Origin of the sequence: Janthinobacterium sp. SUN137, assembly GCF_030587265.1 — a bacterium.
Taxonomy (GTDB): Bacteria; Pseudomonadota; Gammaproteobacteria; order Burkholderiales; family Burkholderiaceae_D; genus Janthinobacterium; species Janthinobacterium kumbetense.
In genome coordinates this window covers 969,546-1,027,216 of sequence record NZ_JAPWHZ010000001.1, presented here as the reverse complement: position 1 = coordinate 1,027,216, position 57,671 = coordinate 969,546, and the positions used below count along the sequence as shown (strand labels likewise).

38 protein-coding genes and 1 tRNA gene (2 of these 39 cut by a window edge) are annotated in these 57,671 nt (G+C 64.5%); 20 read left to right on the top strand and 19 right to left on the bottom strand.

Annotated elements, in window-relative coordinates; genetic code table 11:
- Together purD and O3298_RS04650 are read right to left on the bottom strand one after the other, a co-directional pair.
- Positions 1–1,248: the 5' portion of a phosphoribosylamine--glycine ligase gene (purD, locus tag O3298_RS04655; protein WP_289917055.1), read on the bottom strand. Its footprint begins 21 nt before the window's first position; the window shows 1,248 of its 1,269 coding nt (coding positions 1–1,248); the start codon lies at positions 1,246–1,248; its stop codon lies beyond the left edge, outside the window.
- A 164-nt stretch (positions 1,249–1,412) separates the two neighbouring features.
- A complete protein-coding gene (locus O3298_RS04650; protein WP_305058621.1) occupies positions 1,413–2,138 on the bottom strand; it encodes a YebC/PmpR family DNA-binding transcriptional regulator in 726 nt (241 codons plus the stop codon).
- 155 nt (positions 2,139–2,293) lie between these two features.
- On the opposite strand from O3298_RS04650, the gene O3298_RS04645 reads away from it, so the two are divergent.
- The 4 genes from O3298_RS04645 (at position 2,294) to O3298_RS04630 (ending at position 7,210) form a co-directional block, all read left to right on the top strand.
- On the top strand, positions 2,294–4,765 hold the full coding sequence (locus O3298_RS04645) for an alkaline phosphatase (RefSeq protein WP_305058620.1): 2,472 nt from the start codon (positions 2,294–2,296) through the stop codon (positions 4,763–4,765).
- A gap of 83 nt (positions 4,766–4,848) precedes the next feature.
- On the top strand, positions 4,849–5,769 hold the full coding sequence (locus O3298_RS04640) for a DMT family transporter (protein WP_289917050.1): 921 nt from the start codon (positions 4,849–4,851) through the stop codon (positions 5,767–5,769).
- A gap of 29 nt (positions 5,770–5,798) precedes the next feature.
- Positions 5,799–6,188, top strand: a complete 390-nt coding sequence (locus O3298_RS04635; RefSeq protein ID WP_034786684.1) for a methylglyoxal synthase — start codon at positions 5,799–5,801, stop codon at positions 6,186–6,188.
- Between the two features lie 92 nt (positions 6,189–6,280).
- On the top strand, positions 6,281–7,210 hold the full coding sequence (locus tag O3298_RS04630; protein WP_305058969.1) for a quinone oxidoreductase: 930 nt from the start codon (positions 6,281–6,283) through the stop codon (positions 7,208–7,210).
- A gap of 171 nt (positions 7,211–7,381) precedes the next feature.
- Here the strand turns inward: O3298_RS04630 and O3298_RS04625 are convergent, their stop codons facing one another.
- Positions 7,382–8,011 (bottom strand): DUF4136 domain-containing protein, encoded by a 630-nt coding sequence (locus O3298_RS04625; protein ID WP_305058619.1) that lies wholly within the window; start codon positions 8,009–8,011, stop codon positions 7,382–7,384.
- A gap of 198 nt (positions 8,012–8,209) precedes the next feature.
- On the opposite strand from O3298_RS04625, the gene pepN reads away from it, so the two are divergent.
- The 5 genes from pepN (at position 8,210) to O3298_RS04600 (ending at position 12,770) form a co-directional block, all read left to right on the top strand.
- Positions 8,210–10,864: an aminopeptidase N gene (pepN, locus tag O3298_RS04620; protein WP_305058618.1), complete on the top strand. Its 2,655-nt coding sequence runs from the start codon at positions 8,210–8,212 to the stop codon at positions 10,862–10,864.
- A gap of 45 nt (positions 10,865–10,909) precedes the next feature.
- Positions 10,910–11,911: a class 1 fructose-bisphosphatase gene (locus O3298_RS04615; RefSeq protein ID WP_077408194.1), complete on the top strand. Its 1,002-nt coding sequence runs from the start codon at positions 10,910–10,912 to the stop codon at positions 11,909–11,911.
- Positions 11,912–12,026: 115 nt separating this feature from the next.
- Positions 12,027–12,102 (top strand) — tRNA-Thr (locus tag O3298_RS04610).
- A complete protein-coding gene (locus O3298_RS04605; protein WP_305058617.1) occupies positions 12,066–12,191 on the top strand; it encodes a hypothetical protein in 126 nt (41 codons plus the stop codon). The genes O3298_RS04610 and O3298_RS04605 overlap by 37 nt, the downstream gene beginning before the upstream one ends.
- A 138-nt stretch (positions 12,192–12,329) precedes the next feature.
- The gene (locus O3298_RS04600) at positions 12,330–12,770 is read left to right on the top strand and encodes a hypothetical protein (protein ID WP_289903737.1); all 441 of its coding nucleotides are present in this window, start codon (positions 12,330–12,332) and stop codon (positions 12,768–12,770) included.
- A 21-nt stretch (positions 12,771–12,791) separates the two neighbouring features.
- Here O3298_RS04600 and O3298_RS04595 read toward each other — a convergent pair whose 3' ends face one another.
- Positions 12,792–12,935 carry a hypothetical protein gene (locus O3298_RS04595; protein WP_289916983.1) on the bottom strand — a complete coding sequence of 48 codons (144 nt, stop codon included), beginning with the start codon at positions 12,933–12,935 and terminating at the stop codon, positions 12,792–12,794.
- A 187-nt stretch (positions 12,936–13,122) separates the two neighbouring features.
- On the opposite strand from O3298_RS04595, the gene O3298_RS04590 reads away from it, so the two are divergent.
- Complete coding sequence (locus O3298_RS04590) at positions 13,123–13,821, top strand: YoaK family protein (RefSeq protein ID WP_305058616.1); 699 nt, start codon at positions 13,123–13,125, stop codon at positions 13,819–13,821.
- Positions 13,822–13,854: 33 nt separating this feature from the next.
- Complete coding sequence (locus O3298_RS04585) at positions 13,855–14,079, top strand: DoxX family protein (RefSeq protein ID WP_354669656.1); 225 nt, start codon at positions 13,855–13,857, stop codon at positions 14,077–14,079.
- Here the strand turns inward: O3298_RS04585 and O3298_RS04580 are convergent.
- Complete coding sequence (locus O3298_RS04580) at positions 14,076–15,476, bottom strand: PLP-dependent aminotransferase family protein (RefSeq protein WP_289911337.1); 1,401 nt, start codon at positions 15,474–15,476, stop codon at positions 14,076–14,078. The two genes, O3298_RS04585 and O3298_RS04580, sit on opposite strands and share 4 nt — an antisense overlap.
- A 376-nt stretch (positions 15,477–15,852) precedes the next feature.
- On the opposite strand from O3298_RS04580, the gene O3298_RS04575 reads away from it, so the two are divergent.
- The 8 genes from O3298_RS04575 (at position 15,853) to O3298_RS04540 (ending at position 38,338) form a co-directional block, all read left to right on the top strand.
- Positions 15,853–16,206: a YqjD family protein gene (locus tag O3298_RS04575; RefSeq protein WP_077408176.1), complete on the top strand. Its 354-nt coding sequence runs from the start codon at positions 15,853–15,855 to the stop codon at positions 16,204–16,206.
- Between the two features lie 399 nt (positions 16,207–16,605).
- Positions 16,606–19,017, top strand: coding sequence for a catalase (locus O3298_RS04570; RefSeq protein WP_305058615.1), 2,412 nt, complete (start codon positions 16,606–16,608; stop codon positions 19,015–19,017).
- Positions 19,018–19,208: 191 nt separating this feature from the next.
- The gene (locus O3298_RS04565) at positions 19,209–20,903 is read left to right on the top strand and encodes an MFS transporter (protein ID WP_289903745.1); all 1,695 of its coding nucleotides are present in this window, start codon (positions 19,209–19,211) and stop codon (positions 20,901–20,903) included.
- Positions 20,890–22,074 (top strand): HlyD family secretion protein, encoded by a 1,185-nt coding sequence (locus tag O3298_RS04560; protein ID WP_305058614.1) that lies wholly within the window; start codon positions 20,890–20,892, stop codon positions 22,072–22,074. Before O3298_RS04565 ends, O3298_RS04560 begins: the two co-directional genes overlap by 14 nt.
- Positions 22,071–23,465 carry an efflux transporter outer membrane subunit gene (locus tag O3298_RS04555; protein WP_305058613.1) on the top strand — a complete coding sequence of 465 codons (1,395 nt, stop codon included), beginning with the start codon at positions 22,071–22,073 and terminating at the stop codon, positions 23,463–23,465. The genes O3298_RS04560 and O3298_RS04555 overlap by 4 nt, the downstream gene beginning before the upstream one ends.
- A 743-nt stretch (positions 23,466–24,208) precedes the next feature.
- Complete coding sequence (locus O3298_RS04550; RefSeq protein ID WP_305058612.1) at positions 24,209–32,971, top strand: SdrD B-like domain-containing protein; 8,763 nt, start codon at positions 24,209–24,211, stop codon at positions 32,969–32,971.
- A gap of 14 nt (positions 32,972–32,985) precedes the next feature.
- Positions 32,986–37,431 carry an OmpA family protein gene (locus tag O3298_RS04545; RefSeq protein ID WP_305058611.1) on the top strand — a complete coding sequence of 1,482 codons (4,446 nt, stop codon included), beginning with the start codon at positions 32,986–32,988 and terminating at the stop codon, positions 37,429–37,431.
- Positions 37,432–37,597: 166 nt separating this feature from the next.
- A complete protein-coding gene (locus O3298_RS04540) occupies positions 37,598–38,338 on the top strand; it encodes a tetratricopeptide repeat protein (protein WP_305058610.1) in 741 nt (246 codons plus the stop codon).
- Between the two features lie 22 nt (positions 38,339–38,360).
- Here O3298_RS04540 and O3298_RS04535 read toward each other — a convergent pair whose 3' ends face one another.
- The 13 genes from O3298_RS04535 to O3298_RS04475 all read right to left on the bottom strand — a co-directional run bounded on the left by O3298_RS04535 (position 38,361) and on the right by O3298_RS04475 (position 55,826).
- Entirely contained in the window at positions 38,361–39,338 is a 978-nt protein-coding gene (locus tag O3298_RS04535; RefSeq protein WP_305058609.1) for a hypothetical protein, read from the bottom strand.
- A gap of 131 nt (positions 39,339–39,469) precedes the next feature.
- Complete coding sequence (locus O3298_RS04530) at positions 39,470–42,586, bottom strand: efflux RND transporter permease subunit (RefSeq protein WP_305058608.1); 3,117 nt, start codon at positions 42,584–42,586, stop codon at positions 39,470–39,472.
- 9 nt (positions 42,587–42,595) lie between these two features.
- Positions 42,596–43,771, bottom strand: a complete 1,176-nt coding sequence (locus O3298_RS04525; protein WP_305058607.1) for an efflux RND transporter periplasmic adaptor subunit — start codon at positions 43,769–43,771, stop codon at positions 42,596–42,598.
- Positions 43,772–43,784: 13 nt separating this feature from the next.
- Positions 43,785–45,200: an efflux transporter outer membrane subunit gene (locus O3298_RS04520; protein WP_305058606.1), complete on the bottom strand. Its 1,416-nt coding sequence runs from the start codon at positions 45,198–45,200 to the stop codon at positions 43,785–43,787.
- Entirely contained in the window at positions 45,197–45,925 is a 729-nt protein-coding gene (locus O3298_RS04515) for a CerR family C-terminal domain-containing protein (protein WP_305058605.1), read from the bottom strand. The genes O3298_RS04520 and O3298_RS04515 overlap by 4 nt, the downstream gene beginning before the upstream one ends.
- Before the next feature lie 264 nt (positions 45,926–46,189).
- Positions 46,190–47,551, bottom strand: a complete 1,362-nt coding sequence (locus O3298_RS04510; protein ID WP_099666722.1) for a hybrid sensor histidine kinase/response regulator — start codon at positions 47,549–47,551, stop codon at positions 46,190–46,192.
- Positions 47,552–47,693: 142 nt separating this feature from the next.
- Entirely contained in the window at positions 47,694–48,428 is a 735-nt protein-coding gene (locus O3298_RS04505; protein ID WP_305058604.1) for a 2OG-Fe dioxygenase family protein, read from the bottom strand.
- A 103-nt stretch (positions 48,429–48,531) separates the two neighbouring features.
- Positions 48,532–50,568: a TonB-dependent receptor gene (locus tag O3298_RS04500; RefSeq protein WP_305058603.1), complete on the bottom strand. Its 2,037-nt coding sequence runs from the start codon at positions 50,566–50,568 to the stop codon at positions 48,532–48,534.
- A 33-nt stretch (positions 50,569–50,601) separates the two neighbouring features.
- Positions 50,602–51,090, bottom strand: a complete 489-nt coding sequence (locus O3298_RS04495; RefSeq protein WP_289911321.1) for a DUF6702 family protein — start codon at positions 51,088–51,090, stop codon at positions 50,602–50,604.
- On the bottom strand, positions 51,087–53,462 hold the full coding sequence (locus tag O3298_RS04490; protein ID WP_305058602.1) for a M1 family metallopeptidase: 2,376 nt from the start codon (positions 53,460–53,462) through the stop codon (positions 51,087–51,089). The genes O3298_RS04495 and O3298_RS04490 overlap by 4 nt, the downstream gene beginning before the upstream one ends.
- Positions 53,463–53,627: 165 nt before the next feature.
- Positions 53,628–54,089, bottom strand: coding sequence for a MarR family winged helix-turn-helix transcriptional regulator (locus O3298_RS04485; RefSeq protein ID WP_289903768.1), 462 nt, complete (start codon positions 54,087–54,089; stop codon positions 53,628–53,630).
- A gap of 79 nt (positions 54,090–54,168) precedes the next feature.
- Complete coding sequence (locus O3298_RS04480) at positions 54,169–54,987, bottom strand: sugar phosphate isomerase/epimerase (protein WP_305058601.1); 819 nt, start codon at positions 54,985–54,987, stop codon at positions 54,169–54,171.
- Entirely contained in the window at positions 54,987–55,826 is an 840-nt protein-coding gene (locus tag O3298_RS04475) for a phytanoyl-CoA dioxygenase family protein (protein WP_289903771.1), read from the bottom strand. The genes O3298_RS04480 and O3298_RS04475 overlap by 1 nt, the downstream gene beginning before the upstream one ends.
- Before the next feature lie 109 nt (positions 55,827–55,935).
- Here O3298_RS04475 and O3298_RS04470 point away from each other — a divergent pair, with 109 nt between their 5' ends.
- Positions 55,936–56,895 carry a LysR family transcriptional regulator gene (locus O3298_RS04470; protein WP_289916964.1) on the top strand — a complete coding sequence of 320 codons (960 nt, stop codon included), beginning with the start codon at positions 55,936–55,938 and terminating at the stop codon, positions 56,893–56,895.
- On the opposite strand, the gene O3298_RS04465 is transcribed toward O3298_RS04470, so the two are convergent.
- On the bottom strand, positions 56,888–57,671 hold the 3' portion of the coding sequence (locus O3298_RS04465) for a hypothetical protein (RefSeq protein WP_289916963.1). Its footprint extends 287 nt past the window's final position; only the last 784 of its 1,071 coding nucleotides appear in the window; its start codon lies beyond the right edge, outside the window; it ends in the stop codon at positions 56,888–56,890. The genes O3298_RS04470 and O3298_RS04465 overlap by 8 nt on opposite strands.

Genomic DNA, 57,671 nt, shown 5'->3' with positions numbered 1-57,671 from the left:
GCCGATGTCGCGGCGGTACTGCGCGCCGTCGAAATGGATTTTTTCCACGGTTTCATACGCTTGTTTCTGCGCCATCTTGATGCTGTCGCCCAGGCCCACCACGCACAGCACGCGGCCGCCGTTGGTCACCAGGCGTTCGCCCTCGATGCGGGTGCCGGCATGGAAGGTGACGGAATCATGCGTTTCGGCCGGGATGTCGCCGATGGACGTGCCCTTGACGGGATCGTCCGGGTAGCCGGCGGCGGCCATCACCACGCCGACGGCCGTGCGGCGGTCCCATTCCAGTTCCACGGCGTCGAGCGTACCGTTGACGGCGTGCTCCATGACGGTCACCAGGTCGGTCTTCAGGCGCGCCATGATGGGCTGCGTTTCCGGGTCGCCCATGCGGCAGTTGAATTCCAGGGTCTTCGGCGTGCCTTTGTCGTCGATCATCAGGCCCGCATACAGGAAGCCCGTGAACGTGATGCCGTCCTTGGCCATGCCCTGGATGGTCGGCACGATGATTTCGCGCATGACGCGCGCATGCATGGCCGGCGTGACGATGGGTGCCGGCGAATACGCGCCCATGCCACCCGTGTTCGGGCCCTGGTCATGGTCTTTCAGGCGTTTGTGGTCCTGGCTGGTGGCCAGCGGCAGGATGTTCTTGCCGTCGCACATGACGATGAAGCTCGCTTCTTCGCCGGCGAGGAATTCCTCGATGACGATGCGCGCGCCGGCGTCGCCGAACTGGTTATCGGACAGCATCATGTCGACCGCCTGATGCGCTTCTTCCAGGGTCATGGCAACGACGACGCCCTTGCCGGCGGCCAGGCCGTCGGCCTTGATGACGATCGGCGCGCCGATGGCGTCGACATAGGCGTGCGCGGGAGCGACGTCGGAGAAGGTCTGGTAAGCGGCTGTCGGGATGCCGTGGCGCTGCATGAAGGCCTTGGCGAAGTCCTTCGACGATTCCAGCTGTGCCGCTTCTTTCGTCGGGCCGAAGATTTTCAGGCCGCGCGAGCGGAACAGGTTGACGATGCCCGCTGCCAGCGGCACTTCCGGGCCGACGACCGTCAGGCCGATGTGTTCCTGTTGAACGAAGTCGGCCAGCAATTGCGGGTCGCTGATGTCGAGATTGACCAGGCGCGCATCGCGCGCGGTGCCGCCGTTGCCCGGCGCAACATACACCATCTGTATGCGTTCGGACTGGGCCAGTTTCCAGGCCAGGGCGTGTTCGCGGCCGCCAGAGCCGACTACCAGAATTTTCATAGGAACCGTTCGTTCAGTGTGGGTTGCAGGGCGGCAGTGCCGCCCTTGTTTAACATATTGCCTGGCACGCGGTAAAAATGTTCAGGGCAAGGCGCATGGCCGAAGACAGTACGGCTAGTACGGCGAGGCCATGCAACGCCGCCATGGACTTTTTTACCCCGTGCCTAGTTTTCGATCAGGGCGTTCGTAAATACTTCCTGCACGTCGTCCAGTAGCTCCAGCGCATCGATCAGCTTTTGCATCTTGATGGCGTCGTCGCCCGTGTAGACGGTTCCCGTCGCCGGTTTCATGATGACTTCGGCCACTTCGGCCTTGAAGCCGGCCGCTTCCAGCGCTTCCTTGACGGCGGCGAAATCATGCACGGGAGTGACCACTTCGAAGCCGCCCTCTTCATCGGCGATGACGTCGTCGGCGCCCGCTTCCAGGGCCGCTTCCATCAGCTTGTCTTCATCGGTGCCTGGCGCGAACAGCAGCTGGCCGCAGTGCTGGAACATGAAGGCGACCGAGCCTTCGTTGCCCATGTTGCCGCCATTCTTGTTGAAGGCGTTGCGTACCTCGGCCACCGTGCGCACCTTGTTGTCGGTCATGCATTCGACGATGACGGCCGCGCCGCCCACGCCGTAGCCTTCGTAGCGCACTTCTTCATAGTTGGCGCCATCGACGCCGCCGCTGCCGCGGTTGATCGCGCGCTGGACGTTGTCTTTTGGCATGTTCGCATCGGCGGCCTTGTCGACGGCCAGGCGCAGGCGCGGATTGGTGATGGCGTCGGCGCCGCCCATGCGGGCCGCGACCGTGATTTCCTTGATCAGGCGCGTCCAGATTTTGCCGCGCTTGGCATCGGTGGCAGCCTTTTTATGCTTGATATTGGCCCATTTGCTATGTCCTGCCATGTCGAATCTTCCTTAGACGGGTGTTCAATTGTGGCCGACATTTTAGCATATCGGCCCCCTGCGAAGCGGCGCGGCCCCGTCATCAGGATGACACAATCTGTTGCTAAAGTGACGCGCTTTCACCATATCGAGGGCGCGACATCATGGCAAGTCAAATGGACAGGCGGCAATTTCTGAAATTGGGCGGCTTTATTACCGTCTCCGTGGCCACTGTCGGCCTCGCCGCCTGCGGCAGCACCGATTACAGCGATCCTGGCGTGCCGCTGGCCTCGGGCAGCGACTGGAAATTCCCGCAAAGCGTGGCTTCGGGCGACCCGCGCGCCGACAGCGCCATGCTGTGGACGCGCGTCGTGCCAGCCAGTTTCGACGCCGTCGCGCCCGCCGTGGCCGGCAAGGAAGAGGTTGCCGTGCGCCTGATCGTCAGCGCCAGCGACAATACGGCCGCCCTGGGCGGCAATACGGCCCTGGCCGGCACGCCCATCGTCGATGCGAAATTGCCGCTGAAAGCCGATTTCGACAATACCGTGCGCCACAAGGTGACGGGCTTGCAGCCGGGTCAGGTGTATTTTTACCAATTCATCGCCGGCGACGTGCGCTCGAACGTGGGCCGCTTCAAGACGGCGCCCGCCGCGACCAGTGACGTTGCCCAGCTGCAATTTGCTTACCTGACGTGCCAGGACTGGAGCATCAACCACTGGGGGGCGCTGTCGCACATCGCCGCCAACGAATCGCTCGATTTTATCGTCCACCTGGGCGATTACATCTATGAAACGGTGGGCGAGGCCTTCCAGAGCGGCGCCGTGGAAAGCCGCCACGACCAGCTAAAATTGCCTGACGGCACGTATAAAAGCGGCACGTCCGGCGCCAAATACGCGACTACCGTGGCCGATTACCGCTACCTGTACAAGAAATACCGCACCGATGCGCGTCTGCAAGCCGTGCACGAGCGTTTTGCCTTCATCGCCATCTGGGATGACCACGAATTCACGGACGACGCCTGGCAGGATGCGTCCACCTATGAAGGCATCGTGGCGGCCGACGGCAGCGATTTGCACCAGCCGGCCCGTCGCCGCAGCGCCAACCAGGCCTGGTTCGAATACATGCCGGCCGACGTCACGTTCGACGCGGCCGCGACAACGTTCCAGAATATCCAGATTTACCGCGATTTCCAGTTCGGCAAACTGATGCAGCTGGTGATGACGGACGAGCGCCTGTACCGTGCCGACCATGCGATCGCCGAGTCGACCATCAATCCCGCCACGGGCAAGCCGCTGGGCAGCATCGGCAGCCGCTACCTGGTGCCGCAAGCGCTGTTCGACAGCGTGGAAGGGCAGAAAATGGCGGCCGCCACCAAGGCCGGCGCCGATCCGCTGGCGGCAGTGGGCATGCTGGGCAGCACGCAGCGCGACTGGTGGAAGGGCAAGATGAAGGCGGCCACGTCCACTTGGAAGCTGTGGGGCAATGAAGTGTCCTTGCTGCGCATGGGCTTGAATGGCACGGATGCGATCGCCACCCTGCTGGCCCTGAGCGCCACGGCTAACGTGGGTAAAGCCATCGCCAGCACCCTGCCATTGGTGGGCGGCAGCGTGCCGCTGGCCTGCGCCATCGTGGCCGCTTCGACGGCAGGCGCATCGTCAAGCGTGGCGCAGGCCGCCGCCATGGCGATTGCCGGCGCCGCAGCGAACGCCGGCGCGCAGGGCGCCGCTGCCGTGGGCGCCGGTTTGAGCGCGGCCCAGGCCGGCATCACGGTGGCTGCCTACAACAGCGGCTCGCCGGCCGCCGCCGCGCAAGTGATCGCCTTCGGCTGGATCAAGCCCGACGTACAGGCCAAGGGCGCCGCATCGAGCTTTGTCGCCGCTTCCGGCCAGCAAGCCGCGCTGACGCCATTCTTCACACGCTTCCTGCTCAATTGCGACCAGTGGGATGGCTACAACAGCGAGCGCAAGAACCTGATGGCGCACCTGAAAACCAATGCCATCGGCAACGTGGTGGCCATCACGGGCGATATCCACTCGTTTTTTGCGGGCACGGTCAGCGACGATTTCGACGCGGCCGGCGGCGGCACGCCCGTCATGGTGGACCTGGTGTCGGCTGGCGTCAGCTCCGATTCCTTCTTCAGCTACCTGAAGTCGGCCGCCGGCAGCATGGGCGATATCGGTACCCTCGTCAGCTATCCGCTGGCCATTCCCGTCACGGGCCTGGGCACGGTCAATCTCGACATCAACCTGCTCGATTACACCATGGGCAAGGTGGCGCCCACCGTCGACAGCCTGCTGGAGCAATTGCGCGTGCAATTGCGCGGCGCCCTGGCTGCCAAGGGTGTGCCGGAAGCCCAGCTGGACGCGACTGTCGCTGCCGTGCAGGCTGGCTTGAAAGCGAGCACTGACTTCAGTGCAACCCTGCTGGGCCTGGCGCAGCAATTGTCCGGCCTGGGCAACAACCCGTGGATCAAGCATTTGAATACGGATGCGCAGGGCTACACGGTGGTCACCTTGACGCCGGGCAAGCTGGTGGCGCAGTTCAAGCAGGTGAATAAACTGGTCGGTACGGCGGCGCCGTCGAACGTGATTGCGCGCGTGACGACGGCGACGGTGACAGCGGGTGCGGCGGCGGTGGTGGTCTCTTAATCCGCCGCGGGTTTTATTCGGGGCCAGACGGGGACGCCGAGTCCCGCCGCGTCTGGCCCCGGCTTTTGCCTTACAATCTGGGCATGAGCTCCAGTTCCCCGCAAGCATCCCCTTCATCGATTCCCCGTTCCGTCTACCTCGGTGGCCTGGCCATCGCCGTGGGCGGGGCGGTACTGTTTTCCACCAAGGCCATCGTCGCCAAGCTGCTGTACCGCTACCAGATCGACGCCGTCACCCTGATCGCCTTCAGGATGATCTTTTCGCTGCCCGTGTTCGCCGTCATCGCTTGCTGGAAGATGCGCACGGAGCCGCCGCTGTCAAACAGCGACCGTTGGCGCCTCGTCGGGCTGGGCCTCGTCGGCTACTACCTGTCCAGCTATCTGGATTTCCTGGGCCTGCAATACATTTCCGTGGGGCTGGAGCGCCTGATCCTGTTCCTTACACCTACTTTCGTGCTCCTGATTACCACCGTGTACTTCAAGCAGCGCATCAGCCGCCTGCAATGGCTGGCCCTGTTCACCTCCTACTGCGGCATCGTGCTGGTGTTCGTGCACGACTTGCAGGGCGGCGCCAGCAACGTGGCGCTGGGCTCGACTCTGGTGCTGGGCTCGGCCTGTGCCTACGCCGTGTACCTGCTCGGTTCGGGCGAGCTGGTGAAGCGCATCGGCTCGATGCGCCTCGTCAGCTATGCCATGTGCGTGGCCAGCTTTGCCTGCATCGCCCAATTCTTCATCCTGCGCCCCGTCGAGCTGCTGATCCAACCCATGCCCGTGTACGGCTTGTCTTTGCTCAATGGCATCTTTTGCACGGTGATGCCCGTCTTCATGACGATGATTGCCGTCGAGCGCATCGGCGCACCCGTCGCTTCGCAGGCCGGCATGATCGGCCCCGTGTCGACCCTGTTCCTGGGCGCCATGATCCTCGATGAACCGATCACCAACTGGCAACTGGCTGGCACCAGCCTGGTATTGGCCGGCATTTACTTGCTGTCGAAAAAGAAATAATTCCTCCACCCACTGAAAATGTCCCCACCATGAAAACACGCATCGCCCTGATTGCCCACGACAAGAAAAAAGATGACATGATTACCCTGGCGGGCGAATACCTGGATTTTCTCAAGGGCTGCGAACTGTCGGCCACGGGTACCACGGGCGGCCGCCTGATCAATGAGCTGGGCCTGGCGGTCGAGCGCAAGCATTCCGGCCCGTTCGGCGGCGACTTGCAGATCGGCTCGCTGCTGGTGGAAGGCTTGATCGATTGCGTGATCTTCCTGCGCGACCCGATGACGCCGCAGCCGCACGAGCCGGACATCAACGCCCTGGTGCGCGCCTGCGACGTGCACAACGTGGCGTGCGCAACCAATCTGTCGTCGGCACACTTGGTGCTGTCGCAATTGCAGGCGCGGGCCAGCGCTGCCGCCTGACGTTTTCCCGATTCTTCTTCAAGGAGCATATTGTGAGCGCAACGATTACCACCAAAGCCATCCGCGTACAGCGCGTGGGCGGCCCGGACGTGATGGAATATGTGGATGTGGAACTGCCGCCGCCGGGTCCCGGCGAGGCGCGCGTCAAGCACGAGGCCATCGGCCTCAATTTCATCGATGTGTATTTCCGCACGGGCTTGTATCCGCAGCCGCTGCCCAATGGCCTCGGTGTCGAGGGGGCGGGCATCGTCGAGGCGGTGGGCGAGGGTGTCACGGAAGTGAAGGTGGGCGACCGGGTGGCGTATGCGGCGCGCATCAATGGCGCGTATGCGCAGCAGCGCAACCTGCCGGCGGCCCTGCTGCTGGTGTTGCCCGAGCGCATAGGCTTCGATACGGCCGCCGCCATGATGCTGCAAGGCTTGACGGTGCAATACCTGTTCCACCGCACGGTGGCCCTGAAGGCGGGCGACACCATCCTGTTCCACGCGGCCGCGGGCGGCGTGGGCCTGATCGCCTGCCAGTGGGCGAAAGTGCTGGGCGTGAACCTGATCGGCACGGCCGGTTCCGATGAAAAGGCGGCGCTGGCCAAGGCGCATGGCGCGGCCCACGTCATCAACTACAACACGGAAAACTTCGTCGAGCGCGTGCGCGAGATCACGGGCGACAAGGGCGTCTCCGTCGTCTACGATTCCATCGGCAAGGATACGTTTACGGGTTCGCTCGACTGCCTGGCGCCGCTGGGCATGATGGTCAGCTTCGGCAACGCGTCCGGTCCCGTGCCGGCCTTCACTTTGAGCGAACTGGCGTCGCGCGGCTCGCTCTTCATCACGCGTCCGGCCCTGTTCAGCTATGCCTCGAACCGCGCGAATCTGGAAGAGATGGCGACCTCGCTGTTCGGCGTCGTCAGCAGCGGCGAAGTGCAGATCGAGATCAATCAGCGCTACGGCCTGGCTCATATCGCCCAGGCGCATACGGACCTGGAAGGGCGCAAGACGACCGGTTCGACCATCATCGTGCCATGAGCGGCGGCAATGATGGCACGCCGAAGTTCGGCCGCCTGCTGATCGTGCTGCTATTGGCCGTGGCCCTGATTGGCGCGCTGACCTTTGCCGCTGAAGCGTATTATTCGTAGACATAAAAAAACCGGCTTGCGCATCGCTGCACAAGCCGGTTTTTTTAGTGTTGCCAGATAATTACTCTACCTTGACTTCCACTTTACGGGGCACGCCGCTCTGGCCGGGGAAGTCGGCAAAGGCGCTGGCGACCATGGCGGGCATCACTTGCGACGTGGCGCGCTTGTTGCTGGTCGATTGCACGGTCACGTCGTACAGTTTCTTGCCGTTGCGGTCATTGATCGTCACGCGCAATTCGCGTTCGTATTTATGGCGCACGCTTTCTTCCACGTCCATCGGGCCATACCAGTAGGGGTTATAGCCAAAGCGGCCATAGCCTGGCCAGGCACCGTAGCGGTAGCCGTAGCGGCCAGGCCAGTAGCCGGGGCCATACCAGAATGGGTCGCTGGCTTGCAGCACGCGCTCAGGGTAGTCGACGGTGGAAAACTGCATTGCCACGCGCAAATTGGCTGCCGCAGGGCCGGACGCTTCGCCGAAGCCATGTTTGGCCAGTTCCGCGCGCACCAGGTTCTGGTAGCTGCGGTATTCCAGCGTGTCGTCTTCGGCCGCCGGCGCTTCAAATGCATACGATTTGTCCTGCAATTGCGCAGGCCACTCATGGAAGACGGTCACGTCGCTGCGTATGGTGGTGGCGCATCCGGTGAGCAACACGGTCAATGCGGCCATCATGATGGTGAGATATCGTTTCATTGCATGACCTCCTGATTAGTAGACGCAATTCATCGCTTAGTATTATAAGAATAGTTCTATTTGTTTCTATTCATTATTACAGAATGTTACCTGACATGTCTGCGTGTAAGGGAATCCAACATTCCTGGCCTGAATCGCGACTATCGGGGGCTGGTGTTGGTAAAATAGGCTTTTGCCTCCGCTCCCACCCAAATCCCTATGCGCACAGACAGCCCTCAGACGATTTACCGCAAAGATTACACGCCGCCCAGCTTCCTGGTCGACAGCGTCGAACTTGGTTTCGATCTCGATCCCGCCCGCACAGTGGTGGCGAGCCGGATTCAAATGCGCCATAACCCGGCCAGCACCAGCCGCAGCATCGAATTGCACGGCGAACACATCGAATTGGTGCTGGTGCGCCTGAATGGCAAGGTATTGAAGCCGTCGCAGTACAAGTTGACGGCGAGCATGCTGACCATCCCCAAGGCCCCGGACGAGGTGACGCTCGATATCGAAACCGTGCTGGCGCCGCAGGACAATACCTCGCTGTCCGGCCTGTACGTGTCGAACCATAATTTCTTCACGCAGTGCGAGGCGGAAGGCTTCCGCCGCATCACCTTCTTCCCTGACCGCCCGGACGTGATGGCCAAGTACACGGTCATGCTGCGCGCCGACAAGGACAAGTACCCGGTGCTGTTGTCGAACGGCAACCTAATCGAAGAGGGCGACCTCGGCGATGGCCGCCATTACGCCAAGTGGGAAGACCCGTTCAAGAAGCCGTCCTACCTGTTTGCCCTGGTGGCGGCGCGCCTGGTATGCCAGGAAGAGCGCTATACCCTGAAGTCGGGCCGCGAAGTGCTGCTGCAAGTATGGGTGGAAGACGGCAACCTGGATAAAACCGACTACGCCATGCAGTCGCTGAAAAACTCGATCCGCTGGGACGAGGAGCGTTTCGGCCTGGAACTGGACCTGGACCGCTTCATGATCGTCGCCGTGGGCGATTTCAACATGGGTGCCATGGAAAACAAGGGTTTGAACATCTTCAATACCAAGTATGTGCTGGCCAATGCGCGCGTGGCGACGGACGTCGATTACGCGGGCATCGAAGCGGTGGTGGGCCACGAATACTTCCATAACTGGACCGGCAACCGCGTGACGTGCCGCGACTGGTTCCAGCTGTCGCTGAAGGAAGGCTTGACGGTGTTCCGCGACCAGGAGTTCTCGGCCGACATGATCGGTACGGACACGGGCCGGGCCGTCACGCGCATCGACCAGGTGCGTACTCTGCGCCAGGCGCAGTTCCCCGAAGACGCGGGCCCGATGGCGCATCCCGTGCGTCCCGATTCCTTCGTCGAGATCAATAACTTTTATACGGTCACGATCTACGAAAAGGGTGCCGAAGTGGTGCGCATGTACCAGACCCTCGTGGGCCGCGACGGCTTCCGCAAGGGCATGGACCTGTATTTCGAGCGCCACGATGGCCAGGCCGTGCAGTGCGACGACTTCCGCGCCGCCATGGCGGACGCGAATGGCCGCGACTTCAGCCAGTTCGAGCGCTGGTACAGCCAGGCGGGTACACCTGTCGTGACGGCATCCACGCGCTACGATGCGGCCAGCCAGACGTTCGAGCTGATCCTGGCGCAAAACTGCCCCGCCACGCCGGGCCAGCCGAAAAAACTGCCTTTCCACATTCCCGTCACCGTCGGCTTGCTGGCCGCCGATGGCCGCGACCTGCCGCTGCACGTCGATGGCGTCGTGTCGAACGGCGCTGCCAGCGTTGTGCTGGAACTGACGCAAGCGTCGCAGACTTTCCGCTTCACGAATGTGACGGAGTTGCCCGTGCCGTCGCTGCTGCGCGACTTTTCCGCGCCCGTGGTGCTGGAATACGATTACACCGACGCGGAATTGCTGCACCTGTTCCGCCACGACAGCGACCCGGTCAACCGCTGGGAAGCGGGCCAGCGCCTGGCTATGGAGCGCCTGCTGAAACTGACCGGCGCCGTCGCCGCCGGCGAGCCCCTGGCGCTGGACGACACCTTCATCGAAGCGCAACGCGCCTTGCTTGCCGACGAAACGCTCGATCCTGCCTTCCGCGAACTGGCCCTGATCCTGCCGTCGGAAACCATCATCGCCGAGCGCATGGCGCAAGTCGACCCGCAAGCGATCCACGCGGCGCGCCAGTTCATGCGCCGCACGATTGCGGCCGCCTTGAAACCTGAACTGCTGGCGCAATACCACGCCAACCAGACGCCGGGCGAGTACAGTCCCGACGCCCTGTCGGCGGGCAAGCGCGCGCTGAAAAACCTGGCCCTGTCCTATCTGCTGATCGCGCCGGACGCGCAAGAACTGGCCCTGGCGCAGCAGCAGTTCGACAGCGCCGGCAACATGACGGACCGCGCAGCAGCGCTGGGTGCCCTGATCCATTCGGGTTCGTCAGCGCATGCGCAGGCGGCGCTGGCCAGTTTCTATGCCGACTTCGAGAACGAAGCGCTGGTGGTCGACAAGTGGTTCGCCATGCAGGCGGCCGCGCCAACGACCGATGTGCAAGCCGTGCGCCAGCTGATGACGCATCCGGCCTTCACCTTGAAAAATCCGAACCGCGCGCGCAGCCTGATCTTCAATTTCACGAACGGCAATCCGTCGCAGTTCCATGCGGCTGACGGCAGCGGCTACGCCTTCTGGGCCGAGCAAGTCATCGCGCTCGACGCCCTGAACCCGCAAGTGGCAGCCCGCCTGGCGCGCTCCATGGACCGCTGGCGCCGTTACGTGCCCGCGCTGCAAAGCCACATGCGCGACGCGCTGGAAAAAGTTGCCGGCCAGGCCAGCTTGTCGAATGATGTGATGGAAGTCGTTTCCAAGGCATTGGCCAATTAACACCGTAAAAAATTTATCAAAAAGCTATTAAAGCAGAGGGATTTCATGAAACGCATCAGTCTTACGCAATACCTGGTTGAAGAGCAGCGCTCGAACAACAGCATTCCGGCCGAACTGCGCCTGCTGATCGAAGTCGTCGCGCGCGCCTGTAAAACCATCAGCCACGCCGTCAGCAAGGGCGCGCTGGGTGAGGTGCTGGGCACGGCCGACACGGAAAACGTGCAGGGCGAAGTGCAGAAAAAGCTCGACATCATCTCCAACGAGATTTTGCTGGAAGCGAATGAATGGGGCGGCCACCTGGCGGCCATGGCGTCGGAAGAGATGGAATCGATTCACCCGATCCCGAACCGCTATCCGAAGGGCGAATACATGCTGCTGTTCGACCCATTGGATGGCTCGTCGAACATCGACGTCAACGTCTCCATCGGCACCATTTTCTCGGTGCTGAAGGCACCGGAAGGCATGGGCGAGCCGACGGAGCAGGACTTCATGCAAGCCGGCAGCAAGCAAGTGGCGGCCGGCTACGCCGTGTATGGTCCGCAAACCATGCTGGTGCTGACCTTCGGCAATGGCGTGAACTGCTTCACCCTGGACCGCGAAATGGGTTCGTGGGTCCTCACGCAAAGCAATATGCAGATTCCGCCAACGACGAAGGAATTTGCCATCAATATGTCGAACGCGCGCCACTGGCATCCGCCCGTGAAACGCTATGTCGACGAACTGCTGGCTGGCGACACAGGCCCGCGCGGCACCAATTTCAACATGCGCTGGATCGCCTCGATGGTGGCCGACGTGCACCGCATCCTGAACCGCGGCGGCATCTTCATGTACCCGGCCGACCTGCGCGACACGTCGATGCCCGGCAAGCTGCGCCTGATGTACGAAGCGAACCCGATGGCTTTCATCGTGGAGCAAGCCGGCGGCGCCGCCACCGATGGCCAGCAGCGCATCATGGACATCGCCCCGCACAAGCTGCACCAGCGCGTGCCCGTCTTCCTCGGCTCGAAAGACGAAGTGGCCCGCGTCACCGCCTACCACGCGGAGTAAAAGCCGCACTTTTCCACGATTTTCAGCGGCCTGCAGCCGGGCCGCTAAAAAAATGCAAAAAAGTTCGCGTTGACACTAGCAAATTTTGTGCATTGTTTGTAGAATGTGGGTCTTCGCCGTTGTAGCTCAGTTGGTAGAGCAGCACATTCGTAATGTGAAGGTCGCCAGTTCGATTCCGGCCAACGGCACCAAGTTTCATCAGAAAACCCGCTTGCTTGCAAAAGTCAGCGGGTTTTTTGTTGTCCTCGATTTCAGCGGCATGGCATACAGCCTGCTGTGATCAGGGGACACAGCATCTGGACGGCGTCTGTCGCCATCACCTTGCCGCGTACTCGAACCCCGGCGCGGTGCTTTGCCTGGATACGCAGTCTGCAGATTACAATATGGCATTGTCTTTCATATCAACGGAACCTTGCCCATGCCCGACAAAATCTACCAGTACCTGACCTCGCCCGGTGTGGACGATGGCGATACGCCACCCGTGGTCGATCTCGATCTTTACTTTGCGGGCAATGCCGACGAAGAGTCGATCGCGCCGAACCAGTGGGGCTATGGCCGCCCGCCGATTGCGCGGCTGTATGACATGTTCCGCGAGATCGCCGCCAGGCCGGACGTGGAAAAGGTGCTGGTCGGCTTGCACCAGGACTGGTGCGACTATGGCCAGGCGGACGTGGACGCGAAATGCTTCCCGCCGGCGGAAAACGTGCACATCTTCACGTCCGCACGCCAGGACGAGGTGGAAGGCTGGATCGCCGGCATGGAAGCCGACGGCGTCATTCCTGGCTGGCCTTATGGCAAGCCCGCCAACGCTCCTGATCCTTCGGAGGGCTATGCCGTGCTGTCAGTCTGCTGGGACTGAGCGCCGCTCAGAAAGTGTGCCTTATCCCAGCGCCATGCCCGACAAGGTGGCGCCCTTTGTTTCTGCATCGCGTCCCAGGCTGTTGATGGCAAAGTCGGCGATGCCGTGGCGGTCGTTGGCCAGACGGGAGCCGTACGCCAACAGGCCGGCGTGCGCGGCGCGCAAGTCATGTCGTCCAGTGTAGCGGGCGGCGCTTGAACACGGGCCAAAAAATCAGGTGGAGCGGACGCACTGGCCGAAGGACGGGGGCGGCGGCCGGTCACATGGCTTACCATGCAGGCATCGGCGCCAGGGCGCTTTCCTGGCGCGTTTTTCGTTTTTTAGTGCATTGCACGGTATCAGGAGTCATTTGATGGATCAGCCACCACACAGCCGCTTGTTCGGCACCAGCCTGGGATTTTTAGCGGGGTATGTCGATACCCTGGGTTTCATTGCCCTGTTTGGCCTGTTTACGGCCCATGTCACGGGTAACTTCGTGCTGATCGGCGCCGCCTTGGCGGATGCATCGCGCGCGTCCATCCTGTTGAAGTTTCTCGCTTTCCCCGCCTTTATCGCCGGCGTCGCCGTCACGCGCCTGATGGTGCTGGCCGTGGAGCGTCGCGCCGGCCCGTCACTGACCCTGGCGATGCTGCTGCAGTGGGCCTTGCTGGCCGGCTTCATGGTGTTTGGCTGCCTGGCCGAACCGATCGGCAAGGATGTCAGTTCCATGGCCATGGTGGCCGGCTTGCTGGGCACGGCCGCCATGGGCGTGCACAGCGCCACCAGCCGGCTGCTGCTGGCGCACCTGGCGCCCACTTCCATGATGACAGGTAACGTGACGCAGATCGTCATCGACACCGTCGACGTGCTGCGCGGCGCGGCCGATGGCGCCACCCATGCGCGCTGCGGGAAGTTCTTCTGGCCGCTGCTGGCCTTTGCCCTGGGCGCCATCGCCGCCGCCTTTGCCTACCTGGCCTTCGGTTTCGTGGCGCTGGCCGTGCCCCTGATTTTGCTGGGGGCCCTGATCGTAGTGCAGCAGCGTAGCGGGCGACCTGCCGTGCCTGCGGCTTGAGCGCGGCCTTGCGCGGCGCGCCGCGCCGTCACCCTGTATTGCGCCCTGTTCGCGGAAATCCTCTGCCCGCTGCTGGTCGCCGCCGGTTTGCTGACGCGCCTGGCCTGCCTGCCCCTGCTGGGCGTGTCGATGCTGCTCGTGCACCCGGACTGGAGCATCGCAGACGGCCAGTTCGGCTGGTTGCTGATCATCGTCTTCGGCACGATTGCCATCGGCGGCGCGGGCAAGTATTCGGTGGATGCGCGGTTGCGCCGTTAAATGACGAATTCCCGCCGCACGGCAGGCTTGTGCGCCAGGAGCAGCGACAATTTCTTCAATGCGCTGGCCAGGCGCGCGCGGTCGCGGATGCTGCCCAGCGAGATGCGGATGGCGTTCGGCGGGCGGTTGTCGTAGAAGGCGTCGGACGCCGTGACGGCCACGCCCTGGGCGCGGGCGGTGGCGGCCAGCTCGCGCGAGGTCCAGTAGCCGGGCAGCGAAAACCACACGTGGATGCCATCGCTGCGCGGGTGAGTGGCGCCCGTCAGGATGGTGCGGATGACGTCCTGGCGCGCATCGGCTTCGCTGCGTATGCCGGCCAGCAGCGCGTGCGCGGAGCCGTCGTGTATCCATTGCGTCGTCAGCGCCGTCGTCACGGGCGTGGCCATCAGGCTGAAAGAGCGCAGGGCGTCCAGGAAGCGTTCGCGCAACTGCGTGTCGGCGATCAAGGTATAGGCCATGCGCAGGCCCGGCGCCAGGCATTTCGACAGGGTGGCGATGTAGGATACGTGGGCGGGGGCGTAATGCGCCAGGGGCGGTGGCGCATCGGACGCCAGCAGCCAGTACGGATCATCCTCGATGATGTGCATGCCGCAGCGCTGGGCCACTTGCGTGATGGCCAGGCGGCGCGCGGCCGGCATGGTGTGCGCCGTGGGATTCTGCAGGGTGGGATTCAGATACACGAGGCGCGCGCGGTGCTTGCGGCCAGCTTTTTCCAGCGCTTCGGGCAGCATGCCGTCCGCATCCGTTTCCACGGCCACGGCCTTGCGGTTCAGCTGTCCCGCCGCCGAGCGCAAGCCCGGATACACGGCCGGCTCCGTCAAGATGGCGTCGCCGGGCCGGCTCAGGGTCAAAATCAGCGCCGCCAGCGCCGCCTGCGCGCCGGGGCAGGCGACGACGTGTTCCCCATCGACATTGCCGAACATAGGCGCGAGCCAGGCGGCGCCCGCCGCGCGGTCGGCCTTGCTGCCGCCGCCCAGGTGATAACTCATCAACAGATCGCTGTCCGTGCGCATCAGCACCTGCGCCACGCCCTGTTTCAGCAGGTCGTCGAAATCCACGCCCACGGGCGGCGGCGGGATGTTCATGCTCAGGTCCAGCATCTGCGTCAATTCCACCTTCGGCGCCGCCACGTAGGTGCCGCGCGCGCCGTGCCCTTCCAGCAGGTTGCGGCGCTTGGCTTCGTCGTAGGCGCGCGTCACTGTCGTCAGGTCGACCTGGAACAGGGCGGCCAGGCTGCGCTGCGGCGGCAAGCGGTCGCCCGGGCGCAGGCTGCCGCCGGACAGCGCGCGCTCGAGCATGTCGGCGATCTGCAGGTAGCGCGGACCGCCGTGCTGCACGAACGGCGTGATCCATGCGCTTGCATGGTCATCTTTTTGTATGGATTTAGACGGAGGCATTTTGTCTTGATGTATGTATTTTAGTGCCTACATTATGCGTAAAATCTGCATAAAAATCCATGCATTTGTATGGGGCCGGCTTTCTCGTCAGGGCGGACCATGCATCAGGCAGCGTTACTCCTCGCCCGCCGCACCAGGCCGGCGCGGACTGTTATTTCTGGCAGGCATTTAAGTCTGGCCTTCAAGGTGTGGCAGCGCACGGTGGCGTATGGCAGGCGCGGTTAAGGTAGTGCCAACAGCTTGCTGCTGATCCAGAGTTTGATATGGCTCAGCCCGGCAGCGTTTAGCCGCTTCTTTTTCCCAGAAGCGAGGAGAATCATGATTCGGTCACGGCATCGAGCATGGTTGAAATTATTCACTGTTAAAGGAAACCATCATGAACGCGATTGAAAAAACCAGCTCCGATATCAACGGCACCGCCCAGGATACCCGCCAGGACTTGCACCGCACGATCGACAAGGTGGCAAGTCAGGCCCAGCCCCTGGCCGACAAGATGGCCACGCGCGCCCACGACGGCGTGGACCAGGTGGGCGACCGCATCGACCAGGTCAGCGACAGCGTCAGCAAGGCTTCCGAACGCCTGATGGCGCGTGGCAAGCAATTGGGCGCCGCCTGCCAGCGCGCCGGCGAGACGGGCCGCGATTACGTGCGCGAACGGCCGGCCGTGTCCCTGCTGATTGCGGCAGCGGCCGGGTATGGCCTGTCGAAATTGCTGGGTTCGCGTAAATAAGTTTTACGCCTTCCTGGTCGGTATTTGTCGTGGGCGCTGTTCCCTTCGCCGTGATGGCGGAGGAAGCAGCGCCCACGCGCATAAGGTAAGTAATCCTCGGGAAATTAGTGTGAATTTATGACGAACAGAACCGGATGCCATGCAAGGCGCCAGCTGCGACGCAGTGCTAGCACTGCTAGCAGCGGGCAACGCCGCAGAGCGCCGGTTACGGAAGTCAGAAATCACAATAATTTATTGGGGGTTACTTCGTAGCAAGCGGTAAAGGAGAGTGAAGATGCGCTCCATTTTGTTGTGGTTGATCGGTGTACCTATTCCCATCATTGTTTTGATTGCCCTGTTCGTGCGCTGAATGAGGGAGTTGTAGCGTTCTCCCGGGGCAGACTACTCACAGGAGATGTAATGGCTACCAACAAGAAAACGCCGTCCACGGACGGTGCTGGTTCCGTATTGAGCAGCATGTCCGGCCCATCCGACAGCAATGCGCCGAACAGCCTGGGCGCGGACAATGACCTGACCCGTGCGCTGCTGCAAAAGACGGCCGCCGGCCAGCAACTGTCCGCCGCCATGGCCGTCAATCCCAAGGAGGAGGGCCAGTATGGCGAGGCGGCGAGCACGCCGGCCGAAGGCGTGCATGTGGCAGCCGGCGAAGCGCTGGCCACGGCGAGCACCACGGGCGAAACGATACCTTCCCCGAAGACGGGCGATGGCCAGCCCGCGCTGGGCGAGAATGCGTTGAATAATTCGCTGGATCACTCCCGCAGCGACGACAGCGGCTGCGTGCTGACGACCAATCAGGGCGTGCCCGTGGGCGACAACCAGAATTCGCTGAAGGCGGGCTTGCGCGGCCCCACCCTGATGGAAGATTTCATCCTGCGCGAAAAGCTCACGCACTTCGACCATGAGCGCATCCCCGAGCGCGTCGTGCATGCGCGCGGCTCGGCCGCCCACGGCTATTTCGAATGCTACAAGGAGCAAAGCAGGCACACGCGCGCCGCGCCGTTCGCCAAGGCGGGCAAACGCACGCCCGTCTTCGTGCGTTTTTCCACGGTGGCCGGCGAACGCGGTTCTACCGATACGGCGCGCGACGTGCGCGGCTTCGCCGTGAAGTTTTATACGGACGAGGGCAACTGGGACCTGGTCGGCAATAATATCCCCGTCTTCTTCATCCAGGATGCGATGAAGTTCCCCGACCTGATCCACGCCGTCAAGCCCGAGCCGCACAACGGCATGCCGCAGGCGGCCAGCGCGCACGACACCTTCTGGGACTTCGCCTCGCTGTCGCCGGAAATCACGCACATGCTGATGTGGGCCATGTCGGACCGCGCCATCCCGCGCAGTTTCCGCATGATGCAGGGCTTCGGCGTGCATACCTTCCGCCTCGTGAATGCGAAGGGCCAGTCCGTCTTCTGCAAATTCCACTGGTCGCCCATGGCCGGCACGTATTCACTGGTGTGGGACGAAGCCGTCAAACTGAGCGGCGCCGATTCCGACTTCCACCGGCGCGACCTGTGGGAAGCCATCGAGTGCGGCGCGTATCCCGAATACGAGCTGTCCTTCCAGATATTCACGGAAGCGCAGGCCGAAGCGTTCCCCTTCGACGTGCTCGATCCGACCAAGCTGATTCCCGAAGAAATCGTGCCGCTGGTCCCCGTCGGGAAGATGGTCTTGAACCGCAATCCCGACAATTTTTTCGCCGAGACGGAGCAGGTGGCGTTCTGCACGGCGCACATCGTGCCCGGCATCGATTTCAGCAACGACCCGCTGCTGCAGGGGCGTATCCACTCCTACGTCGACACGCAGATCACGCGCCTGGGCGGCGCCAATTTCCATGAAATCCCCATCAATTCGCCGCTGGCGCCGTTGCACAACAACCAGCGCGACGGCATCCACCGCCAGGCCATCAACCGGGGGCGGGTCGCGTATGAACCCAATTCCCTGGCGGGCGGCTGTCCCTTCCAGGCGGGTGCGAAGGGTTTCAACAGCTTTCCCGCCGCGACCGAAGGCGACAAGGTGCGGGGCAAGCCCGAGAAGTTCGCCGAGCACTTCGGCCAGGCGCGCCTGTTCTGGATCAGCCAGACGCCGGTGGAACAGGACCATATCGTGCATGCGTTCCGCTTTGAACTGAGCAAGGTGCAGACGGTGGCCATCCGCAAGCGCATCGTCGCCATGCTGCGCAATGTCGACGAGACCCTGGCGCAGCGCCTGGCCGATGGCCTGGGCCTGGCGTTGCCGCCCGTCATGCCGCGCGCCTCCATGCTGCCGATCCCCACGTATCCACCGTCGCCGGCCCTGTCGCTCTTTTTCCGCCCCGGCAAGACGGGCATCCATACCCTGCGCGTGGCCATCCTGGTGGGGCCGGGCAGCGATGGTGCACAGGTGCGCAATATCTATGCCTCGCTGCTGGCCGATGGCGCCGTGCCGCGCCTGGTGGGCAGCCACCTGGGGAAAGTCGATACCAGCGGCGGTGCGCCGCTCGACGTGGAAATCTCGCTCGAAGCAGGACCGTCCGTGCTGTTCGACGCCGTCGTGCTGCCGGACGGCCAGGGCGCCGTGCAGCAGCTGGGCGGCGACGCCAACGCGCTCGACTTCCTGCGCCTGCAATACCGCCACTGCAAGCCAATGCTGGCTGTCGGTGCGGGCAAGGACTTGCTGGACAAGGCGGGCGTGCCGGTGACATTGCCCGATGGCAAGCCCGATCCCGCCATCATCGTCGCGCCGTCCGGCGACGTGGTGAAAGCCGTGGCGGCCTTCAAGAAGGCGCTGGCCGCGCACCGGGCGTTTGCGCGCGAGACGGACCCGCCGCGGGTGTGAGTGGCGGCATCGGCACAGGGGCCGGATCCGCCGGCCCCGTTGCCTACTGCGTTGCAGGCGCAACGCCATGCAACAATGTAAACAATAAAAACGTCCTGCGGTGATATGCTGCTGACTAGAACTGTTCATTTGCAACTATTTATATAACGGCAGCAAGGAACGGCTTCAGCAAACCGGATCGCGATTACCGCATGGACAAGTACACACCTCGCACCTGGGGGCCGGGCGAACGCCCGACCTTGCCCGGGTCGCCATCGATGCCCGAACATTCGACGCCCAAGCGTGTCGCGTACTTCATCGTCGGCCTGATCGTCGCGCTGACGGGGGGACTGGGCAACGGCCTGGTGACGGCCAATCTGCTGAACCTGCAAGGTTCGCTGGCCGCCTATGCCTACCAGATGCAGTGGCTGCCGGCCGCCTACGTGATGACCATCGTGTCCATGAATCTGCTGCTGGTGAAGTTCCGCCAGCAGTTCGGCCTGCGCCTGTTCACGGAAGCGTTCCTGGTGCTGTATGCGCTGGTGACGTTCGCCCACTTGTATGCGAATACCTTGCCGTCGGCGATCGCCGTGCGCGCCGCGCATGGCATGGTGGGCGGCGCGCTGGGCGTGCTGGGCCTGTACTACACCTTGCAGGCGTTTCCCGCGCGGCACCGCCTGAAAGGCGTGGTGCTGGGCCTGGGTTTTGCCCAACTGGCGCTGCCGCTGGCGCGCATCTTCACTTCCGAACTGCTGCAGATCGGCGAATGGCACGGCCTGTACCTGTTCGAACTGGGACTGGCCCTGCTGGCGCTGGGCTGCGTGCTGGCCCTGAAACTGCCGCCCGGCGACAGGGTGCAGACGTTCGAGCCGCTCGATTTCCTCACCTTCATCCTGTTCGCACCCGGCGTGGCCCTGCTGTGCGCCGTGCTGGCGCAGGGGCGCACGGCGTGGTGGATGGAATCGGAATGGGTGGGCGTATGCCTGGCGTGCTCCATCGTGCTGATCGCCGCGTCGCTGGCCATCGAGCATAACCGCGCGCGCCCGCTGCTCAATACGCGCTGGCTCACCACGGGCAAGATCGCCAAGCTGTTCTTGTCCGTGCTGCTGTTTCGCATCGTGCTGTCCGAATCGACGGGGGCCGTGGGCTTCCTGCAGGCGCTGGGCTTGAACACGGACCAGATGCAGAACCTGTTCATCGTGGTGCTGCTGGGCAGCGTGGCGGGCCTGGTGGTCAGCGCGCTGACGATCAATCCGGCCACCCTGAACCGCTCGCTGATGTTCGCGCTGCTGCTGATCGCCGCCGGCGCCCTGATCGACGCCCACGCCACCAGCCAGACGCGCCCCGTCAACATGTATGTCAGCCAGTTCCTGCTGGCCTTTGGCGGCACGTATTTCCTCGGTCCCACCATGGTGGCCGGCATGGGCGCCGTGATCGCCGAACCGCGCAACCTGGTGAGCTTTTCCGTGATGTTTACCATGACGCAGAACCTGGGCGGCTTGCTCGGCTCGGCCATCGTCGGCACCATCCAGACGGCGCGCGAAAAATACCATTCCAGCTACCTGGTCGAGCATCTCACCCTGCTCGACCCGCAGGTGGCCGCGCGCGTGCAGTCCGGCGCCGCGAGCTACGGCGGCGTGCTGACGGACCCTGCCTTGCGCAGCGCACAGGGCGTGGCGCGCCTGGGCGCCATCGCCACGCGCGAAGCCAATGTGCTGGCCTATAACGACGTCTTTTTGATGATCGCCGGCGTCGCCATCGCCACCCTGATCTGGATGCTGGTCAGCCAATCCTGGACCCGCATCACCACCGGCGCGCGTCGCCTGGTCGGCCCCGTGCGCGATGCGCAGACGGCCATGGCCATCGTCCCCATTACCAATTCGGAACCGAGCAATGACAGAAAATAACAATCCACCGCCACCTCCCGCACCTGCATCGGCGGCGCCAGCAGCCGCACCCGCCGCCCCTTCCACGGCGCAGCCGGACCGGCGCCACCAGTGGCTGTCCGCGCTGGCCTTTGCCGCCGTGGCCCTGGTGGGCGTGCTGATCGTGCTGTACGCGTGGCGGCTGCCGCCGTTCACCAGCCCCGTCGTGACGACGGAAAACGCCACCGTGCGGGGGCAGGTGACGATCATCGGCACGCAGCTGTCCGGCTACGTGGTGGAAGTGACGGTGCAGGATTTCATGGACGTGAAGGAAGGCCAGCTGCTGGTGCGCATCGACGACCGCATCTACCAGCAGCGCTACGAGCAGGCGCAGGCCCAGCTGGCGGCGCAGCAGGCGGCGCTGTCGAACTGGGCGCAGCAAAAGGCCAGCGCGCAGGCGGGCATTTCCGTCAGCGAGGCGGCGCTGGCGAATGCGGAAGCGCAGGCGCGCAAGGCCAGCGCCGACCTCAATCGCGTGGAACAATTGGTGGCCGACGGTTCCCTGTCGCAGCGCGAACACGATCAGTCGCGCGCCGCGCAGGCGCAGATGGCGGCCGCGCTGGCGCAGGCGCGGGCCAATCTCGACATCGCCCAGCAAAGCGTGCATTCCGTGGTGGTCAACAAGCAGGCGCTGGAAGCGGCCGTGGCGAACGCGCAGGCGGCCGTCAAGGCGGCGAAGATCGACCTCGATAACACGCGCATCGTTGCCCCTTCCGACGGCCAGCTGGGCCAGGTGACGGTGCGCCAGGGCGCGTACGTGAATTCGGGTGCGCAGCTGATGGCGCTGGTGCCGCGCCAGATGTGGGTCATCGCCAATTTCAAGGAAACGCAGATGAACGGCGTGCAGGAAGGGCAGAGCGCCACCTTCCACGTCGATGCGCTCGACGGCGCCGTGCTGACGGGCCAGGTGGAGCGCATCTCGCCGGCCACCGGTTCCGAGTTTTCCGTGCTGCCGGCCGATAACGCGACGGGCAATTACCTTAAAATCGCCCAGCGCATTCCCGTGCGCATCCGCATCGACGCGGGGCAGGCGAATGCACGCCGGCTCGTGCCCGGCATGTCGGTGGTGGTCAGCGTCGACACGTCCGCCGTGCTGAACGACTCGGCGGACAATCCGGCGCCGCCGCCAGCGCCGAAGAAGGCCAAGCCATGAAGCGCCATGTCCTGCTGATGGCCGGCGCGCTGGCGCTGGCCGGCTGCGCCGCCAACGCGCCCTTGCAGCCGCCATCGGCATTGCAGCTGCCGTCCGGCTGGCGCGCGCCCGCGGCCGATGGTGCGCCTGCTGGCGCGCAGGTGGAGCAGTTGTGGTGGCAGGCATTCGGCGATCCGGTCTTGAGCGACCTGGTGGGCGAGGCGCTGGCGCGCAACGGCGACTTGCGCGTGGCCCGCGCCCGGGTGCAGGAATACCGCGCGCGCCTGGCGCAGGCCGATGCGAACCGCGCGCCCAACCTGGCCTTCGACGGCTCGCCCACGCGCACGCGCACCCTGGCGTCCAGCGGCAAACCGTATGTGACGAATGTCTTCCAGGCCGAACTGCAGGCCAGCTATGAAATCGACGTGTGGGGCCGGCTGGCCAATCTGAGCGATGCTGCGGGCGAGAGTTACCGCGCCGAGCAGGTCAGCCTCGATGCGGCGGCCCTGTCGATCGCCGCCAGCGTGGCGACGAGTTACCTGAATCTGCGGGGGCTCGACGCGCAGCTGGCGCTCACGCAATCGACCCTGCAGCTGCGCGAACAGTCGCGCGAGCTGGCGCGCAAGCAGTTCGAGGTGGGCTACAGCTCGCGGCTGGAATGGCTGCAGGCGCAATCGGAATACCATGCGGCGGCCGAGCAGGTGCCGCAGCTGCAGCGGCAGATCTTTGAACAGGAAAACGCGCTGGCCATCCTCGTCGGCGGCAATCCCGGCCCCATCGCGCGCGGCTTGCCGCTGGCCGAACTGGCGGCGCCGGGCGTGCCGGCCGGCCTGCCGTCCGAATTGCTGCGCCGGCGGCCCGACATCGCGCGCGCGGAACACAACCTGGCGGCCGCCAACGCCAGCCTGGCCGCCACGCGCGACCAGCTGCTGCCCTCGTTCAAGCTGACGGCCGTGGGCGGCGGGCAAGCGACGACGCTCACCGATTTCCTGCATGCGCCCACGGCCCTCTGGCGGCTGACTGCGCTGGCGGCCGGTCCCCTGTTCGACGGCGGGCGCGTGCAGGCGCAGACGGATGCGGCAGGCGCGCAGCGCGACCAGCTCGCGTACACCTATGAAAACGTGGTGCGCAATGCCTTCGCCGAAACGGAGAACAGCCTGGGCGCCATCTACCGCCTCCAGCAGCAGGCCGTGGAAAACGACGCGCGCCGCGCCACGGCGGCGGACACCCTGCGCATCGCGCATAACCGCTACCGCAATGGCTATGCCTCGTACCTGGAAGAGCTGGACGCCCAGCGTACCCTGTACAGCGCCGACGTGGGGCTGCTGCAACTGAAGACGCGCATCCTCGTCGCCTCGGTCGACCTGTACCGGGCCATGGGCGGCGGCTGGGCGGCAACGGCCCGCCCTTAACGCCTGTCCCGGCTGTCCCGGCAGGGGATGGATCCCTCTGCCGGGACAAGCGCCTGCTCCCTCCTGTCGCAGCATCCGGTTTTTTTGCCTGGATGCAGGCGCTTCGGTAACGTCTTGCCGCCCTTTCCCAAAACTCCCCGCGTTTCCCTTGTCCGCGGCGGCGCGCCGCCGATCTTTCTTGTTGTATTTTCACAACTTCATTTTCACGTTGCAGTACATAAAAAATTTCCACATGGAATTCTTTTGTGATTTCTGCCGTGCTGCGCCTGTGATACCAATAAACATTGTCATTTGAATTATTTTTAGTATCACATGGGAAACACTTTTCTTTCTGATATGTACGCTGGAGTACATAGTGGCATATTGAGCGAAATTGGCATCTTTAGCCTTGATTTCTATCATTTCAAGGGCGTGAAGCAAAAAAAACTGTCGTAGTACCAATTTCAAAAAAATAACAAAATAGACACATTTGTTAGCATGAATGCAAGTGCCTTTGAGTGATTTTTTCATTTCCTTGCTTAATCTCAATTGATTAATTTTTTAATATTTTTATTGCTTGTAAAGCATTAAAAAATGCACCAGAATGTCGCAAATATTCAATGTTGTCATAAATTACACATTGAATATTTGTTGACTTTCGTGCCGCCTTGCCATGTCCGCAGGGTGAAAAAGCAGGCCGTTCGCTGTTTTTTCTGGGCCGGAAGTGCCGTTGCAGCACACCGCACAACCCCCTGACGACTGCCATGCCTATGTCCTCCTTTTTGCGCACTATCTTTTCCTGTCTGATCTCCTGCAAGCGGGGAGGGCCGCGCGGTCTCCTGCAGCGCCTGTTATGGCTGATCGCCTGTTTCTGCACCCTTGGCGCGGCGGGAACGGCGTCGGCGGCGACAATCGACTTGTCCGTTTCCGCCTACCTGCAGGCGCCGGACCCCGTGCCGCGCGGCGGCAAGGCCAGCTTTTCGGTGGTGGTGACGAACAATGAGGACCTGGTCGATGCGACGGGCACCGTGCGCCTGGCGGTGGAATTGCCCGCCAATGTGAATTTTGCGTCGAGCACGGCGCCGGCCGGTTGCGCCTTCAATCTGGCAGCCAGTCCGCAATTGCTCACTTGCACGCGCAGCGGACTGGGCAAGACCGCGAACTGGACGGTCAATTTCAGCGGCACGGGCTCGGCGGCGTCTGCCGTGGTGACCAAGGCCAGCGTGTCTTTTGTCAACGTGGACACGGACGGCAACAGCTTCAACAACGATTCGATCAAGACGGTCACCGTCATCAAGGGCGCGGACCTGAGCGTCGCCGCCAGCGGCACGACGGGCTTGAGCGGTTGTCCCGCCGCTTGTACGGCAGCGGCCGGCGCAACGGTGGGCTACCGGGTGGACGTGGCGAATGCCGGTCCGGACAGCGCATCGCAATTCAAGGTCACGTACAACTTGCCGGCCAGCGCGGATTTTACCTACGCGTCAGCGTCTGGCACGGGCTGGGCATGCGCCCGTTCGGGCACCGTGCTGACCTGTACCTACAGCGGCGCGGCCATCGGCGTCGGGCAGCAAGCTCCCCCCATCACGATCGGCGGGCGCATTGTCAAGAGCATCGCCGGCACCATCACCAACGGCGCGTCGGTGGCTTCCAGCGACTTGCAGACCGGCGATCCGGAAGACGGCAACAACGGACCAAGCCAGGTCATCGTCACGGTCAAGCCGGGCACCGACCTCGATGCCCGGCAAACCCTGGTGTCGAACGCCAGCGGCCTGAGCTCGTTCACGCAGGGCGAGGCGGTCAGCCTGAACCTGTGGGCCGTCAATAGCGGCACGCAGGACGCCAGCGGCGTCACCGTGAAGACGACGGTGTCCGGCGATTTCACGATCGGCACCTTGCCGGCCGGCTGCGCCAAGGCTGGCCAGACGATCACCTGCAATGTCGGCGCGCTGGCGCTGGGCGCCACCTCTTCCAAGTTCCTGATTCCGCTGACCGTCGCCACGGGTGCGACGGGCGGCGCGAATGTGGTGGACGTGGCACGCAGCGCCCCGCTCGACGGCTTGAACAATCCCGCCTCGGCCACCTACACCATCGTCGCGCCATTCGCCCACCTGACCCTGAGCAAGAGCAAGTCGCCAGGACTGGTCGCGGCGAATGGCCTGATCACCAATACCATCACGGTCACCAATGCGAGCACCTCCACCAGTGCCGCCAGCGGCACCGTGACCGTGACCGATACCTTGTCGCCGCAAGAAAGCTATGTGAGCGCCAGCGGCGCGGGCTGGACGTGCAGCGCGGCGGGACAGCTGGTGACCTGCACCTACACGATCTCCGGCAGCCTGGCGCGCGGCGCGAAACTGCCTGCCCTGATTCTGACCACGCGCGCGCAAGCGGGTTTTTCCGGCACCTTGAGCAATACCGCCTGTACCGGCATGGCCGCCGGGTCGGCGCACCAGCCGCCGGACAATGCGAGCACGGGCAATTGCGACACCGCCAGCGTCACATCGACGCCGTTGAACGTCGACCTGGCCATCGTCAAGACGGCGTCCCTGGTCAGCTTGCCGGCTGCCTCGAATACCTTCAGCTATACCCTGGTGGTCAGCAATGCTGGCCCGGACAGCGCACCGACCGTCAAGGTGGTCGACGCCTTGCCGCACTGGTACAACGGCAGCGGCGGCACCACGGGCGGCAGCGTCGTGCTGGCCGGCAGCGGCGCAGGCGAAAGCTGCAGCTTTGCGTCGACCATCACGTGCACGCTGCTGAACCTGGGCAATGGCGCGTCGCGCACCATCACCATCACGCTCAATCGCCCGTTGAAGGACGGCGCCTTGCTCAATACCGCTACGGTATCGAGCCCGGATGCCATCGACACCGATGCGGCCAATAACAGCTCCGGCGCCACCGTCACCGTGGTGCCGCAGGCCGACGTCGGCGTCACGGCGATGGCCGGTGCGCCGAACCCCGTGCGCGTCGGCGTGCCGCTGGTGTTCACCACCTCGATCCGCAACAATGGGCCCAGCAGCGCGGCCAATGTGGTGCTGCGCCAGGTCATCGATCCAGCCCGCATGGCGTATGTCGCCGGCTCGGCCAGCATCGCGGGCAGCGCCGCGCAATGCACGCTGGTGCCCGCCTTCAGCGGTGCGCCTTATGCGGGACAGGCCGGCATCGAATGCCGGACCTTTGGACTCGGCGATGGCGAGACGCGCCAGCTGATCTTCTCGGTCATCCCCGTGTTCCCGTACCCGGATGCGCTCGACGCGGCCTATGCCAGCAGCGCCACCATCAGCACGACGACCGACGACAGCAATGCGGCCAACAACAGCAACAGCACCACCGTCACCGTGATCAGCAAGGAGCTGGACCTGAGCGTGTCGGCCGTCGATACGGGCTATGAACAGAGCCCGTTCGGCGATGCGCTGGTGTACAAGGTTACCGTGCAAAACAACGGGCCGTCGCTGGCCACCGGCCTGAAACTGGTCGTCACGCCCGTGCCGCCGCCGCAAAACGGCGCGGCCGTGCCGTATACCATGCTGTGGAATGCCGCCGGTACCACCTTGCCGGCCGGCGCCTCGTGCAGCCAGCCGGGCGGCGCGGGCACGAACCTGGTGTGCTACCTGGCCAGCGTGCCCGGCGATAGCACGCTGTCCAGCGGCGCCAGCCGCGTGTTCGGCCTGAAATTCGATACGGGTCCCGTCAGCAATGCGCCGCTGGGATCGATCACCTACAAGATCAACGCCAGCGTCGAATCGCTGGAAACGGGTGCGGCGCCGTTTGCCGGCGACAAGCTGGCGACGAACAACGTGGTGGAAGAAACCACCACCGTGCTGCCGAAGACCGACCTGATGCTGGTGTCGAAAACCGTTTCGCCCGCATCGCCGTTCAGCATCAACCAGCCCTTTACCTACACCCTGGTGGTGGGGAACCTGGGTCCCGCCCTGGCGGCCAGCACGGTCGTCACCGACGTGCTGCCGGCCGGCTTCGTGCTGACGGGCGCACCGACGGCACGCCTCGGCTCGGGCGCTTCGCTGACCTTGAACAACTGCGTCAGCAGCGGTTCGCCGGTCACCGTGACCTGCACGCTGGGCGTGCTGCCGATTGCATCGGGCGCAGCCGACACGGCCAACCTGGTCTCCATCACCATCCCCGTGAAGGCGCCATACCCGGCCTATGCGGGACCGTTCGCCAGCAATATCACAAATACCGCCAGCATCGTGCCGACGCCGGGCACCTCGCGCGATCCGAACGCCGGCAACAACAGTGCCAGCGTCGACGTGCAGATCGTCAAGTCGAGCATCGCCGGCTCCGTGTATAACGATGCGAACCGCAGCAACGGCATGGATGCCGGTGAGAAGATCACCAGCAGCGTGACGTTCTCGCTGTACGGCCAGGATTTCTGGGGCAACGATATCGGCACGGCGGGCGCGCCGCTGACCCTCAGCACCAGCAGCGGCGACTTCCTGTTCGACCGCCTGCCGCGCTCCGCGGCCGGCGGCTATACCCTCGTCGAGACACAGCCGGCCAGCTACGCCGACCTGTTTGAAGTCGCGGGCACGGCCGGTGGCACGCCGCCGCCGGCCAGCTGCGACAACGGCGCCAACTGTTCCGCCAGCGCGGCGCACAACACCATCGGCCAGATCGTGCTGGCGCCGAATACGGCGGCGACGGGCTACCTGTTCCAGGAATACGCGCATGCTGCCATCAGCGGCTACGTGTACGCCGACAAGAACAACAACGGCTTGCGCGAGGCGGGCGAAAATGGCATCGCCGGCGTGCAGGTGAAGCTCTCCGGCCTGACCTTCTGGGGCGCCGACGTGTGCGTCGCGATGGGCAGCGCGTGCACGGCCACCACCGACGCCAATGGCAAATACAGCTTCACGAATGTCCCGCCTAGCCGTCTGGGAGAATCCTACACGGTGACCGAACTGGCCCAGCCTGCCGGCCATGCGGATGGCAAGGAGCAGAACGGCGCCGGCAATGTCGTGGCGAACAGCGCGGGACGCGCCGCGCCGGAAGGCATCGTCATCGGCAGCATCGAACCGGGCCTGAGCTACACCGAGCGCAATTTCGGCGAACTGGCGCTGGCGTCGATTGCCGGCAGCGTCTACATGGACAGCAACCGCGATGCGGTGCGCCAGGGTGGTGAAAGCACGGGCGTGGCCGGTGTCACGCTGACCCTGAGCGGCAACGACCATCTCGGTCATCCCGTCTGTCCCGGCATTGCCGTGCCGAGCTGCACCTTCCAGACGGGCGCCGATGGCAGTTACCTGATTGCCGGCCTGGCGCCGAGCGACGCTGCCGGCTATGCCGTGACGGTCACGCCGCCGGCCAGCCTGTATCACACGGGTGCGCAGGCAGGCAGCCTCGGTGGCCTGATCGACGGCGCCGTGCGCGTGCCTGGCACGGGCGTGCCGGGTGCGGCGATCCGCACTGCCGGCGCCATCGTACTGCTGCCCGGCGCCACGGCGACGGGCTACCATTTCGGCCAGGCGCCGGGCGCGGCTGGCGGCGTGGCGCAGTCGCTGTCCGGTTACGTGTATATCGATGCGAACCGCAACGGCCGCAAGGATGGGGGCGAGACGGGCATCGCCGGCGTGACGGTCACGCTGTCGGGTACCACGGCGGATGGCTTCGACGTCTGCAGCGTGATCGTGCCTGCCTTGTGCACGCTGCAAACGGCGGCCGACGGCGGCTACAGCTTCACGGGCCTGCCGCAAAGCGACGGCAACGGCTATGCCGTGGCTGAAACCCAGCCTGCCGCCTACCTCGATGGCGCGGAAAGCGTGGGCACGGTCAATGGCGTCGCGACAGGCCGCATCGGCGGCAGTGCGCCCCGTTTCGACCAATTCAACGGCATCGTGCTGCCGAACGGCGGCAGCGCGCGCGATTACAATTTTGGCGAACTGACGGGCAGCATCGCCGGCAAGGTCTACCTCGATGTGGACGGCAATGGCGCGGCCGGCAGCGGCGACACGCCGTTGGCGGGCGTGACCTTGACGCTGACCGGTGGCGCAGGCGGTTCCGTGACGGTGCTGACCGATGCCAACGGCGCCTACCATTTCGACGGCCTGCTCGCCGGTACTTATACCGTGACGCAGACGCAGCCGGTCAATTACGCCGATGCGGGCCAGGCGGCCGGCAATGGCGGCGGCAATGCCAGCGTGGCCAACGTGGTCAGCGCCATCGCGCTGGCGCCGGGCGCGCAATTGACGGGTTACGATTTCGGCGAGAAGACAGGCGCCATCAGCGGCGCCGTCTACGTCGACGCGAACGACAATGGCGTGCGCGATGCGGGTGAAACCGCGGGCATCGCCGGCGTTACCATCACCCTGACCGGCATCGCCCGCGATGGCGTGACCCCGGTCAACCGCACGGCCATCACGGCCGCCGATGGCAGCTACAGCTTGCGCGACCTGCCGCACGCGAATGCGGCCGGCTATACCTTGGTGGAAACGCAGCCGGCCGCCTATCTGGACGGACGCCAGCGCAAGGGCCTGATCGACGGCGCCGCCTCCTGCGCCAATCCGGCCTGCGACATCGGCACGGCCAATACCATCGCGCGCATTCCATTCGATGCGGCGAAGAGCCATACGCGTTTTGACTTCGGCGAACTGCAGGCGGCGAGCATTTCCGGCCGCGTGTACGGCGATGCGAACGACAGTAGCAGCTACGAGAAGGGCGAAGGCTTGCCGGGTGTGAGCCTGACGCTGAGCGGCATCGACAGCCACGGCAAGCCGGTCAATGTCACCGTCGTCACGGACGCCGATGGCAGCTACACCTTCCCTGGCCTGTATCCGTCCGGTCCTGCCGGCTACACGGTCACTGAAACGCAGCCGGCCGGCCTGGGGAATTATCCGGGTGCGACGGGTACCTTTGTCGGCAGCATCAACGGCAAACCGGTCGGTACCGGCGTGGTGGATGTCGTCAGCGGCATCGTCCTGCCGCCGCAGGGCAATGGCAGCGGCTATGATTTCCGCGAACAGGTGTCGTCGTTGCGGGGTTTCGTGTATCGCGACCTGAACGACAACGGCGCCATGGACGCGGGGGAAGCGGGCATCGCCGACATTGACATCACTGTGCGCGGCGCGAACGGCTTGACCCGTACGGTGGTGACGGGAAGCGATGGCAGCTACCGCTTCGACGGCCTGCCTGCCGGTACCTACAGCCTGCTGGAAAGCCAGCCTGCCGTGTATCTCGACGGCCGCGAAACGGCCGGCAGCGCCGGCGGCAAGGTCAACAACGCCAGCTTCGGCGCGGCGCCGGAACACAACACGATCGGCGACATCGTGCTGCCGGTGGCGACGCAGGCGAGCGGCTACCTGTTTGGCGAACGCCATATGCTGGGCAAGCTCGGTGGCGTGGTGTATGCCGACCTGAATAACGACGGCATCCGCAACGATGGCGAGTCAGGCATTGCCGGCGTGACGGTGGTCCTGAGCGGCACGTCCGTCGATGGCAAGCCGGTCAAGCTGAGCGTGCTGACGGGCACCGACGGCAGCTATCTGTTCGACACGGTGCCGGTCAGCGACGCCGCCGGCTACACCCTGACGGAAACGCAGCCGGCCGGCTATGTGGACGGCAAGACGGCGGTGCTGCCAGGATCGGTGGGCACGGCCAACGCCAGCAAGCCTGTCGGCGTGGGCAACAAGGATACGATCACCGGCATCAGGCTGGCGGCGGGCGACGACATGCGCGGCTATCTGTTCGGCGAGAAGGGCATCCCGCAATTGAAGCCGCCCATCATCAACGGCTACGTATGGCTGAACCGCGACGGCAGCCGTGTGCGTCCGCTCGACGGCAGCCAGGCTGGCGTGGCTGGCTGGACGGCCGAGCTGCACCAGGAAGGCAAATTGATCTGCCGCGCCATCACGGACGAGAAGGGCTTCTACCAGTTCGACAACCTGCATTGCCCCGGCTACGAGGCGAGCGGCTTGCCGACGGGTTCCGGCTATGCGATCACCTTCCTCAAGGATGGCAACAACATGCCGAACGTGCCCGTGTCGACGGGGGGCGAAGGCGTGGTGGTGCCGGGCGGTAGCCGCATCACCAACCTGACCTTGCGCGACGGCGACCGTGTCGTCGAGCAGAATCTGCCGCTCGATCCGGCCGGCGTGGTGTACGACTCCGTGACGCGCAAGCCGGTGGCTGGCGCCGTCGTGTCGATCAGCGGTCCTGCCGGTTTTGACAGCGCCACGCACCTGGTCGGTGGTGTTGCTGAGCAGACGCAAATCGTGGGCAGCGACGGCATGTACCAGTTCCTGCTGCAGAACGGTTTCCCCAACGGCGTGTATACGCTGAGCGTGGTGGCGCCGGCGAATTACCTGCTGGCGCCGTCCGGCAGCCTGCCGGCCTGCAAGGGACCGCTGACGGTGGGCCTGGTGCCGGATCCGGCCTTTATCCAGGCCAGCGAGCTGGCGCCGGCATTGTCGACGAAGATGGAACTTGATCCGAACAACTGCACGGGACTGATCGCCGGAGGCGCCAGGACCACGCAGTATTACCTGAGCTTTGTCATCACGAATGGCGGTTCGGCACCGATCCTGAACAACCATATCCCGCTCGACCCGCTGGGCAGCGACAGCATCATGGTGACGAAGGCGACGCCGATGCTGAACGTCACGCGCGGCGACCTGGTGCCGTACACGATCACGGCCAGCAATCCGCAGGCGGCGACCCTGGGCGCGATGGAGGTGCGCGACCTGATACCGGCCGGCTTCAAGTACCGCGTCGGCAGCGCGACCCGCAATGGCGTGCCGGCGGAACCGATCGTCGATGGCCGCAGCTTGCGCTGGAAGGAAAGCGGTTTCGCGCCGAAGGAGAAGAAGACCTACAAGCTGATGCTGATGGTGGGCAGCGGCGTTGGCGATGGCGAATACGTCAACCAGGCCTGGGCAGCGACGGGCGAGACGCGTATTTCCAACCTGGCTACCGCCACGGTGCGCGTGGTGCCGGATGCCACTTTCGATTGTCCCGACATCATCGGCAAGGTGTTCGACGACCGGAACGCGAATGGCTACCAGGATGACGGCGAGGCGGGCATTGCCGGCGTGCGCATGGCGACGGCGCGCGGCTTGCTGGTGACGACGGATGCGGAAGGACGCTTCCACGTGGCTTGTCCGGCGATTCCGAATGCGGACCGCGGCTCGAACTTCGTCATGAAGCTCGATGACCGCACCCTGCCGAGCGGCTACCGCGTCACGACGGAAAATCCGCGCGATGTGCGCCTGACCCGAGGCAAGGTGGTCAAGCTGAACTTCGGCGCCACCATCCACCGTGTCGTGCGTCTTGAGCTGAGCGACGCCGCATTCGTCGCGGGCGAAACGACCTTGCAGCCGGAATGGGCCGGACGCATCGAAGGACTGGTGGCCAGCCTGCGCGCCAAGCCATCGGTACTGCGCATCGCGTATGCCGCTGGCGGCGATGCCGCGCTGGCGCAGCGCCGCAGCAAGGCGATCGAAAGCGAGATGCAGGCGCGCTGGCAGGCACTGCAAAACGAATATCCCCTCGTCATCGAGATCGAGGGCGCACAATGAAACCGAAAATGACCATGAACGTTAGCAATCAAGGCACCTTCAAAGCGGCGGCCAGGCCGGCCCCCAAGCGGCTCGTGTATTTGCTCGGCAGCATAGGCTTTGTCTGTCTGGGCGCGCATGCGCAAACGGCAAACGAGCACGCGCTGCGGGGAAAAATGCTGGACCGGAGCCACAGCATGGGGGCGCAGCAGCCCTCGAGCGGCGAGCAGGAGTCGCCCGCTTTCAGCGGCCTGGCGCCGTCTGGCCTGAGCCGCGCCGAGCGCCGCGTGATCCTGGAAGCGGTGCCGCCGGCCACGCCGGCGCAGCAGAGCGTGACTTTCGACGATCTGCTGTCGGGCACCAATTTCGAGTCCGGCCGCGATGTGCTGCTGCCGGCCGCCACGGCCCGGCTTGACGCGCTTGCCGCACGTTTGCGCGACAAGCAGAAGGTGCGCGTGCAGGTGATCGGGCATACGGACAACCAGCGCATCGCCGCCTGGTTGAAGCCGACTTTCCCGACCAACCAGCATCTGTCGGAGGCGCGCGCGCTGGCCGTCACGGCCTATCTGATGCGCGCGCTGGACTTGCCGGCGTCGGCCTTCTCCGCCAGCGGCAAGGGCGAGAGCGAAGCGATCACGTCGAACGCCACGCCGCAAGGCATGGCGCAGAACCGCCGCACGGAAATCCGTGCCTGGTACGAGGAAGCCGTCGAACTGCCGGCTGTCGCCGCCGCACCGCCGAAGCGCATCGAGACGGTGGTGCAGGTCGACGATTGCGCCGTCGCCAGCCAGCTGGCCAACCGCGATGCAGCCTTCTCCATCAGCATAGACGGCGTGGTGCAGGACACCGATACGCCGCAGCAGGAGGCGGACCGCCAGCGCTGCGTCGACGTGGCGCTGGAGCGTTCCGACATCCAGGTCAAGTACGACCCCTTGAATGTGGCGCCGGCCTTGAATGTCTGGCTGGCGGCGCCTTATGCGCAGCGCCAGGCGCCTGTGCGTTTTGGCACGTACACCAATTACGCATTTTTCCAGCAGCGCGCCGAGATCCGCATCTTCGCCAAGGGACAGAGCACGCAGGAGCAGCCATTTGCGATTGTGCCCGCGACGATGGGCGAAGCGACGGCCTGGCAGGCGCCGGCCGATGCGCCGGAGCAGATCGGCTACCTGCTGCGCGTCTACGACGCAGGCGGCAAGTTCGACGAGACGCGTTTGCAGCCACTGCGCCTGCTCGATGCGGCGCCGCCCGAAGCGCCGGGCAAGAAGGCCGGCGGCGATGCCTTGGCCGGTTGGGGCGAGTCGAGCCTGATCTTGCGCAATATCGATGCATCGGGCGGTAGCGTCACCATCAGCGGCGAGAAGATCAAGCCTGGCCAGCAGGTGACGGCGCTGGGCATGGTCGTGCCGGTTGACGTCAGCGGCAAGTTCGCCATGCGCCAGATCATGCGTCCTGGACCGCATACGGTGGAAGTGGCCGTGAAGGATGGCAGCGGGGCCGGCATGACCTTCCGCCGCAACCTGAATATCGCCGACAGCGACTGGTTTTATGTGGCGCTGGCCGACCTGACCATTGGCCGCGACCGCACCAAGGGACCGGCGGAACTGGTCACGGGCGACACGCAGCACTACCGGAACGAGACCTGGGCCGACGGCCGCGGCGCGTTTTACTTGAAGGGCAAGATCAAGGGCGACTACCTGCTGACGGCCAGCGCCGACACGCGCGAGCAGCCCCTGCGCGACCTGTTCCACAATTTCCAGAGCAAGGACCCGAACTACCTGCTGCGCCGCATCGATCCGGACAAATACTATCCCGTGTACGGCGACGACAGCACCACCGTCGACGATGCGCCTACCCAGGGGCGCTTTTACGTGCGCCTGGAAAAAGGCGATTCGTCCGTCATGTGGGGGAATTTCCAGACCACCTGGAGCGGCTCGGAACTGGCCCAGTACAGCCGCGGCCTGTATGGCGCCAACCTGTTGTGGAATGGCGCCGCCAGCACCAGCCATGGCGAAAAGGCCAGCACGGTCAACGCCTTTGCCGCTTCGCCGGGCACCTTGCAGTCGCGCGAGGAATTTCGCGGCACGGGCGGTTCGCAATACTATCTGCGCCACCTGGACCTGACGCAAGGTTCGGAACGCCTGTGGGTGGAAGTGCGCGACAAGGATTCGGGCCTGGTGATCGAGCGCATCCAGCTGACGCCTTCGCAGGATTATGAAATCAACTACCTGCAGGGACGCCTGACCCTGCGCTCGCCGCTGTCCTCCGTGGCCGATGGCGGCGCGCTGGTGCAAAGCGCCAGCTTGAGCGGCAATCCCGTGTACCTGGTGGCGACGTATGAGTATGTGCCGGGCCTGAGCGCCATTTCCGGCACCTCGGTGGGCGTGCGCGCCAGCCACTGGTTCAACGACCATGTGCGCATCGGGGCCAGCAATTATCACCAGGGCGAACAAGGTTCGGACCAGACCCTCAAGGAGCTGGACCTGACCTTGCGCTACAAGCCGGGTACCTGGATCAAGGCCGAGGCAGCCCGTTCCAGCGGCGACGCCAGCAGCGTGCTCAGTTCATCGAGCGGCGGCTTCGATTTCAACCAGACGACGGCGGGCGGCCGCCCCGCCAACGCGAAGCGCTTCGACGGCGCGCTGGACCTGGCCGACCTGGGCGGCGCGGCGCGCGGCCGCATCGCCGCCTATTGGCAGGACCGCGAAGCCGGTTATGCGGGACCGGGCATGCAGACCCTGAACGGCGAGGCCGTGCGGCAAACGGGCCTGGCGGCGACCTTGCCGCTGGGCGAGCGCACGGAAGTGTCTCTGAAGGCGGATGACCGCACGGCCACCAGCCAGGATGCACGCGCCGTGGAAGCGGCGCTGCGCCACAAGCTCGATGCGGAGTGGGGCGTGTCGGCAGGCCTGCGGCACGACCGCCGCGACAATGCGGCTGGCAGGGACAATGCCAGCGCCATCCTGAGCCAGGATGGCGGGCGCAGCGACGCCGTGCTGCGCGTCGACTATCGGCCATTGCAGGAGGGCCAGCAAGCCCGGGATGGCGCGCTGGAAAAGACGCCGGCGTCGAACGCCGTGCCGCAGCAGGGGCTGGAAGGCGGCATCACGGGCCAGCTGGTGACGCAGGGCCGCGAGGCGGGCATGGCTGGCGGTCCGCAGTACGGCCCCGACACCACGCTCGCTTCCGGCGTGGCCTCGGCGCGCGTGGCAGGATTGCTGTACGCGCCGTGGGATATGTACGGCTTCGTGCAGCATACCTTGTCGCGCAGCGGCAACCGCGCCCTGAATGACCGCGCGGGACTGGGTGGCACTTACCAGGTGAGCGAACGCCTGCGCCTGGGGGCGGAAGCGTCGGGCGGCAGCGGCGGCGTGGGCGGCCAGCTGTTCGGCAACATGCAGATGGATGAACGCAGCAGCGTTTACCTGAACTACCGCATGGAGACGGAAACGCCGGATGTGAACTACAGCGGCCGCCAGTCCACGCTGACGGCGGGCAGCCGCTACCGCCTGAACGACAAGGCGGGCCTGTTTGCGGAAAGCCGCTGGGGCAATGGCGCGGGGCCGCAAAGCCTGACGCACGCGTTCGGCGTGGACCTGGCGCCTACCGAACGCTGGACCACGGGCATCAAGTTCGAGACGGGCACGCTGTCGAATCCCCTGTCGGGCGACTTGAAGCGCGACGCCATCGGCCTGACGGCGGCATATGCCTACGAGCGGATGAAGTTTTCCAGTGCGCTGGAGTTCCGCACGGACCGCACGAAGTCGCTGGGGACGGTCGATGGCAGTTGCGCCACCGTGCCGGCTGACGGCGGCTGCACCACGGACGCGAACAGCGAACACCGCAAGGTGTGGCTGACGCGTAATGCGCTGAGCTACCAGCTGGACCGCGATTGGCGCCTGCTGGGCAAGTTCAACCTGTCGCGCAGCAGTTCCACGCGGGGTGCCTTCTACGATGGCGACTACACGGAAGTGGTGACGGGAGCGGCCTATCGCCCGGTCGACAACGACCGCTGGAATACCCTGTTCAAGTACACGTACTTTTATAACCTGCCATCGCCAGGCCAGGTCGACGGCGTCACAGGCGGGGTGCTCGACTACACGCAGAAAAGTCATATCCTGAATGTCGATACGACGTATGACGTGCGGCCATGGCTGTCGTTGGGCGGGAAATTCGGCGTGCGCACGGGCCAGTTGCGCGCGTCGAAGACGCAAGGCGAGTGGTTTTCCAGCCGCGCGGAATTGCTGGTGCTGCGCGCCGACTTCCATATCGTCAAGGAGTGGGATGCCCTGATCGAGGGACGCAGGCTGAAGGCGCGCGAGGCGGGCGATGCGCGTGCCGGCGCCCTGGTCGGCGTCTACCGGCATGTGGCGAAGCACGCCAAGATCGGCATCGGCTACAACTTCACGACCTTCTCGGACGATTTGACGGATTTGTCGTATCGCAGCCGGGGCTGGTTCCTGAACGCTATCAGCACGTTCTGACGCCCATAGGCGCGCCAGGAAAGCAGGACGGTCTCGCGGCTGTCCTGTTTTTTTTTCGCCGTTCGCGTGTCTCCCCAGCGGGCTTGCCGCGGCGGCCGGTGTAATATTGAGCCAGGGAAAGCGGCGGCATGGTGCCAGCGGCTCCCGTCACGAACGAGGTTGTAACATGACGATTTTTGGCATAGGCATCCACATCCTGATCGCGCTGTTTTTTGCGATTCACGTGGTGCGCAACGGGCAGCAGCTGTACTGGCTGCTCATTTTATTCATGTTTCCGCTGCTGGGCAGCGTGGTGTATTTCTTCGCCATCTACCTGCCCAATTCGCGCCTGCCGCAAGGCGCGCGCAAGGTAGCTTCGGTGGCCGTGCAAGTGCTCGATCCGAATCGCGAACTGCGCGAGGCGAAAGCCGCTTTCGAGTACACGCCGACGGCGCAGAACCAGATGCGCCTGGCCAGCGCGCAGCTGGAAGCAGGCGATGCGCAGGAAGCTGCATCGACGTATGAAGCCTGCCTGCAGGGAGCGTTTTCCTCGGATCTGGAAATTCGCCTGGGCGCGGCACGCGCCTACCTGGAATGCGGGCGCGGCGCCGAGGCCTTGACGCACCTGGAGTTCATCCGCCGCACGGATATCCATTTCCGTCCCGAGATGGTGTCCCTGCTGACGGCGCGCGCGCTGGCGCAAAGCGGGCGCCAGCGGGAGGCGAAGGCGGAATTCGACGATGCGCTGGCGCGCTACAACAGCTTCGAGTGCCGCGCCGAATGCGCGATCTGGGCGCTGCAGCAAGGCGACAAGGTATTGTCGGAACGCCTGCTGCTCGATATCGACAGCGCCATGGCCCGCTGGAGCAGCCATACGCGTGCCATGTATGCGCCGCTGCTGGTGCGCCTGGAGGCGGCGCGCCGCTGATTTTTTACCACCGGTGCCTGGCTCAGACGCCAGGCACCGTGTTCTTGCCCTCGATCAGTTTGTATCCCTTGCCATCGAAGCCATAGCGCGCGTGGCCGTTCAATGGCGTGGCGATGCGCGGTGGGTCTACGTCCGGCTTGACCGTGACGCCGGGCTTGATCTTCTCGGACGCGCCCTTGAAGTCGATCAGCAAGTCATCGTAGGCACCGCCATTGCGCGCCGCCGCAAAGCGCCAGCTGCCTGCCACCATCCAGCATTCATCCATGTCCGGTGTACAGGCGCCCATATTGTCCGAGTACAGGTCGATGCCGCCATCGAGCGCCGTCACTTTGCCGTCGCCGATTTCAAACAGGGCAAGTTGCGTGATGGTGTAGCCCTGGCCCGTATAGCCATGGCGGATCGCCAGTCCCGGCTTGTTCGCACCCAGCATGACCCAGTGCACTTCGCCCAGCTGTCCCGATGAACCCAGGGCGGCGATGTTTTCCAGCCGTTTCACGACTTGCCATTGGCCGTCTTCCGGCTGGCCCTTGGGCGCCAGGAAAAACACGTTCAACAGTCCCGACGAGGCGTGCGCCGATTCCGCCGTGCCTTCCGTGTTGGCCGTTTCCGCATTCGCCACCAGGATGGCGCGGCCATCGGGCAGCAGCTTGTGGCTGACGGCACTGACGACGTAACTGAGTTTGTCGACGTGGTTGTCCGGATCGGACAGGTCGGCCAGCGCATCGTCGCTGTCGCTGCGATAGTCCTTGCCGAAGACGGCGCGCATCATGCCCACTTCGAGCTCGCGCGCTTGCGGCGTGTTCATCGCCTCCGTCCTGGGCGCGGTGGCGGCCGGTGGCGGCACGTGTTCGGCCGATGCCGTGTCGGCTGCTTCAGCGGCTGCGGGGACATCGCTTGCCACGTCAGCTGCCACGTCGGCGCTGGCGGGGGCGGTCTTGTCCGAGCAGGCGCCGAGCAGTGCGGATACCAGTAGCAGGACGAGCGGGGTGCGGTAATTCATAGGCAGGGCAGATTGCGTTCATGGAGAATGGGCGCAGTATGCCAGATAGATGGAAGCGAGGGAGCGCGGCCTGGCGGCCGGTCCTTCGCTTCCTTGCCCGCAGGGGGCGATTTTGCAAACGGTGGCGGCGCTTATTTTTCCAGCGCCACCTTGTCATCGCGCCGCAGCGGCGCCTTTTGGCGGCGCAGTCTGGCCATGCCGCGCTTGAGCAGGTGCTCCAGGTCGTCGATATAGGTGAACACGGCCGGCACCACCAGCAGGCTCAATAAAGTCGACGTGATCAGGCCGCCGATGACGGTAATGGCCATCGGCGAACGGAAGCTGGGGTCGGCGCCCCAGCCCAGCGCCAGCGGCATCATGCCGGCACCCATGGCGATCGTCGTCATCAAAATGGGCCGGCTGCGCTTGTGGCAAGCGTCGACCAGCGCATCGAAGCGGTTCATGCCAGCCTGGCGCGCCAGGATCGCATAGTCGACCAGCAGGATCGAGTTCTTGGTGACGATCCCCATCAGCATGATCAGGCCGATCATCGACGGCATCGACAGGGCGCTGCCTGTGATCAGCAGGGCCACGAAGGCGCCGCCGATCGACAGCGGCAGCGCCGCCAGGATGGTCACCGGCTGCATGAAGTCCTTGAACAGCAGCACCAGCACGCAGTAGATGCACAGCACGCCGATCAGCATGGCCAGGCCGAAGCTGGCGAACAGCGAGGCCATTTCCTGCGCGTCGCCCAGTTCGGCGATCTTCACGGACGGCGGCAGATTCTTCATCGACGACAGCGCACGCGCTTCTTCGTTCAGTTCGCCCAGGGTGCGCGAACCGAGTTCTACGTCGAGGGTCACGTTGCGGCTGCGGTTCAAGCGGTCGATCTGCGCCGGGCCGCTTTCCATCGTCACGGTGGCCACGTTCGCCAGGCGCACGGGACCATTTTTGCCGGGCACGGTCAGGCGTTCGATGGCGGCCAGGTCGGCGCGCACGCTGTTGGGCAGCTTGACGCGAATCGGCACCTGCCGCTCGGGCAGGTTCATTTTCGTCAGGTCCGTATCGTAGTCGCCGGCCGTGGCCACGCGCACGGTCTCGCCGATGGCTGCCGCCGTCACGCCCAGGTCGGCCGCCTTGGCAAAATCAGGGCGCACGATGATTTCCGGGCGCACCAGCGAAGCGCTGGAATTGACGTTGCCGATGCCTTTCAGGCCGCGCAGCTCGCGCTCGACCTTTTGTGCCGCCGCCATCAGCGCCACGGGGTCTTCCGAGCGCAGCACCAGCTGCATCTTGACGCCCGTGTCGGGCGGCCCCACCGTGAAGCGCGCGCCGGGTATCGTATCGAGCTTGTGGCGCAGCTGCGTTTCCAGGCCCGCCATCGATTCCTTGCGCTCCGTGCGGTGCACGGTGGTTAGGGTCAGCACGGCGCGGCGTGCCTCGGCAGCCGCGCCGGGAGCGAAGGCGTCGCCGCTGGAGCCGCCGCCAATCGAACTGAAGACGCCCTGGATGCCTGGCGTACGCATGGCCGCATCGCGCGCCAGGGCCGCCACGGCTTGCGTTTCGCCCAGGGTGGAGCCGGGAGGCAGTTCCAGGTTGATCTGCGTCTGCGCGCGGTCGGCGGCCGGCACGAAGCCCGTCGGCAGCAGCGGCACGAGCGCGATGGCACCGATAAAGAACAGGGCCGCAGCGATGGCCGTGGTGCCGCGGTGGTTCAGGCACCAGCGCATGACTTTCAGGTAGCGCGTCATTAGCCAGCCATCCTGTTCTTCCTTGTGCGGCAGCGGTTTCAGGATGTAGGCGGCCATCATCGGCGTGAGCAGGCGCGCGACCACCAGCGAGGCCAGTACGGCCAGCACGGCCGTCCAGCCGAACTGTTTGAAGAACAGGCCGGGAATGCCGCTCATGAAGGCCGTTGGCAGGAACACGGCTACCAGCGCGAAGGTGGTGGCGATCACCGCCATGCCGATTTCGTCGGCCGCTTCCATGGCCGCTTCCATGGGCGACTTGCCCATGCGCAGATGGCGCTCGATGTTTTCGATTTCCACGATGGCGTCGTCGACCAGCACGCCGACGACCAGCGCCAGCGACAGCAGGGTGACGGTGTTGAGCGTGTAACCGAACCAGTAGATGCCGAGGAAGGCTGGCATCACGGACAGGGGCAGGGCGGCGGCGGCCACCAAGGTGGCGCGCCAGTCGCGCAGGAACCACCACACCACCAGCACGGCCAGCAGCGCGCCTTCGTACAGCAGCTCCATCGAGCCGTCGAAGTTTTCCTCGACGGGGAAGGCATTGTCGATCGACTGCTGCAGCACGACATTCGGGTTTTCCTTCTGCAGGTCGGCGATGGCGTCGCGCGCGCCCTTGGCGACGGCCACTTCGCTGGCGCCCTTGGTGCGGAACACTTCAAAGGCGACGACGGTCTTGCCATCCTGCTCGGCCAGCGCGCGCGGTTCGGCGACCGTGTCGCGCACGGTGGCCACCTGGTCCAGGCGCACGTGGCGCCCGTCCGGCAGCGGCACTTCCACGCGCGACAGTTCATCGGCCGTTTTCACGGTGGCGATGGTGCGCACCGACTGCTCGGCGCCGCTGATGTCGCCCCGGCCGCCGGGCGCTTCGCGCTGCACCAGGCGCAGCTGGCGCGAGACATCGAGGGCCGACACTTTCAAGGCGGCCATGCGCGCCTCGTCGAGTTCCACCTGGATCTCGCGGTAGACGCCGCCCACGCGGGTGACGGCGCCCACGCCGGGCACGGTCAGGAGGCGCTTGGCCACCGTGTTGTCGACGAACCAGGACAGGTCAGGCGCGTCGAGCGGGTTGTCGACGCCCGGCTTTGCCGTGGCGATAAAGGTCAGCACCACGCGCCCTGCCGTGGACGCCTTGGTGACGGTGGGGTCGCGCAGCTCGGCCGGCATGTCCGCCTTGACCCGCGCGACGGCGTCGCGCACATCGTTGACGGCTTCGGCGATCTGCTTTTCCAGGATGAATTCGACGGTCACCGTGACGACGCCGTCGAGCACCTTGGTGTAGATGTTTTTCACGCCTTGCAGGGTGGCGACGGAGTCTTCGATCTTGCGCGCCACTTCCGTTTCCAGCTGCGCCGGCGCGGCGCCGGGCAGCACCGCGCTGACGGTGACTATGGGCAGTTCGATGTCGGGGAAATCCTGCACCGGATTGGCCTTGTAGGCCAGCAAGCCGGCCAGGGTCAGCAGCACGAACAGCATGATGGCCGGGATCGGATTCTTGATCGAGAGGGAGGAAAAATTCATGGTTTTTCCTTACTTTTTCGCTGCGGCCGGCTTGGCAGCCGCTGCGACCGGGGTTGCCACCGGATTTTGAACATTCCGCACCAGGTCACCGTCATTGAGGAAGCCGGCGCCGCTGACGACGATGGTGGTGTCGGCCGTGATGCCGCCTAAAATCTCGATGCGGTCGCTCAGGCGCCGTCCGGCCTGCACCTTGATCTGGCTGACCCGCTGGTCGGCATTCAGGCGGAAGACATAACTGAAGCCATCGCGCACGGCAATCGCCTGCTGCGGCACCGTCAGCGCACCCGAGGTACCCAGTTCGAATTCGCCGCTGGCGTACATGCCGGCCTTGAACGGCGCATTGTTGCCGGTGCTGGCCGGAAGGTCGACGTATACGAGGGCGGAACGCGTCTGCGGATCGACGGTAGGGGCGATCATGCGCACCTTGCCCGTCAAGACGCTGCCGTTGGCCGCCTTGACTTGCGCCAGGGTACCCGCTTTCAGGCTCATGAGCTCGGTGGCCGTCACTTCGGCGCGCCATTCGAGGCGCCCCTGGCGGATCATGCGGAACAGTTCCGTGCCGGCGCCCACGACGGAGCCGACGGTGGCCGAGCGCGCAGAGATGATGCCGCTGTCGGGCGCCACCACCTGCGTGTATTTCAGGCGCAGCTGTTGCGACGCCAGCTGCGCCTTGGCGGACGCGATGCGCGCGTTGGCCGTCTGTTCGGCCGTCAGGTACTGGCTGATCTGCTGCGCGCTGATGGCGCCCGTGCTTTGCAGCGAACGGGCGCGCTGCGCGTTGGCGGCGGCTTCCGCGGCATTCGCTTCCGCTTCCAGCACGGCGGCCTTCGCCTGCGCCACGTCGGCATTGACCGTGTCATTCGAGAACACGGCCAGCACCTGGCCGGCGCGCACCACGTCGCCGACATTCACGCGCACATCCGTCAGGCGCAAGCCGTTCGATTCGCTGCCGATGACGGCTTCCTGCCAGGCGGCCACGTTGCCGTTGGCCTTCAGCTTGATGGGCAGGCTGGCCGTCTGCGGCTTGGCCGTGGTGACGGTGAGCGCCGGTTTTTGCGCCGCGTTCTTATCCTTGGCGTCGTCGGCCGCCGTGGAGGACGGGGAATACAGGGTAACGCCGGCACCCAGCACAACGCAGAGGGCGGCAAGGGCGAGAGCCATCGGTTTCAAGGTCATTTTTTTCATGTTGTCGTATCCGTCAGGGTGCGTTGTTGGCGATGGCGCTGCTGCTGTTCCAGCCGCCGCCGGCGGCGCGGTACAGCGCTACCCAGGCGGCGCTGCGTTCGCGCTCCAGGTTGACCACGGTGTTTTCGGCGGCCAGGCGCGTGCGGCGCGCGTCTTCCAGTTCGATCAGGCTGGCCAGGCCATTCTTGTAGCGGTCCTCGGTGGCGACAAACGACACGCGATAGCCTTCCAGCGCCGTTTTCGCGTGGCCGCTGCGCGCGTCCGTGCTGGCCAGGTTGACCAGCGCTTCTTCCACTTCGCGCACGGCCTGGCGCACGCCGGCACGGTACTTCACCACGGCTTCGTCGTAGCGCGCCGTTGCCGCATCGACCTGGGCGCGGCGGGTGCCGCCGTCGAAAATGGGCAGGCTGACGGCCAGCGGGCCGATGCTCCAGGTGCTGGCCGTGATGCTGGTGCCTCCGGCGCGGATATTGCCCTTGCCGATGGAGCCGGCCAGGCTCAGGCGCGGGTAGCGCTGCGCCTGCGCGCCGCGCACTTCAAAGCTGGCGGCCGCCACTTCGCGTTCGGCGCTGTAGATATCGGGACGCTGGTCCAGGGTTTGCGCCGGCAGTTGCGCAATCGCCACGGGCGAGGGCAGGACGGCCGGGCTGGCCGCCAGCTTCTCGCGCAGCGACGCTTCCGGCATGGCCGACAGGGCCACCAGCGCCTTGACATTCACGTCGCACGCGGCGCGTTGTTCGATGGCGCGGCTGGCGCCTTCGGCGGCGCTGGCGCGGGCCAGGGCGGCGTTGGCGGGCGGCTGGAAGCCGGCGCCGGCGCTCAGCTCCGTCAGGCGTGCCGAGTCGCGGCGCGAGACGGCATCCTGTTCGGACACTGCCTGCAGTTGCTGGCAGGTGCGCAAGGCGTAATACTGGTTTGCCACTTCGGCGGCGACCGAGACGCGGGCTTCATGCCAGCCTGCGCGCGCGCTGTCGTAGCGCTCCTGCGCCGCATCGCGCGTAGCGCGGTTGGCACCGAAGACGTCGATTTCCCATGACGCCTGCAGCGCGGCCTGCGAGGTGGTACCGCCGGGCTGGGCCGATTGCTGGCTGGTGCGCACCACGCTGCCCGTCGCATCGAGCGCGGGCGCCAGCGCGGCGCCGCTGGCGACTCTGTCCGCGCGCGCCTGCACGATGCGCGTGCGGGCGGCGGCGATGGTCGGGCTGACCTGCTGCGCGTCGGTGATCAATTCCACCAGCAGGCTGTCACCCTGGCCCTGCCACCAGCTGGCCAGGTCCGTCAGCTTGCCGTTATGCGGCAGCGGCGCCTGCCACTGCGCGGGCGCGCTGGTGGCCACCGCTGCGGGCGGCCCCTGCAGGGCACAACCGCCCAGCGCCAGCACGATGCTGGCGGCCAGGACACGTTGAACGGTGCATCGAATAGTCGTCATGCTGGTCCTTCTGCTTGTCGTTGAGCGGTAGGGGTAGAGGGAGGAGTGGCCAGACGCTGGCGCTCCACGTCGGCCATGGCCAGTGCGTAGTCGGTCATGCGCCCCAGCCAGGTGTCGATGGCCTGCGGCGATTCCAGCAGCTGCGGGCGCAAGGTTTGCAGCACCTCGGCACCCACCATGTGCTGCAGGGCGAGCGAAGCGATGGAAAAGGCCAGGCGGTGCATGTCGTCGCTGTCGTCGGGTGCACCCAGGTGGCGCGCCAGCACGCGCGTGAGCGCCTCGTGTTCGGGGCGGATATTCTGGTCGATTTCGCGGGCCCACAAGCCCGTCGGTTCGAGCATCTCGCGGCACCACAGGCGCATGCAGTCGCGCGCGATCTCGCCCTGCTGCATGGGGGCGAGCAGCTGCGCATAAAAGCCTTCCAGGCTTTGGCGCAAGGTGAAATGCGGTTGTTCGTACAGGGCGATATTGTCTTGCGGGTTTGCCGACTGCTGGGCGAAGGCGGCGCGGTACAGGCCCGCCTTGTCGCCAAAATAGTAGCTGATGGCTGCGGCGTTCGTGCCGGCCGCCTGCGCCAGTTCGCGCGTGGACGTCTTGGCGTAGCCCTGCTCGGCAAACAGGCGGATGGCGCTATGCAGCAGGCGCTCGCGCGACTGTTCGCCGTCGGAACGGGGCTTGCGCCCTTCGTCGGCGTGGGAAGTGGGGATGGCGTTTTTTTCAATCATGCCGGAGATTTAATCACATATCTCAAACGATTGATATAACTAAATCGTTCGATTTAGTTAAGGAAAGGTGAAGATGAGGGAAAATGCAGGCAAAAAAAAGCCCGCGGTTGTATTCGCGGGCGTAATCCAATGTTCGGAGAACGAATTGGAGGAGACAGTTCTACTATAGCGCTGAAAATGGTGCGGTGCAATACCGTAGAACTACTGTATCGGTCTGTCCTGGATGGCAAGAAATCAAAATTTCATGCTGCGGCGCACAGAAACTCAGGCCTTGCTGCGCAGGGCCAGCGTAAACGTGCTGCCGGAGCCGTAGTCGCTGTTGAAAAACAGGGCGCCGCCGATGGCGTTGGCCAGGTTCTGGCACAGGTACAGGCCCAGTCCCGCGCCTTCCACGTGGCGCGTGGAGGTGGAATCGAGCTGCGAGAAGGCCTGGAACAGCTTGGCCTGGTCTTCTTCCTTGATGCCGGCGCCGCTGTCGGCAATGCTCATTTCCGTCACCAGCACGCCGTCCTCGTCGCGCTGGGCAAGGCTGATGCGCACCGTGCCCTGTTCCGTGAACTTGATGGCGTTGTTGAGCAAGTTGATGAGGATTTGCGTCAATGCGCGGCGGTCCGTGTCGATGATGGCGGGCGGCTGGCCTTCTTCTCCCAGCGCCATTTCCAGGGCCAGGCCCTTTTGCTGGGCCAGGGGGCGCAGGGTGTCGGCCACGTCGGCCATCAGTTCCTGGCAGTGCACGGGTTCGATCGACAGGGTCAGCTTGCCGGCCTCGATCTTGGCCACGTCGAGGATGTCGTTGATCAGCGAGAGCAGATGGCGCGCGCTGGCGCGGATGGTGTTCAGCTGCTTGTCCTGGTCGGACGTCAGGGGGCCTGGCAGTTTCATGAGCAGCGCGCCCGTGAAGCCGATGATGGCGTTGAGCGGCGTGCGCAGTTCGTGCGACATGTTCGCGATGAAGGCCGACTTCATGCGGCTCGCCTCGGCCAGTTCCAGGTTTTTCAGGGCGATTTCGCGGTTGATGGTTTCCAGTTCGGCCGCATGGTGCGCCAGGCGCATGTTCAGCTCGATCACCTGGCGTTCGCGCGCCTGCAGTTCGCCGTTGACCTGTACCGCCTGTTCATACGTGGAGATCAGCAGGTCGAGGATTTGCTGGCGCTCCGCATTGATGAAGTGCTTCTGGTCGCCCAGGTACAGGGCGATGCCGATTTCCACATTCTGGTTCTTGCGCAGCTTCTGGTTCATCAGCATGTGACTGATGCGGTTGAGCAGGTAGTCTTCCGCGTAGGGCTTGCGGATGAAATTGTCCGCGCCGCACTCGATGCCGCGGATGATGTCCTTCGGATCGTTGAGCGAGGTGACGAGGATCACGGGGATGTCGCGCAAGGTCGGATCGGACTTGATGGCGCGGCACAGGTCGTAGCCGTTCATTTCAGGCATGACGATGTCGGACAGCACCAGGTGCGGCTTGCGCTCGCGGATGGCGGCCAGGGCCAGCTGGCCATTGGCCGCCACGCGCGCGTTATAGTGCAGGGACTGGATCAGGCGGCGCAAGCGCTCCGCCTGGGTCGGGCTATCCTCGACGATCAGGATCTCGATTTCGTCAGGCTTGATTTGGTTGTTGGAGTCCACAGACCTCTCCTAGAATTTCAGTGTGGTGATGCTGGGCGCGGTGAGCGCGCAATATCGACATCGTATGACTATATCGGATTTAGGTCTGCAAAAGTAACTTCCAAGTAACTATTTTGGCCACAGGGAATGCTGTGGCTGCTTGTCAGTTTTCGCCCTGGAACTGACCTGCGCGATAGGTCAGCACGAGCGTATCGCGGTGGCCATGTTCGCCGATCGGCTGGATCGGCGTCGATTCGTGGATGACAGACGCATCGTCGAGCAGCAGCAGCGACCACGGCTCGGTCAGGGTAAAGCGCTTGCCGTTGGGGCCATTGGCCTCGAAGATGCGCGTCTCGCCGCCCTTGACCTGTTCGCGCCCGATCAGCAGCACGGCGACGAAATCGACGCCGTCGCGGTGCGCACCTTCCGGCGTGGGGCGGCCGATGCCATCGGTCGTATCGATGCGGAACTGGTGCGCTTCGATGAACCACGGTTGGCTGCCCTTGACCTGCGAGCAGGCGTCGCCCAGCGCGCGGATCAGCTGCTGCCAGGCCGCTTGCGCAACGATAGCCGCTTCGACCGGTTCGAACAGGCGGTGCATGCCGCCGTGCAGGGCGTTGTATTCCACCGGTTGCCAGTGCGGACGGTGCGCCGTCTGCGTCAGGCGCTCGCCATCCTGCACGAAGCACGAGTGGCGCCGGCGGCGATAGCGGCCGCCATCCTTCAGGTAATTGTCCAGTGGGAGGGTATTCCAGCTCCCTTCCAGCGCGCGCAGCGCGGCCAGCGGGCAGCCGGCCAGCGCGGCCACGTCCTGCGGGCGCAGGACGGCATAGCCGTCATCGCGCAAGGCTTCCTTGACGTGGGAAGGGTCGGTAAAGATCGGTGCGGAAGTGCTCATGGCGGTGCGGGCCGGAACGCGGCCTGTCTCAGTTTATCCAGCCTGGCATTCTACGACTTCGCGGCGTTTCCTGTGCAGTGAGACAGGAATTATTCTTGTTGAGTTAAAAATTCTTTACCAGGGTCAGGCGCAGCGAGCGCGATTCCACCGGATGGAAGTGGATATCGTCGACGGGTTGTGCTTCGCCGGGCAGGCGCGAGGCATAGTAATAGTCGATGGCCGAGTCGCGCCGGTTGGCCAGGTTGTAGCCTTCGACTTCCACGCGCAAGGTCTTGTCGATTTGGTAGGCGATACGCCCGTTCAAGCCCACGCTGGCCGCGGAGCGCACGCTGTTGTCTTCAATCAGCGGGCGCGGGCCGAAGTAGCGCAGGCGCAAGGAACCCGACCACGGCCCCGGCGGCGTCACCGTCATGGCCAGCTGGGCCACGCCTTCGATGGCGCCGGGGATGAAGTCGCCCACCGGGTCGCTGCCGCGCGAGCGCGCCCGCGCATACGCCAGGTCCAGGTCTAGCGACAGCCAGCTGGCCGCCTTGTAGTAGCTGGAAAACTCCACGCCGTAGCGGCGGCTGGGGCGGCCCGCCTCGGTGGCGCCCGCGTCGCCGATGAACAGCAGCTCGGAATCGAAGTCCAGGCGGTACAGCGACAGCGAGGTTTGCAGGCCGGCGATGGCGGCGCTGCGCAAGCCCAGTTCCAGCCCGCGCGAGCGCACCAAAGGCGTGACCTTGTCGGCCGCCTCGCCCGTCTTCGGGTCGACCATGATCGTCGTGCCGCGCGCGTCGTTGCTGTGAAAGCCATTGCCGATGTTGAGATACGCTTCCGTATCGCGCCACGGTCCCGCGATCACGCTCAGGCTGGGACTGAACAAATGGTCGCTGGCCGTGCCCGAATTGGCGGCGCGGTCGCTGCGCACGTCGAAGCGGTAGGCGTCCGCGCGCAGGCCGGCCACGGTGCGCAGCCAGCGCGACCAGCGCGTGCTGTTTTCGCCATACACGCCGATGCTCGACTCGACGATGTGGTCTTGCCGCGTGGTTGACAGGATCTGCCGCTGCCGCGTGTTGTACAAGCCATTGTGGATATTGTCGTTCTGGAGCTGCAGGCCGATGGTGGTGTCGCTGCTGCCCCTGTCCGTGTGGCGGTGCCAGGTGTGGCTGGCATCCAGGCCGGCCGTCACGCGCCGGTCGGGCTGGGCGAACTGGTCGCCGTTGTCGGGATCGTCCATCGCATACGTAAAATTCGAGAACAGGGCCAGGCGGTTGGCGATCACATACGCGCTGACCCTGGACGACACGTCGTCCGTCGTCTGGCGCCAGGCGCCCGACAGGCTGTAGCGCTGCGCCTTGCCGCCATCGCTGGCATCGATGGCGTCGAAGCGGCCCAACGTGCCGTCCTGCACGGCGCGCAGCGGAATCTGGTCGGTGGCGTTCCAGCTGGCGTCGTACGCCATGGCCGTGACGTTGAAGCCGTTGTTGGCATAGCCTTCGCTGTAGCGCAGCACGCCATTGAGCTTGCGGTAGCGGTCCGGCTGTGTGAACGGGCCATCGTTATGCTGCGCTTCGAGCGCGTACAGCAGGCTGCCGTCGCCCGCATCGGGCGAATCGGCCAGCAGGGCGCGGCGAAAGCCGTTTTGTCCGAGTCCCACGCTGGCGACGCCCTGCGTCAGGCGGTTCGCATACACGACGGACGCCGCCCCCGCCGAGGAAAAGTCGCCTTGCGTCGCCGAATATGGCCCCTTTTTGTAATCGAGGCGCATGGCCAGTTCGGGTATCAGGAAGTTCAGGTCCGTCCAGCCCTGTCCGTGGCCATGGCTGCGCTGGTTGACGGGCATCTCGTCGACGGTGGTGCGCAAGTCCGTGCCGTGATCGAGGTTGAAGCCGCGCAGGTAGAACTGGTTGGCCTTGCCCTCGCCGCTATGCTGGCTGACGATCAGCCCCGGCACGGCTTCGAGCAGTTCGCCGGGCCGGTAGCTGGTGCGCGCATCGAGCTGCTTTTGCGTGACGCTGCCCGCGTTGGCCGAATCGGCCACGCCCAGCTGGTTCAGGCGCGAACCGTCGACCAGCACGCGCTGGAAGATGTCGTCGGCGTGGACGGCGGCAGGTAAAAACAGGGCGGCGAGGAGGAGGGGCAGAGAGCGTGGCGTCATGGGTGTATGGGTGTGGCGGCAGTTTGCCGGTGTTTAGCGGATCGGCAGTTCCGTGTTCTGGCGGTCGAAAATCAGCGTCTGGATGGCGCCGCTGTCCTGCACGTTGAGGGTGTTGCGCTGGCTGGGCAGGAAGTCGATCAGCAGCTGGTTGTGGATGCGCGTGGCGGGCGCCAGGCGCGTGCGTTCGAGTTCCTGGAAGATCACCACGTTGTCGGCATTGACCTTCATGCCGACCCAGTTCAGGCGCAGGCGCTTGCCGTCCGGCGCCACGAGGTAAAACTGTTTTTCGACATAGCGGCGCAGTGCCGCTTCGCTGTCTTCCTGACCCAGGTCGAACTGGCGCTGGTACAGATTGGTCAGCAGCGCCTCGACGTCGTGGCCCGTGTAGGTGTGCACCACTTCGGTGCTGCCGCTGGCCGCGTTATAGCTGATATCGGCGATGCCCATGTGGAAATTATGGGCGCTCGCCGCCATGCTGGCGCAGGCCAGCGTGGCGCAAGCGAGCAGACGCCAGCGCTTCACGCCTCGTCGCCCCTGGCCGAGCCGCCGTTCTTGTCTTTCAGCGGCGTATGAAAATCGCGCATCAGGTTATCCTTGGGCGACTTCTCGCTCTTGAACAGTTCCAGGCGCGATGGCGTGATTTTCCGCGGCCAAGCGTTGTTGCTCGTGTCGATATCGGCCGTTTCCCAGTACGGGTCCTGCACCAGGCCCACCATCGGTTCATCCGTGATGACGACCTTGGTGATTTTCTTCGGCGAGTAGCGCCACACTTCGGCTGGCACGCGCTCGACGTACTTCTTGCCGCTTTTTAGTTCGATTTCGAGGATCAGCGGCATGACCATGCCGCCCACGTTCGACAGGTCGACCAGGTACAGGTGCTTGCCCTGTTTCAACAAGTCCTTTTCCCACGGTTCCAGGGCGGCCAGCGCTTCGGCGTAGGCGTTGCGGTCCTTGTTGGTCACCGTGAAATCGTCGTGTTGGTTGTAGAAATCCTTCAGCTCCGGATGTGCCTCGACCCGGCGCGGCATACCCTTGTTGGCGCGGCTCGTGACGGATTCCGGCTGGGCGTCCTTTTGCGCCTTCTTCCACGCTTTTTCCGTTGCCGGATCTTTTGAGCTCACGCCATATTCGCTGATGCCGTCGATGCTGATGTCGACCGGGTCGGTCGTATAGAACCAGCCGCGCCAGAACCAGTCCAGGTCCGTGCCGGAGGCGTCTTCCATGGTGCGGAAAAAGTCGGCGGGCGTGGGGCGCTTGAACTTCCAGCGCTGCGCATATTCCTTGAACGCGTAGTCGAACAGTTCGCGCCCGAGGATGGTTTCGCGCAGGATGTTCAGTCCCGCCGCCGGCTTGGCGTAGGCGTTGTTACCGAACTGCAGCAGGGACTCGGAATTGGTCATGATGGGCACCTGGTCGCGGCTACGCATGTAGTCGACGATCTCGCGCGGTTCGCCGCGCGAGGCCGGGTAGTTTTCTTCCCACGCCTGCTGCGCCAGGTATTGCACGAAGGTGTTGAGGCCTTCGTCCATCCACGTCCACTGGCGTTCGTCCGAGTTGATGATCATCGGGTAGTAGTTGTGGCCCACTTCGTGGATGATCACGCCGATCAGGCCATATTTGGTGCGCTTCGAGTAGGTTAGTTCGCCCGTCTTCTTGTCCTTCACCGGCCGGGGGCCGTTAAACGAGATCATCGGATACTCCATGCCGCCCACGGGGCCGTTGACGGAGATGGCCGTCGGATACGGATAGTCGATGCTGTACTTGTTGTACTGTTCAATCGTGTGCACGATGGCTTGCGTGCTGTATTTTTCCCACAAGGGATTGCCCTCTTTCGGATAGTAGGACATGGCCATCACATCGCTGCCACCCTTCTTGTAGCCCTGCGCATCCCAGATGAACTTGCGGCTCGAGGCCCAGGCGAAGTCGCGCACGTTGGCCGCCTTGAAGTGCCACGTCTTTTGCGCGCGGCTCACTGTTTTTTCGGCCGCCTCGGCTTCCTTCTGCGTGACGATGACGACGGGCTTGTCGCTGCCTCGGGCCTTTTCCAGGCGCTCGCGCTGCGCGGAAGACAGCACCTCCTGCGGGTTTTGCAGCTCCCCCGTGGAGGCGACGATATGGTCGGCAGGAACGGTCAGCTGCACGTCGTAGTCGCCGAATTCCAGCGTGAATTCGCCGGAGCCGAGGAACTGCTTGTGCTGCCAGCCGGCCGCATCGTAATAGGCCGCCATGCGGGGGAACCACTGCGCCACTTCGAACAGGACGTTCTTGTCGTCGAAGACTTCATAGCCGGCGCGCCCGCCCAGCACCTTCTGTTCGTTGATGCGGTAATCCCAGTCGATCTGGAAGACGAAATCCTGGCCCGGCTTCAGGGGCTGCGGCAAGTCGATGCGCATCATGGTGCGGTTGATAACGTACTTCAGGGGCTGGCCATCCGCGCCTGTCAAGCGGCGGATATTGAAGCCGCCCTGGAAGTCGCCGCGGGCGAGGATGCCGCGCAAGCCTTCGAACTTCATGGTCTCTTCGCCCGTCGTCTTGGCCCACGCCTGGCGCGAGGGCGCCGTGGTCATGCGGCGCGCGTCGGAATCGGGCTTGTAGATATTCTGGTCCAGCTGCACCCACAGGTAACCGAGGGTGTCGGGCGACTGGTTATGATAGGTGATGGTGCCACTGCCGGCGATCTCGCGTTTGGCTTCGTCCAGCGTCGCGCGGATCGTGTAGTCGGCGCGCTGCTGCCAGTAGGCGTGGCCCGGCGCGCCGGAGGCGGTGCGGTAGGTATTTGGGGTGGGCAGCACCTCTTCGAGCTGGCGGAACTTGTCGTCGAATGGTTCGGCAGCGAAGGCCGACACGGTAAAACACAGAGCCAACGAGGCTACGGAGCCGAAAGGTATGCGCATATTCACCCTGATGTTGTTGTAAGGAAATAGTGGCAACTATTCTATACGCAGGGCGGGGCCATCCATGTATCGATTTGTAATAAAGAAAGGCGGATTTCACGCCAGCTTTTGCCTGGCGCCGTCAGGGGAGAACTTTGCCTGATTTTGCTTGAAAAAGCGGCGCTTTTACTCACTTTTCATCAGGCTGTCGCGTAACTGGTTCAGCTGTTGTTTCATGTCCACAACCTGTTCCACACTGCAGTGGCTGGCCGTCAGGATGGCTTCGGGCAGCAGGGCCGCCTCGTGGCGCAGCTGGTCACCCTGTTCCGTGAGGGAAATGATGACTTGCCGCTCGTCACTGGCGGCGCGCGTGCGCGTCAACAGGCCCGATTGCTCCATGCGCTTGAGCAGGGGCGTCAGGGTGGCCGAGTCGAGGAATAGGCGCTCGCCTACTTCCGACACCGTCAGGCCGTCGCGTTCCCACAACACCATCATCACCAGGTATTGCGAATAGGTGAGACCGAGCTTGCGCAGGAGCTTGCGGTACAGCTTGTTCATGGCAAGCGAAGTCGAGTACAGCGCAAAGCACAGCTGGCTGTCCAGGCGCGGCACCTGGTGCAAGGGATTGGGGGCGGTGGTGGTATCCATGGGCACAGTATATATAGCGCACTACCTAATTGCAATGCGCGGCGCCGGACCTGGCGATCCGGCGCCGGGACGCAGACGCTTAGCCGGCGTAGCGCGTGCGCAGCAGATCGAGCATGGCGACGTTCTGTTCCCACGCGTCGCTCACGGGCTGCTGCGTCCAGGGCAGCGTTTGCGTGTACGGCGCGGGGCCGAATTCCGGCGTGAACGTCATGCGCTCGGCGCCGGCCGCGCGGCGCAGGGCGACGATGGCATCCCACCAGGCCAGGTGGGCGTCGAGTGCCGGTTTCGCTTCCGGTGCGCGGAAGTCGGCGACCTGCGGCCCTTGCGCGTGGCCCACGCGCGCATGCACGTGGCGCACCAGCGGCAGCACCTGCGCCAGGGTCTGCGGCTGGTCTTCCAGCAGCGATTCGCAGGCGCAGCACCAGTGCGACAGGTCGGCCGTCAATGGCAGCTCGGGATACTGCGCCAGGTAGGGCAGCAGCAGCATCGGATGGCCGCTGAAGCGGCTGCGGTGGATTTCGTGCACGATGGGCACGCCGTGCTTTTCCGAGATGGCGGCGGCCAGGTCGAGCAGCTGCGCATTCTGCGCCGGCGTATAGAAATCCTTGCCCGTGTGCGTGTTGACCAGCACGGGGCGCGCCAAACAGGCGTTTTCCAGCAGTTCGGCCAGGGCGGCGCGGTGCAGCTCGAAGTCGCTGTGGAAGACGGTTTCCCACTGCGCGGCGATCAGCTGCAGTCCCGCCTTGGCGATGCGGTCCGTCCATTCCTCGCGCAGGGCGGCGTCCAGCGGCAGCGACATTTCGATGCCGTCGAAGCCGGCCGCCAGCACTTTGTCGATGAAGACGTCGGGCGGCAGCTCGTTATTGCCCCAGTGGGCGGCAAAGACGTCGATGCGCATCAGACGAAGCCCCGCACGGGGAACGTTGCGTCGCGCTGGATCCAGTTGTGGGCCGCGTATTCCGTCTGGCCGTCCGTGGCGTGCAGGGTGTAGGCGTGGCGCGAGACGGGCGAGCGGTTCGGCGCGCTGTAGTGGGGCAGCAAGCCATGGAAGCAGACGAGGGCGCCGGCCTTGACTTCGAGCGGGACGGCCGTGCTGTCGTCGGGCCATGGCGTGGCGTCGAGTTTTTCCACGCGCACGGCGTCGCCGTTACGGATGAAGCGTTCGCGCAGCGGGCCGCGGTGGCCGCCCGGTTCCGCCCACAGGCAGCCGTTTTCCAGGGTGGCGTCTTCCAGCGCAAACCAGAACGTGGTCACGCTGATCGGCGTGGTCTCGAAATACGTGGCGTCCTGGTGCCAGCGCACTTCGCCGCCGATGCCGGGCTGTTTGAAGATGTACATCGATTGCCACACCTGCGCATCTGCCAGGCCCAGGTCGCGCGCCACTGCGGCCAGTTTCGGGTCGGCCGAAAAGCTGCGGAAGACGGGGTCCAGGTCATGCATGGCGTGGCCGATCTTGTTGATCGACAGCGATTTGGCCTGCTTCAGCTGGCCGTCCGCGCCGAACGCTTCTTCCTCGAAGAAGCAGCGGATGGTATTGTCGGAAGCGAGAAAATAATCGTTGGTGTTCTTCGCCTGGTCGCGCGTGGTGAAGATCGACTGGCTGACGCTGGGATCGAATTCGTTGACAATCTGTTCGGCGCGCGCGCGCAGGGTGGCGATTTCGTCCGCCCCCTTGAAGCCGGGCAGGATAATGTAGCCGTCGCGTTGGTATTGTTCTTGTTGTTCGATCGTTAGCATGGCGGCGGCTCCGGAGGTCAATGGAAAGCGCCATTGTAGGATGGGCGAGGGCGGCAAACAATCGCCCTGCGGTTGACAGATTGTTGCCAAAGCGAAGACAATCTTTGACATGGATCAACTAAAAGCGATGGAAATCTTTGTCGAAGTGGCGCGCCAGCGCAGCTTTACGGTGGCCGGGCAGCGCCTGGGACTGACGCGCGCCATGGTCAGCAAGACCATCATGCAGCTGGAAGAGCGCCTGCATGCGCGCCTGCTGCACCGCTCCACGCGCGAAGTGAGCCTGACGGACGCGGGCCGCGCTTACCTGGCGCCGTGCATGGCCACCGTCAGCCAGGCGCAGGAAGCGGCGCGCATGGTGGCGCATGTGGCGCAGGCGGGAGCCGGGGCGGAGCTGGCCGGGCCGCTGCGCATCCAGGCGCCATCGAGTTTCGGCAGCGCGTGGCTGGCCGACGCCGTCGCCCGTTTCAGTTTGCTGCACCCGCAGGTGCAGGCCGAATTGTTTGTCGACGATGCGCTGCTCGACCCGATACGCCACGGCTTCGATTTGACCATCCGCGTGGGCGGCATCCCGGACAGCAGCGCGCTGGCCATGCGTCCGCTGGCGCCGTGCCGCGCCGTGCTGTGCGCCAGTCCCGCCTACCTGGCGCAATGGGACGTGCCGCAGACGCCGCAAGACCTATTGCAGCACCAGTGCCTGCATTTCAGCCACCTGACGGATGGCACGAACTGGCATTTCCAGCGCGGGGAGGGAGACCGGCAAGAGGCGGTGAGCGTGCGCGTGCAGGCGGGTTTTACGGCGAACAATGGCCTGGTGCTGCACCAGGCGGCGCAGCGGGGACTCGGCATCGTCTACAGCACCACGTTCCTCGCCTGGCGCAACCTGCTCGATGGCAGCCTGCTGCCCGTGCTGTCCGGCTGGGAGCTGCCCCTGAATCACTTGAGCGCCCTGTATCCGGCCAGCCGCCAGCCGTCGCCCAAGGTGCGCGCGCTGATCGATTTCCTGGTGGCCGAATACCAGCCGGTGCCGCCGTGGGACCGCGAACTGGCGGCGGCAGGATTTTTTAGCTGAATGCGACCGGTTCCACCGTCCACGCGCCATCCGCGTACACGCGCTCGTCGTCCAGATAAACGGCTTGCGTGACGGCGAAGATATCGACGTGGTAGCGCGCATCCTTGCGCTTGAACTGCGGTTTCGTATACACGCCATGCTTGGCGCCCAGCGACAGGTGGATGCCGCACATGCGTTCATACGTGCCGATGTCGTTGACCAGCTGCTCGCGCGAAAAGGCGCGGTTCATGCCGAAGCCCAGTTCGCGCACCCATACTTCGCCTTCGTGCGCGCGGATGATCTCCAGCATGGCGGTAAATTCCGGCGTGGCGTGTTCCGTGCCCGTCACGCGCCCCTTTTCGATGATCAGGGTGATCGGGGTGTCGGGGCGGTTGACCATAAAGTGCGTGTCGCCGAAAACAAAGATGCGCACGCGGCCATTGACCGCTTCCAGGTCCTGCGCTTCCGTAAACACTTCGCCCAGGGGGAACTGGCCGCCGATATTGTTCATGCCGCTGTAGTCGCCGATATTGAGCTTGGCCGATTCGAACGGGGACGCGAAGACCAGCTGCTCGCCGCCGCTCTCGACTATGCCGTGGCGGGCGCCGTCGATGCGCGCCTTGAGCGCATGGCCCACGCCGCGGTAATAGGCGGGGTCGTAGGCCAGCGAGGCGATGTAGTGCAAGCCCTGCACGCCGGGCATGCGCGACAAGTGCACGTGTTCGATCACTTTCAGGCCCCGCTTGAACAGCTCGATGCGGATGCGGAACGCTTCCAGGCGGAAGCTGGTCGACTGG

Bases quoted from the DNA above. Each gene is read 5' to 3' on its own strand.
- O3298_RS04520 (WP_305058606.1), bottom strand. From the start codon at position 45,200: ATGACGACTATTCGATGCACCGTTCAACGTGTCCTGGCCGCCAGCATC.
- O3298_RS04505 (WP_305058604.1), bottom strand. From the start codon at position 48,428: ATGAGCACTTCCGCACCGATCTTTACCGACCCTTCCCACGTCAAGGAA.
- O3298_RS04590 (WP_305058616.1), top strand. From the start codon at position 13,123: ATGGATCAGCCACCACACAGCCGCTTGTTCGGCACCAGCCTGGGATTT.
- O3298_RS04625 (WP_305058619.1), bottom strand. From the start codon at position 8,011: ATGAAACGATATCTCACCATCATGATGGCCGCATTGACCGTGTTGCTC.
- O3298_RS04470 (WP_289916964.1), top strand. From the start codon at position 55,936: ATGGATCAACTAAAAGCGATGGAAATCTTTGTCGAAGTGGCGCGCCAG.
- O3298_RS04565 (WP_289903745.1), top strand. From the start codon at position 19,209: ATGGACAAGTACACACCTCGCACCTGGGGGCCGGGCGAACGCCCGACC.
- O3298_RS04475 (WP_289903771.1), bottom strand. From the start codon at position 55,826: ATGCTAACGATCGAACAACAAGAACAATACCAACGCGACGGCTACATT.
- O3298_RS04640 (WP_289917050.1), top strand. From the start codon at position 4,849: ATGAGCTCCAGTTCCCCGCAAGCATCCCCTTCATCGATTCCCCGTTCC.
- O3298_RS04600 (WP_289903737.1), top strand. From the start codon at position 12,330: ATGCCCGACAAAATCTACCAGTACCTGACCTCGCCCGGTGTGGACGAT.
- pepN (WP_305058618.1), top strand. From the start codon at position 8,210: ATGCGCACAGACAGCCCTCAGACGATTTACCGCAAAGATTACACGCCG.
- O3298_RS04630 (WP_305058969.1), top strand. From the start codon at position 6,281: ATGGAATATGTGGATGTGGAACTGCCGCCGCCGGGTCCCGGCGAGGCG.
- O3298_RS04500 (WP_305058603.1), bottom strand. From the start codon at position 50,568: ATGACGCCACGCTCTCTGCCCCTCCTCCTCGCCGCCCTGTTTTTACCT.
- O3298_RS04545 (WP_305058611.1), top strand. From the start codon at position 32,986: ATGAACGTTAGCAATCAAGGCACCTTCAAAGCGGCGGCCAGGCCGGCC.
- O3298_RS04515 (WP_305058605.1), bottom strand. From the start codon at position 45,925: ATGATTGAAAAAAACGCCATCCCCACTTCCCACGCCGACGAAGGGCGC.
- O3298_RS04615 (WP_077408194.1), top strand. From the start codon at position 10,910: ATGAAACGCATCAGTCTTACGCAATACCTGGTTGAAGAGCAGCGCTCG.
- O3298_RS04530 (WP_305058608.1), bottom strand. From the start codon at position 42,586: ATGAATTTTTCCTCCCTCTCGATCAAGAATCCGATCCCGGCCATCATG.
- O3298_RS04580 (WP_289911337.1), bottom strand. From the start codon at position 15,476: ATGCCTCCGTCTAAATCCATACAAAAAGATGACCATGCAAGCGCATGG.
- O3298_RS04550 (WP_305058612.1), top strand. From the start codon at position 24,209: ATGCCTATGTCCTCCTTTTTGCGCACTATCTTTTCCTGTCTGATCTCC.
- O3298_RS04555 (WP_305058613.1), top strand. From the start codon at position 22,071: ATGAAGCGCCATGTCCTGCTGATGGCCGGCGCGCTGGCGCTGGCCGGC.
- O3298_RS04525 (WP_305058607.1), bottom strand. From the start codon at position 43,771: ATGAAAAAAATGACCTTGAAACCGATGGCTCTCGCCCTTGCCGCCCTC.
- O3298_RS04575 (WP_077408176.1), top strand. From the start codon at position 15,853: ATGAACGCGATTGAAAAAACCAGCTCCGATATCAACGGCACCGCCCAG.
- O3298_RS04650 (WP_305058621.1), bottom strand. From the start codon at position 2,138: ATGGCAGGACATAGCAAATGGGCCAATATCAAGCATAAAAAGGCTGCC.
- O3298_RS04485 (WP_289903768.1), bottom strand. From the start codon at position 54,089: ATGGATACCACCACCGCCCCCAATCCCTTGCACCAGGTGCCGCGCCTG.
- O3298_RS04560 (WP_305058614.1), top strand. From the start codon at position 20,890: ATGACAGAAAATAACAATCCACCGCCACCTCCCGCACCTGCATCGGCG.
- O3298_RS04635 (WP_034786684.1), top strand. From the start codon at position 5,799: ATGAAAACACGCATCGCCCTGATTGCCCACGACAAGAAAAAAGATGAC.
- O3298_RS04535 (WP_305058609.1), bottom strand. From the start codon at position 39,338: ATGAATTACCGCACCCCGCTCGTCCTGCTACTGGTATCCGCACTGCTC.
- O3298_RS04480 (WP_305058601.1), bottom strand. From the start codon at position 54,987: ATGCGCATCGACGTCTTTGCCGCCCACTGGGGCAATAACGAGCTGCCG.
- O3298_RS04540 (WP_305058610.1), top strand. From the start codon at position 37,598: ATGACGATTTTTGGCATAGGCATCCACATCCTGATCGCGCTGTTTTTT.
- O3298_RS04645 (WP_305058620.1), top strand. From the start codon at position 2,294: ATGGACAGGCGGCAATTTCTGAAATTGGGCGGCTTTATTACCGTCTCC.
- O3298_RS04570 (WP_305058615.1), top strand. From the start codon at position 16,606: ATGGCTACCAACAAGAAAACGCCGTCCACGGACGGTGCTGGTTCCGTA.
- O3298_RS04490 (WP_305058602.1), bottom strand. From the start codon at position 53,462: ATGCGCATACCTTTCGGCTCCGTAGCCTCGTTGGCTCTGTGTTTTACC.